Annotated in this window: 55 protein-coding genes and 4 pseudogenes (1 of these 59 cut by a window edge); 25 read left to right on the plus strand and 34 right to left on the minus strand. The window is 62.9% G+C overall.

Features of this window, described 5'->3' with window-relative positions:
• Nucleotides 1-130 precede the first annotated feature (130 nt).
• Nucleotides 131-313 carry a hypothetical protein gene (locus CXQ90_RS10270; RefSeq protein ID WP_258064471.1) on the plus strand — a complete coding sequence of 61 codons (183 nt, stop codon included), beginning with the start codon at nt 131-133 and terminating at the stop codon, nt 311-313.
• Between the two features lie 443 nt (nt 314-756).
• The gene (locus CXQ90_RS10280) at nt 757-1,047 is read left to right on the plus strand and encodes a hypothetical protein (RefSeq protein WP_104138935.1); all 291 of its coding nucleotides are present in this window, start codon (nt 757-759) and stop codon (nt 1,045-1,047) included.
• Between the two features lie 548 nt (nt 1,048-1,595).
• Here CXQ90_RS10280 and CXQ90_RS10285 read toward each other — a convergent pair.
• From CXQ90_RS10285 to CXQ90_RS10330, 10 genes are all read right to left on the minus strand, one after another.
• Complete coding sequence (locus CXQ90_RS10285) at nt 1,596-2,954, minus strand: CHAD domain-containing protein (protein ID WP_104138937.1); 1,359 nt, start codon at nt 2,952-2,954, stop codon at nt 1,596-1,598.
• The gene (locus CXQ90_RS10290; RefSeq protein WP_258064472.1) at nt 2,951-3,550 is read right to left on the minus strand and encodes an Asp23/Gls24 family envelope stress response protein; all 600 of its coding nucleotides are present in this window, start codon (nt 3,548-3,550) and stop codon (nt 2,951-2,953) included. The genes CXQ90_RS10285 and CXQ90_RS10290 overlap by 4 nt, the downstream gene beginning before the upstream one ends.
• Entirely contained in the window at nt 3,541-4,110 is a 570-nt protein-coding gene (locus CXQ90_RS10295) for an RNA polymerase sigma factor (RefSeq protein WP_258064473.1), read from the minus strand. The genes CXQ90_RS10290 and CXQ90_RS10295 overlap by 10 nt, the downstream gene beginning before the upstream one ends.
• A 110-nt stretch (nt 4,111-4,220) precedes the next feature.
• Entirely contained in the window at nt 4,221-4,493 is a 273-nt protein-coding gene (locus CXQ90_RS10300; protein ID WP_104138940.1) for a GlsB/YeaQ/YmgE family stress response membrane protein, read from the minus strand.
• 149 nt (nt 4,494-4,642) lie between these two features.
• Complete coding sequence (locus tag CXQ90_RS10305; protein ID WP_104138941.1) at nt 4,643-5,248, minus strand: hypothetical protein; 606 nt, start codon at nt 5,246-5,248, stop codon at nt 4,643-4,645.
• Nucleotides 5,245-5,826 carry a DUF6286 domain-containing protein gene (locus CXQ90_RS10310; protein ID WP_104138943.1) on the minus strand — a complete coding sequence of 194 codons (582 nt, stop codon included), beginning with the start codon at nt 5,824-5,826 and terminating at the stop codon, nt 5,245-5,247. The genes CXQ90_RS10305 and CXQ90_RS10310 overlap by 4 nt, the downstream gene beginning before the upstream one ends.
• Nucleotides 5,823-6,224, minus strand: coding sequence for a hypothetical protein (locus tag CXQ90_RS10315; protein ID WP_104138945.1), 402 nt, complete (start codon nt 6,222-6,224; stop codon nt 5,823-5,825). The genes CXQ90_RS10310 and CXQ90_RS10315 overlap by 4 nt, the downstream gene beginning before the upstream one ends.
• A complete protein-coding gene (locus CXQ90_RS10320) occupies nt 6,221-6,412 on the minus strand; it encodes a DUF2273 domain-containing protein (protein ID WP_104138946.1) in 192 nt (63 codons plus the stop codon). The genes CXQ90_RS10315 and CXQ90_RS10320 overlap by 4 nt, the downstream gene beginning before the upstream one ends.
• Entirely contained in the window at nt 6,409-6,843 is a 435-nt protein-coding gene (locus CXQ90_RS10325) for an Asp23/Gls24 family envelope stress response protein (RefSeq protein ID WP_104139183.1), read from the minus strand. The genes CXQ90_RS10320 and CXQ90_RS10325 overlap by 4 nt, the downstream gene beginning before the upstream one ends.
• Before the next feature lie 420 nt (nt 6,844-7,263).
• The gene (locus CXQ90_RS10330) at nt 7,264-7,467 is read right to left on the minus strand and encodes a hypothetical protein (protein WP_104138948.1); all 204 of its coding nucleotides are present in this window, start codon (nt 7,465-7,467) and stop codon (nt 7,264-7,266) included.
• A gap of 274 nt (nt 7,468-7,741) precedes the next feature.
• Here CXQ90_RS10330 and CXQ90_RS10335 point away from each other — a divergent pair, with 274 nt between their 5' ends.
• Nucleotides 7,742-8,356, plus strand: a complete 615-nt coding sequence (locus tag CXQ90_RS10335; RefSeq protein ID WP_104138949.1) for a dihydrofolate reductase family protein — start codon at nt 7,742-7,744, stop codon at nt 8,354-8,356.
• Nucleotides 8,357-9,001: 645 nt separating this feature from the next.
• Here the strand turns inward: CXQ90_RS10335 and CXQ90_RS22885 are convergent.
• Together CXQ90_RS22885 and CXQ90_RS10345 are read right to left on the minus strand one after the other, a co-directional pair.
• Nucleotides 9,002-9,185, minus strand: a pseudogene (locus tag CXQ90_RS22885) (hypothetical protein); the annotation flags it as partial.
• A gap of 64 nt (nt 9,186-9,249) precedes the next feature.
• Nucleotides 9,250-9,510, minus strand: a complete 261-nt coding sequence (locus CXQ90_RS10345; RefSeq protein ID WP_258064474.1) for a hypothetical protein — start codon at nt 9,508-9,510, stop codon at nt 9,250-9,252.
• Between the two features lie 172 nt (nt 9,511-9,682).
• On the opposite strand from CXQ90_RS10345, the gene CXQ90_RS10350 reads away from it, so the two are divergent.
• Complete coding sequence (locus CXQ90_RS10350; protein WP_104138951.1) at nt 9,683-10,039, plus strand: cupin domain-containing protein; 357 nt, start codon at nt 9,683-9,685, stop codon at nt 10,037-10,039.
• A gap of 66 nt (nt 10,040-10,105) precedes the next feature.
• On the opposite strand, the gene CXQ90_RS10355 is transcribed toward CXQ90_RS10350, so the two are convergent.
• The 7 genes from CXQ90_RS10355 to CXQ90_RS10385 form a co-directional block, all read right to left on the minus strand.
• The gene (locus CXQ90_RS10355; RefSeq protein WP_181038516.1) at nt 10,106-10,798 is read right to left on the minus strand and encodes a GntR family transcriptional regulator; all 693 of its coding nucleotides are present in this window, start codon (nt 10,796-10,798) and stop codon (nt 10,106-10,108) included.
• A 39-nt stretch (nt 10,799-10,837) separates the two neighbouring features.
• A complete protein-coding gene (locus CXQ90_RS10360) occupies nt 10,838-12,292 on the minus strand; it encodes an NAD-dependent succinate-semialdehyde dehydrogenase (RefSeq protein WP_104138953.1) in 1,455 nt (484 codons plus the stop codon).
• Nucleotides 12,293-12,318: 26 nt separating this feature from the next.
• A complete protein-coding gene (locus CXQ90_RS10365) occupies nt 12,319-13,572 on the minus strand; it encodes an aspartate aminotransferase family protein (RefSeq protein WP_104138955.1) in 1,254 nt (417 codons plus the stop codon).
• A 77-nt stretch (nt 13,573-13,649) separates the two neighbouring features.
• Nucleotides 13,650-14,780 (minus strand): N-methyl-L-tryptophan oxidase, encoded by a 1,131-nt coding sequence (solA, locus tag CXQ90_RS10370; RefSeq protein ID WP_104138956.1) that lies wholly within the window; start codon nt 14,778-14,780, stop codon nt 13,650-13,652.
• 2 nt (nt 14,781-14,782) lie between these two features.
• Nucleotides 14,783-15,550 carry an amino acid ABC transporter ATP-binding protein gene (locus CXQ90_RS10375; protein ID WP_104138958.1) on the minus strand — a complete coding sequence of 256 codons (768 nt, stop codon included), beginning with the start codon at nt 15,548-15,550 and terminating at the stop codon, nt 14,783-14,785.
• Nucleotides 15,547-16,443 (minus strand): amino acid ABC transporter permease, encoded by an 897-nt coding sequence (locus CXQ90_RS10380; protein ID WP_104138959.1) that lies wholly within the window; start codon nt 16,441-16,443, stop codon nt 15,547-15,549. The genes CXQ90_RS10375 and CXQ90_RS10380 overlap by 4 nt, the downstream gene beginning before the upstream one ends.
• Before the next feature lie 44 nt (nt 16,444-16,487).
• The gene (locus tag CXQ90_RS10385) at nt 16,488-17,408 is read right to left on the minus strand and encodes an ABC transporter substrate-binding protein (RefSeq protein ID WP_104138961.1); all 921 of its coding nucleotides are present in this window, start codon (nt 17,406-17,408) and stop codon (nt 16,488-16,490) included.
• Nucleotides 17,409-17,759: 351 nt separating this feature from the next.
• Here CXQ90_RS10385 and CXQ90_RS10390 point away from each other — a divergent pair, with 351 nt between their 5' ends.
• The 6 genes and pseudogenes from CXQ90_RS10390 to solA (CXQ90_RS10415) all read left to right on the plus strand — a co-directional run bounded on the left by CXQ90_RS10390 (nt 17,760) and on the right by solA (CXQ90_RS10415) (nt 24,672).
• On the plus strand, nt 17,760-18,434 hold the full coding sequence (locus CXQ90_RS10390; protein WP_104138962.1) for a haloacid dehalogenase type II: 675 nt from the start codon (nt 17,760-17,762) through the stop codon (nt 18,432-18,434).
• 27 nt (nt 18,435-18,461) lie between these two features.
• Nucleotides 18,462-19,739, plus strand: a complete 1,278-nt coding sequence (locus CXQ90_RS10395) for an FAD-binding oxidoreductase (protein ID WP_104138964.1) — start codon at nt 18,462-18,464, stop codon at nt 19,737-19,739.
• A 17-nt stretch (nt 19,740-19,756) separates the two neighbouring features.
• Nucleotides 19,757-21,307, plus strand: a complete 1,551-nt coding sequence (locus tag CXQ90_RS10400) for an aldehyde dehydrogenase family protein (protein WP_104138966.1) — start codon at nt 19,757-19,759, stop codon at nt 21,305-21,307.
• Nucleotides 21,304-22,437, plus strand: coding sequence for a tartrate dehydrogenase (locus CXQ90_RS10405; RefSeq protein WP_104138967.1), 1,134 nt, complete (start codon nt 21,304-21,306; stop codon nt 22,435-22,437). Before CXQ90_RS10400 ends, CXQ90_RS10405 begins: the two co-directional genes overlap by 4 nt.
• Before the next feature lie 347 nt (nt 22,438-22,784).
• Nucleotides 22,785-23,482, plus strand: a pseudogene (locus tag CXQ90_RS10410) (D-2-hydroxyacid dehydrogenase).
• Nucleotides 23,479-24,672 carry an N-methyl-L-tryptophan oxidase gene (gene solA, locus CXQ90_RS10415; protein WP_104138969.1) on the plus strand — a complete coding sequence of 398 codons (1,194 nt, stop codon included), beginning with the start codon at nt 23,479-23,481 and terminating at the stop codon, nt 24,670-24,672. Before CXQ90_RS10410 ends, solA (CXQ90_RS10415) begins: the two are co-directional and overlap by 4 nt.
• A gap of 408 nt (nt 24,673-25,080) precedes the next feature.
• On the opposite strand, the gene CXQ90_RS10420 is transcribed toward solA (CXQ90_RS10415), so the two are convergent.
• The 4 genes from CXQ90_RS10420 to catA all read right to left on the minus strand — a co-directional run bounded on the left by CXQ90_RS10420 (nt 25,081) and on the right by catA (nt 28,855).
• A complete protein-coding gene (locus tag CXQ90_RS10420) occupies nt 25,081-26,370 on the minus strand; it encodes a benzoate/H(+) symporter BenE family transporter (protein WP_104138970.1) in 1,290 nt (429 codons plus the stop codon).
• A 73-nt stretch (nt 26,371-26,443) separates the two neighbouring features.
• Complete coding sequence (gene catC, locus CXQ90_RS10425) at nt 26,444-26,722, minus strand: muconolactone Delta-isomerase (protein ID WP_104138972.1); 279 nt, start codon at nt 26,720-26,722, stop codon at nt 26,444-26,446.
• Nucleotides 26,723-26,743: 21 nt separating this feature from the next.
• A complete protein-coding gene (locus tag CXQ90_RS10430; protein WP_104138973.1) occupies nt 26,744-27,844 on the minus strand; it encodes a mandelate racemase/muconate lactonizing enzyme family protein in 1,101 nt (366 codons plus the stop codon).
• Between the two features lie 126 nt (nt 27,845-27,970).
• A complete protein-coding gene (gene catA, locus CXQ90_RS10435; RefSeq protein ID WP_181038517.1) occupies nt 27,971-28,855 on the minus strand; it encodes a catechol 1,2-dioxygenase in 885 nt (294 codons plus the stop codon).
• Between the two features lie 339 nt (nt 28,856-29,194).
• Here catA and benA point away from each other — a divergent pair, with 339 nt between their 5' ends.
• The 5 genes from benA to CXQ90_RS10460 all read left to right on the plus strand — a co-directional run bounded on the left by benA (nt 29,195) and on the right by CXQ90_RS10460 (nt 36,615).
• The gene (gene benA / locus CXQ90_RS10440) at nt 29,195-30,577 is read left to right on the plus strand and encodes a benzoate 1,2-dioxygenase large subunit (protein WP_104138976.1); all 1,383 of its coding nucleotides are present in this window, start codon (nt 29,195-29,197) and stop codon (nt 30,575-30,577) included.
• A 35-nt stretch (nt 30,578-30,612) separates the two neighbouring features.
• Entirely contained in the window at nt 30,613-31,149 is a 537-nt protein-coding gene (gene benB, locus CXQ90_RS10445) for a benzoate 1,2-dioxygenase small subunit (RefSeq protein ID WP_104138978.1), read from the plus strand.
• Between the two features lie 171 nt (nt 31,150-31,320).
• Nucleotides 31,321-32,895 (plus strand): benzoate 1,2-dioxygenase electron transfer component BenC, encoded by a 1,575-nt coding sequence (gene benC / locus CXQ90_RS10450; RefSeq protein WP_104138980.1) that lies wholly within the window; start codon nt 31,321-31,323, stop codon nt 32,893-32,895.
• A 2-nt stretch (nt 32,896-32,897) separates the two neighbouring features.
• On the plus strand, nt 32,898-33,722 hold the full coding sequence (gene benD / locus CXQ90_RS10455; RefSeq protein WP_104138981.1) for a benzoate diol dehydrogenase BenD: 825 nt from the start codon (nt 32,898-32,900) through the stop codon (nt 33,720-33,722).
• 61 nt (nt 33,723-33,783) lie between these two features.
• Nucleotides 33,784-36,615: an AAA family ATPase gene (locus tag CXQ90_RS10460; protein WP_104139186.1), complete on the plus strand. Its 2,832-nt coding sequence runs from the start codon at nt 33,784-33,786 to the stop codon at nt 36,613-36,615.
• Nucleotides 36,616-36,654: 39 nt separating this feature from the next.
• Here CXQ90_RS10460 and CXQ90_RS10465 read toward each other — a convergent pair whose 3' ends face one another.
• From CXQ90_RS10465 to CXQ90_RS10480, 4 genes are all read right to left on the minus strand, one after another.
• Nucleotides 36,655-37,566, minus strand: a complete 912-nt coding sequence (locus tag CXQ90_RS10465; RefSeq protein ID WP_104138983.1) for a LysR substrate-binding domain-containing protein — start codon at nt 37,564-37,566, stop codon at nt 36,655-36,657.
• Between the two features lie 216 nt (nt 37,567-37,782).
• Nucleotides 37,783-39,177 carry an aromatic acid/H+ symport family MFS transporter gene (locus CXQ90_RS10470; RefSeq protein ID WP_104138984.1) on the minus strand — a complete coding sequence of 465 codons (1,395 nt, stop codon included), beginning with the start codon at nt 39,175-39,177 and terminating at the stop codon, nt 37,783-37,785.
• Between the two features lie 214 nt (nt 39,178-39,391).
• Nucleotides 39,392-39,826, minus strand: a complete 435-nt coding sequence (locus CXQ90_RS10475; RefSeq protein WP_104138986.1) for a helix-turn-helix transcriptional regulator — start codon at nt 39,824-39,826, stop codon at nt 39,392-39,394.
• A 154-nt stretch (nt 39,827-39,980) separates the two neighbouring features.
• The gene (locus tag CXQ90_RS10480; protein ID WP_104138988.1) at nt 39,981-40,340 is read right to left on the minus strand and encodes a hypothetical protein; all 360 of its coding nucleotides are present in this window, start codon (nt 40,338-40,340) and stop codon (nt 39,981-39,983) included.
• Between the two features lie 271 nt (nt 40,341-40,611).
• Between CXQ90_RS10480 and CXQ90_RS10485 the strand changes: the two genes are divergently transcribed.
• The 4 genes and pseudogenes from CXQ90_RS10485 (at nt 40,612) to CXQ90_RS10495 (ending at nt 43,307) form a co-directional block, all read left to right on the plus strand.
• A complete protein-coding gene (locus CXQ90_RS10485) occupies nt 40,612-41,562 on the plus strand; it encodes an NAD(P)-dependent alcohol dehydrogenase (RefSeq protein WP_104138989.1) in 951 nt (316 codons plus the stop codon).
• A gap of 56 nt (nt 41,563-41,618) precedes the next feature.
• Nucleotides 41,619-41,669, plus strand: a pseudogene (locus tag CXQ90_RS22890) (hypothetical protein); the annotation flags it as partial.
• 86 nt (nt 41,670-41,755) lie between these two features.
• Entirely contained in the window at nt 41,756-42,442 is a 687-nt protein-coding gene (locus CXQ90_RS10490; RefSeq protein ID WP_258064476.1) for an aldehyde dehydrogenase family protein, read from the plus strand.
• A 166-nt stretch (nt 42,443-42,608) separates the two neighbouring features.
• Nucleotides 42,609-43,307: a maleylpyruvate isomerase family mycothiol-dependent enzyme gene (locus CXQ90_RS10495; RefSeq protein ID WP_104138991.1), complete on the plus strand. Its 699-nt coding sequence runs from the start codon at nt 42,609-42,611 to the stop codon at nt 43,305-43,307.
• A gap of 350 nt (nt 43,308-43,657) precedes the next feature.
• Here CXQ90_RS10495 and CXQ90_RS10500 read toward each other — a convergent pair whose 3' ends face one another.
• From CXQ90_RS10500 to CXQ90_RS10515, 4 genes are all read right to left on the minus strand, one after another.
• Nucleotides 43,658-44,566, minus strand: a complete 909-nt coding sequence (locus tag CXQ90_RS10500) for a ketopantoate reductase family protein (protein ID WP_258064477.1) — start codon at nt 44,564-44,566, stop codon at nt 43,658-43,660.
• 27 nt (nt 44,567-44,593) lie between these two features.
• Nucleotides 44,594-45,553 (minus strand): TDT family transporter, encoded by a 960-nt coding sequence (locus tag CXQ90_RS10505; protein ID WP_258064478.1) that lies wholly within the window; start codon nt 45,551-45,553, stop codon nt 44,594-44,596.
• Between the two features lie 74 nt (nt 45,554-45,627).
• Nucleotides 45,628-46,152: a PaaI family thioesterase gene (locus CXQ90_RS10510; protein ID WP_219816658.1), complete on the minus strand. Its 525-nt coding sequence runs from the start codon at nt 46,150-46,152 to the stop codon at nt 45,628-45,630.
• Nucleotides 46,153-46,199: 47 nt separating this feature from the next.
• Complete coding sequence (locus tag CXQ90_RS10515; RefSeq protein ID WP_104138995.1) at nt 46,200-46,916, minus strand: SDR family oxidoreductase; 717 nt, start codon at nt 46,914-46,916, stop codon at nt 46,200-46,202.
• A 125-nt stretch (nt 46,917-47,041) separates the two neighbouring features.
• On the opposite strand from CXQ90_RS10515, the gene CXQ90_RS10520 reads away from it, so the two are divergent.
• Entirely contained in the window at nt 47,042-47,524 is a 483-nt protein-coding gene (locus tag CXQ90_RS10520) for a helix-turn-helix domain-containing protein (RefSeq protein ID WP_104138997.1), read from the plus strand.
• A 427-nt stretch (nt 47,525-47,951) separates the two neighbouring features.
• Here the strand turns inward: CXQ90_RS10520 and CXQ90_RS22895 are convergent.
• The 3 genes and pseudogenes from CXQ90_RS22895 to CXQ90_RS10535 form a co-directional block, all read right to left on the minus strand.
• Nucleotides 47,952-48,191 (minus strand): annotated as a pseudogene (locus CXQ90_RS22895) (acetyl-CoA C-acyltransferase); the annotation flags it as partial.
• A 146-nt stretch (nt 48,192-48,337) separates the two neighbouring features.
• Nucleotides 48,338-49,006: a DUF3841 domain-containing protein gene (locus tag CXQ90_RS10530; protein WP_146068884.1), complete on the minus strand. Its 669-nt coding sequence runs from the start codon at nt 49,004-49,006 to the stop codon at nt 48,338-48,340.
• Nucleotides 49,007-49,659: 653 nt separating this feature from the next.
• Nucleotides 49,660-50,634, minus strand: a complete 975-nt coding sequence (locus CXQ90_RS10535) for a TIR domain-containing protein (RefSeq protein ID WP_219816659.1) — start codon at nt 50,632-50,634, stop codon at nt 49,660-49,662.
• Between the two features lie 177 nt (nt 50,635-50,811).
• On the opposite strand from CXQ90_RS10535, the gene CXQ90_RS10540 reads away from it, so the two are divergent.
• The 5 genes from CXQ90_RS10540 to CXQ90_RS10560 form a co-directional block, all read left to right on the plus strand.
• The gene (locus CXQ90_RS10540) at nt 50,812-51,042 is read left to right on the plus strand and encodes a hypothetical protein (RefSeq protein ID WP_146068885.1); all 231 of its coding nucleotides are present in this window, start codon (nt 50,812-50,814) and stop codon (nt 51,040-51,042) included.
• Between the two features lie 331 nt (nt 51,043-51,373).
• Nucleotides 51,374-53,107 carry an L-aspartate oxidase gene (locus CXQ90_RS10545; RefSeq protein ID WP_104139002.1) on the plus strand — a complete coding sequence of 578 codons (1,734 nt, stop codon included), beginning with the start codon at nt 51,374-51,376 and terminating at the stop codon, nt 53,105-53,107.
• Nucleotides 53,108-53,370: 263 nt separating this feature from the next.
• Nucleotides 53,371-54,267, plus strand: coding sequence for an RNA polymerase sigma-70 factor (locus tag CXQ90_RS10550; protein ID WP_104139003.1), 897 nt, complete (start codon nt 53,371-53,373; stop codon nt 54,265-54,267).
• Between the two features lie 37 nt (nt 54,268-54,304).
• Nucleotides 54,305-55,525, plus strand: a complete 1,221-nt coding sequence (locus CXQ90_RS10555) for a low temperature requirement protein A (protein WP_219816660.1) — start codon at nt 54,305-54,307, stop codon at nt 55,523-55,525.
• Nucleotides 55,526-55,726: 201 nt separating this feature from the next.
• On the plus strand, nt 55,727-55,930 hold the 5' end (the start) of the coding sequence (locus CXQ90_RS10560; RefSeq protein WP_104139005.1) for an SDR family oxidoreductase. Its footprint extends 543 nt past the window's final position; 204 of the gene's 747 nt are visible here — the first part of the coding sequence; it begins with the start codon at nt 55,727-55,729; its stop codon lies off the right edge, out of view.

A 55,930-nucleotide genomic window follows, 5' to 3' on the forward strand; every position in this document is an offset into this window, starting at 1 on the left:
GCCTGGGCGAAGCCATGGTGGGCATCAACGTGGACGAGATTCCGCAGCCCCACCGCCTCGCCGAGCGCGGCTGGTAGGAGGCACGACTACGTTGGGCAATCAGTTAGGAAAGGCTGGCAGCGGACGTGGATTGCGCACCGACTGGGCAAAGCTCACAGGCCACACCGTTGAGGTCTGGCTTTGGGACGAATACATTCTGACGGGCGTTGTGGACCAGGCCTCAGCAGACGACTCGGTGCTCTGGATTGCTGCAGCCGGAAACGACAGGCGACGGCTCTTCGATAAGCCGACGGGATACCGGATCCTGGCCTAGCACCTAAGGGTAGGCTCACCGCCCGCCTGATCCACCGAGGAGCCCCCGCACAAGAGGCCGGCCACTTCTTGAGGAGGCTAGGAAGACCTCAAGGACATAGTGGAGCTTCGCCAATTGAGGGGCGCCGGCTTTCAACCCAGGCGGGACCCGCCCAAGACCCCGGCGCGCCGGTTCCGCCGTTCGCCGAGGAGATGCAAAAGGAAGACCCCTCCACCAAGGTAACCGTCCCCGGCCCCAATGGCCCGGCGGCAGTGTCAGCATTCCAACCAGCCATCGCGGCTCCTTCAAAGGATTGACTTCAACGGCTTCAGCAGGCGGCACCGCGCGGTCCCCAGGTGATGCCATCCCCGCAAAGCCAGCTGCGGCCCATTGAGCGGTACGTGCAAGATCTAGCTTGACCTAATCACGCCTATTACTTCGCCACTACATGGACACCCAAACTGATGGCCACGGCATCCGGGAGCGACTCCTTGGGCGTAACCATGGGCCTGGTCATAAACCTTGGGGGTATCTCAGGCGGCATAGTCTTCGCGGGACTTGCCATCTTCCTGAAGAGCCGACAGTTGCTGATCGGATCGCTCCTCGCCTCTGTTGTGGTGTTTCTAGGGTTTGGCCTGGTCTTCCACCAGGCATCAACCGCCATCCTGATCGGGATACTTCTGGGCGTGGTCACCGGCGTCAACGTCTGCGGATTCTATGCAACTACTCCGATGCTCTTCCCCGCGTCCGTATGAGGCACAGGCATCGGCTGGATGATCGGCATAGGTCGCCTGGTCTCCATAGTTTCCCCGATCTCCGTTGGCGTCCTTCTCGCAGGGGGCTGGCCAGCAGCGAACATCTTCATGCTTTTTAGTGTTCCTTGTAGCAGCGGCATTGGCCATGGCAGCTGTCTGGGCTATGTCGGCGCGAGAGCCATCGCCACGCAAACCCGAGCTGGCGGAAGTCGCATAGTCGACCGAATCTTGAGCGTTTCTCGGAGCCTGCCGCAGTTGAGTTGCGGCAGAGGCTCCTCCCTTGTCCAGGCGTCTGTAGTTGTGCCGTTCTACTGGTTCATGGCTGCCTGGGAATGGGCGGGACGACGGCGCAGATTTCGAGGGAATCGCGTTCTGAGGCGGTGAGGTCCCGCCCTTCTGGATGCCACCGGACTGTCCGGAGGATCAGCCTAAACCCCGGCAGAGTTTCATGCCGGTGGAGCAGTACATCGAAGAACACACGCAGCTGTTCGTCGAAGCCTTTCGCGCCGCGCGGTGAAATATCAGCGCCGACGCCGGCGTGGCCACATCTAAAGGGAAGCGGACGGGAATTTCTTCCATTGCCGGTGGAACCGGGCCTCGGCGTCCAAGGCGACGGATTGTTCCAGCGCGTGCAGTCGGCCGTAGCTGAATCCGTTTTCGCCCTGAACGACGGCCTCGGCGCTGAGCCGGCGCAGCAGGTCGCGGGTGACGATGCTGTCCTGGTGGTCGCCCAGCACCTTTTGGACACCGTGGGCGGCATCGGCCAGACGGGCGGCCTTCTTGCGGCTGATCGGTGCTGCTGCTTCGGCGGCGTACCGCAGGCGTTTGCCGTCTTTGCGTGCTTCGTGCAGGGCCGGATGGTCGCCGGTGCCGACAGGATGCCTCTTGGCTTCCCGGACCGCCGTCCGCAGCCGCTTGACGGCCCGTTTGACCAGCTTGGGCATCACCTTGCGCGCGGGCTTGGACGCCAGCGGCGTCAGGGTCGGGGCGGCGAGCATGGACTCTAGGGTGTCGAGCAGGCGGAAGTAGCGCTGCCCGTCCAGTGCCTCCAGGACCGTGGCATGCGCCTTTTGGTAGTCGGCTCCGAGTTCAAGATCGATCCTGCGGATGACCGGTCCCATGACAAGCTCTCCCGGTTCCGCGGCGATCATGTCCTTGAGGCGTGCCAGCATGACCTCCGCGTCGCGGGCTTCGCCGAGGACGCCGGCCAGCCACCTCAGTTCATCCCGCAGTGAGTTCACCGAATCCGCATCCTCCAGCAGTTTCCGGTATGTCGCCAGCACCGAGCGCAGGCGTCTGGTGGCAACGCGCATCTTGTGGACTGCATCATGGGCGTCCTGCCGCACGCCGGGGTCCTGGTCCTTGAGCTCCTTCAACTGTTCCCGAAGGTAGGCGAGCAGAACATCGGCAGCGGGCCCCTTGTCCCTGGGCGCCGACACCGTCTCGGGGGATGCATTCGGGTCCCGGCCCAGGGCCCGTGCCAGCTTGGAATGGTGGGCAGAGGCCCGCACGCCGGCGCTGGCGAGCCGGTCCTGCCCGGCATTGAGCAGGTCCCGGGAGCCTTTGATGAGTTCGATCTCCCCGGAACTGATCAGGCTGATCCGGACAGTGACCTCGACGGGGCGCGGGGCCGTGGCTGTGCGGGCGAGGTAATGCCGGATGGCGGCGGCGACCCGTCGTGCGGTCTCCGGCGCCGGGTGGGAGTTGTCCACCCCGACCCGGGCGTGGATGCGGGTGGTTCCACCGTCTGTGCGGACCGCGACGGAGGGGTCCGGGGTCTGGCCGGTTCCGGCCAGGGTGTTGGTGATGCCTGTGGCGGCTTGTTGCCAGGGAGGGTCCGGCGGGTAGAGCGCGGTGACCCCCGGGATGTCCAGGATCAGCCGGTGCAGGCGTTCGGCGGTGCTCATGTGCCGGTCCTTTCCGGTCGGCCGGGCATCATCCGCAGGTCGGAGACGGTGATGTTGATGGTGCGGATGGTCAGTTCGGTGTGGGTGGCCAGTGCCGTTTCCAGTTCGGTGCGCAGTGTGTCCGCCATGGTGTGGAGGGCGTAGCCGTAGAAGGCGGAGACGCGGATGTCCAGATCAACCGGGGTTCCTGGCACGGTGACGTCCCCGTGCAGGCGGCACTTGCCGATGGTGGCGCCCTCGATGGTATCCCCGATGTTCCGGATCAGGGCGATGACCGATCCTTCGGTCTCCCAGAGGCTGTCGCCGGGGTGTTCCGGGGCGATCGGGATGGCCCTCCCGGCCCGGGTTTCCAGGCGCAGGTTGGTCAGGATCTCCCGGAGCCAGGGTTCTTCCGGTTGCGTGGCCATCCGGATGTCGTGTTCCAGGAGCTCCCCCGTGAGCCGGCGCAGCTGCGTCAGGGCGGCGAGGGCGGCCTGGCATTCGGGGCAGGTGGAAATGTGGGGCTGGTCCGGTGAATGGCCGGTCTCGAGGTAGCCGTTGAGTTCTTCGAGGCTGCGTCCGCAGCCCGGGTCGTCTGTCGGGGCGATCATTGCCATGGCCTCATGGTCTTGAGCAGCGTTGCCCTGGCGCGGGAGAGTTTTCCTCTGACGCTGGTCGGGGTGGTCCCGAGTTCGTAGGCAATCTCCTCGTACGACATGCCGCCGATCTCCTTCAGTGCCCAGCACTTCCGCTGGTCTTCGGGCAGGATAGCCAGGGCCATGGACAGGGCGGACATGCCGGCGTTCAGCACGGCTGCCTCTTCGGGTCCGGTCGCGGGATCATATGTCTCCATCTGTGCTGAGCTGAAGGGGTAGTGTTTTCTGCGCCGGAGGCAGTCGATGCCGCGGCGGCCGGTGATCCGCATCAGCCAGGCCCGGACCGCGCCTTTGTCCCGGAGGGTGTCCAGCTGTTGCCAGGCGTGCAGCAGGGATTCCTGGACCACGTCGTCGGCGTCGGCGGTGGATCCGGTGAGCCGCCGGGCGTAGGCACGCATGACCGGGCCGTGCCGGGTGGCCAGGACCTCGAAGGCTGCCACATCCCCGTCGGCGGCGCGCTCGGCCAGGAGCCCATCGTCCGCGAGCCACAGCCCGTGCCCCTCACCGGCAGGGTTCATCATGGCCACACGCTACCGCGCCGGCGGAACGGGACGGCCCTCGATGGGGGATGCCCGTAACCGGCGGCCCGCACCTGCCCGGATGTTCCTGTGCCGATGTTTGCCACGTCGGGTCAGCGGCGCGTTTTGCGCCTGCGGCCCTTCACCGCGCCGTACACGAGGGTGACGATGAATCCGCCGACGATGGCCAGCAGCCAGGTCCGCGTATCAAAGAACGTGCCCAGGCCGACGCCGAGCAATGCCGAGCCGAGCAAGCCGCCCAGGATCGCTCCGACGACGCCCAGGACCAGATTTGTGGGCCAGCCTCCGCCGACCCTGCCGGGCAGGGCGGCCTTGACGATGGCCCCGACGATCAGTCCAAGGACGATGAACCCCAGGATACCCACGGGATGCTCCCTAAAGAGTCACTAATTTGATGGAATATGCGGCAGCGGCCCGGGCCTGGTGCGCCGTGCGCCGCCGTCGGAAATCTGCGTCGATTCGTTGCTGAGCCTTCCTGGTGTTTGGTCGCTGAGTGTTTCGATGTTTTCCCCGACTAACGGACCCGTTCGCGGTGGGCGAAGCGGGTCCGGGGGCCCGCAGCGATGCGGACCAGGACGGGGATTTGTTCGCCCAGCACGGCGTCGAGCCCGCTGATGACCTCTTCGAGGGCGGAGCTGATGTCGGCCGGGGAGGCGCCTTTTCGGGCCTGGACACTGATCCTGAGCGCGTGGGCACCCCGGATTTTCCAGGCCGAGACGGTGGTGGAGCGAAGCTGCCGGTTTTGTGCGGTGGCGTCCCTGATGGACTGGGCCGCGAAGGAGACATCCACGGTGGTGGTGCCCCGGCCGGCGTCCTCGTGGGCTCCGAGGCTGCCGGTGCGCCCGCCGCCCTGGGTGGCGATCCAGGCCACCAGCAAACCGACCAGCAGGAGCAGGAGCAGGAAGGCAGCGGCCGTCCACCAACTGCTCCCCGTTCCGGGAACGGGGGCGGCCCTCAGCTGCCCGGTGATCCGGTCCAGGGTGTCCTGTCCGGCGCGGGTCCATTGCCGGGCCACGGCCGGTGAGGCGCCGGCCCAGGCGGTCAGGGCGCCGGCCGCGAAGAGCACAATGCCCAGCAGGGCCAGCAGGAACCGGTTCAGTGCGCGGGGGGTGCTGTTCATACTCCCACTGCTCCCTGGCCACGGCTTCGGAGAAAGAGCCGGGGCGGCGGGTCCAGGCCGTAGCGTGCCAGTTCGGCATCGACGGCCTCCCGGATGCCGGCCTCATCCACGGGCACCCCGGAGGTGGGCCGGATCACGAGGTCGATCCTGCGTCGTCCTACGGTGGCGGTGACCTGCTCCGGGGCGGTGCGGGCCCGCTGGTGGGCGGTGCGGGACAGGGCGGCGGCGATGACGTCGTCATCAACGACCACCGCGGCACGCTCGCCGGACAGACGGTGCCGGGCCCTGCTGCCCGGAAGGACGCCCAGCAGGATCAGCACCAGCCCGGTCACGGCCAGCGCCGCGCCGGCCGCGATCAGCACCGCCGGTGTGGTGCCGGCCGGCACGGCTGCGGCCCAGTGGGCGATCTGCCGGGGCGAGGCCAGCAGCGGGCGCCGGCCGAGGGCTGCCAGGACGGTTTCGGCCGCGGCCCAGAGGAAGGCGATGATCAGGGCGGAGGCGGCCAGGACCGACGCCAGCGCCCGGGATGGGTGCAGTTCCCGCCGGGCTATCCTGGCCACGGGCTCGTTGGCGCTCACCGGACCCTGGCCTCCTGGCCCTGGTGGGCGGCTGTGATCAGGATGTCCACCCGTGCCACCTCTGCTCCGGCCACCAGCGCTGCGCGCCGGATGATCATGGCCCGCGCACCGGACGCGCGCGCATAAACACTTTCGGCCTGGTCCGTCCCGGAGCCCGGGGGCGCAGCCTGCAGCAGGTCCGGTGCGGGCAGGGGCGCCCGGATGGTGAGGCCAAGGCGCCCGCGCACGTCATGGATGTCCACCGTGACCGATTCGGGGGTAATCCCGAAGGCCTCGGCGGTGATCGCTTCGATGACACGGGTCAGGGCCCGGGCAGTGATTCTGGTGTGACCGGCCCGGCCGGCCGCAGCGTCGGCGGCAGGCTGCGGCGCCCGGGAGGCGGCCGGGGCCGCGTTCATGAGGGCGAACTCTTTCCGCGCAGGGCGTTCATGACGCCGCCGACGTCCAGGCGGCCTTCCGCGGCCCGGCCCAGGACGGCGCCGACGGCCACGAAGAGGGCGACGAACAGGAAGCCCCAGAAACCGAAGACCAGCCCCGAAATCGCCAGGGTCGCCCCGAGTGCCATGCCACTGACTGTCGCGCTCATGACACGCGGCCTTCCCTCTGGGGCGGCGCGGCACCCTCGTCCCGGTCATCGTCGACGGCCGGGATGTGGATATCGGCGATGGTGACGTTGACTTCGGTAACTTCCATGCCCGCGAGGTCCTCGACCGCCCGGTACACGGCGTCCCGGGCGGCCTCTGCGACGTCCTGAAGGGGGTGGGGGTATTCGGCGACAATGATCAGGTCCGCAGCGACCTGGGTCTGGCCGACTTCGACGCTGACCCCCTGGGTCAGGTCTTTTTGGCCCACGGCTTCCCGGATCGAACCCAGCGCACGGGCAGCGCCTCCGCCCAGGGCATAGACGCCCGGAATGTCCGCAATCGCCATTCCCGCCAGCTTCGCGATCACGCCGTCAACAATAGTGGTCGTCCCGCGCCCCCCGCGGCGGGCAGAGCCTGATCCGGGACCGGCCACCCGGGAGCCGGCCGGACGTTCGGGTACGTCCGGGTCACTGAACGGGGAAGGGGCCGGGGCTCCCTGAGGCTGAGTCGTCAAAACAATCACTCCTAAGATCTGCCGGCATCAGGTGCTGATGCCCATACCTTTAAGACGCACTCCGGCGCCTAACCTCACTGCGCAGCTCTTGTGATGTGCATCACAGGAACGTTAGTGTTCCGGCCGTCACCGTCGAGCCGGCCGTTGAACCGGGGAGGAAGCCGGTGCGGTGCTGCGCTCTGGGCGAGTCCCGGTGCCCCCGAGAACATCCGGGACTGTCGGTCTTACCCAATTCAGGCCCCAGCAAGACGGTGTGCGGTAGAAGCCCCCGCCCTCAGCCTGGGTGGTTCACCCACTTGGCGGTTTGCCTGTGAATGCCTTTGCCGGGAGTCGGTGCCGTCAGCGCTTGTCGCGGTCGTTGAATTCTTCGTCCAGTTCGTAGTGGCGGAATTCTGTTTCAGGGTCGGGTTCGCCGTCAACCACGACTTCGTGGTCGAGCTGGCGTTGGACCTGACTGTCCAGTACCTGTAGTTCGTGGTCCTGGACCTTGCCCAGATCTTCCGGGAACGCGTCTTCCGGAGTGAGGTGCAGCTTTTCGATCATTAGCCCGCCATGCTTTCATGCTTTGTCTTTCTTGGTTCAGTGTAGCGGTGGTGACCAGAGGGCTTGTCCCCCTTTCTGTTGGCATAGCCACGACCACGGTTCGGCTTCCGTGCCGCGGCGCTTCCGACCGCTCAGCGTCTCCGCCCGCGTCCATCTCTCGACCTGCCGTGCGCTCGTCGCTAGTGTGGCACGCAGTGATGTCGATTCCGGGCCATCCCGATCGACGCACGGGTAGAGGCGGCATCTGGTCGCCATTCACGCGAAGGAGCACACCATGGGAATCCTCTCCGTCGACCTGTTCATCACCCTCGACGGCGTGTACCAGGCGCCGGGCGGCCCCGACGAGGACCGTGAGGGCGGCTTCGAGTTCGGCGGCTGGCAGGCGGCGTATTCCGACGACGAGACCGGCGAGGCGATCGTCGCCGGCATCAACCGCATGGACGCACTGCTGCTCGGACGCAAAACCTACGACATCTTCGCGGCGTTCTGGCCCACCCGGGGCGACGACGACCCGATCGCGGTGACGTTCAACGCCCTGCCGAAGTTCGTCGTGTCGCGCTCCCTGACCGACCCGGCATGGGACGGCACCACAGCGCTGTCGGATGTCGCGGAGGTGGCCGCGCTGAAGGACCGGTTCGACGACATCCACGTCATCGGCAGCGGCCACCTCGCACGGTCGCTGCTCGAGGCCGACCTCGTCGACCGGCTGAACCTCTTCCTCTACCCGCTCACCTTCGGATCGGGCAAGCGGCTGTTCGCCGACGGCACCGGCGTGCCGGCGGCATTCCGATTCGCGCAGCCGCCGAAGGCGTTCCCGAAAGGCGCGATCTCGCTCGTATACGAGCGCGCGGGCGCGCCGATCAGCGGCATCGACATCAGCCAGGGATAGCGGCGCCCTCGGCATCGGCTAAGCCGCGGCCTGTTGCATGCTAACGCGCATAGCAAAGGCGTCTACCGCCCGTCCTCGAACCGGTGGGACGATCAGCATGCATTTGGCAGAACCAGCAGACCATAATCTGGGGGCAAACCGAGCCCCAAGTCCCCTGATCGCGCGCTACCATTCAGCAGACTGGCTCTGGGGCGTCGGTCTTCCGACCCCTTTTTGCTTGGCCCTGGTTTCCCTGGGTTCCTCGAATGACCAGGGTCGTCCTTCATTGCAGACGGGGTCGGCCATTCGGTGCAGATGACTTCGGAAGGTTACAGAATGAACCGTCCGCGCGTAGTGCCTCAGCAACGGCTCTTACGACATCGACTGCTACCTGCTCCCGGTCCGTGACTGTCAAGTCATTGATGGCATTGGTGAGCTCGCCGTCACGTTGAGGGCCATTGCCGACGAACTGGCCGGGGGAGTGGCAACTGTGACGCCGCGGCTGCACGAGCGCATAGCGCGGATCATTCCCGAGGTAGAAGCGCCGGTAACTGGTGAAGCCCCGCGCGGACGCCTGACAGGGAAACCGTGGTTGGTCGCGGCCGCCGCCATTGCGGCCGTACTCGCCGGAATCTCTCTCTGGCGTGTGCTGGGAGCGGAACCGGCAGACGCCACCACAACCTTCTCGGGGTGGGTCGGATCCTCAATACGGAGGGCGCCAAGATCGTCATAACTCCGCCGCAGCGTCCTCTCAATGGAGTGATTGCCGATATGCAGCACGGGTATTTTTGGCAACCCATTCCGGCCGGCGCCGGTCGCTGCGGGACAGTTCACCGACGGCGGGACGCACCGCAGGCGCCGCAGGCGCCGCCCCCTCGTGGCTTGCCTGCCCGGACCAGAGCTTTGGGACGCCGTCAGCTCTGGACTGCGACGAGGAGATCGTAATCATCATCGATGTGGAAGAGCCGCCGATCCCCAATGCGGTCTATCACCCAGATGGTTCGTCCATCTGCAGTTCGATCGTCCACCGTGCCCCTGTAGTACTCAAACCCGCGCTGGCTCAGGGAGACTTCATCTCCGCGTTCCAAAGAATTCCAAAGGGACACCCGCCCGCTTGCTGCGCTGTGGGACACGGCAGAGGTGCTTTCCACGCTGCTTTTCCAGACAAGTTTCATGTGGAGCGTTCTCCTTGGTGACGATGGCCGGCGTCGGTGGCGGATCGATCGTCTGGTGAATTATTTACCCCTCAAAGCCTATCGTCGATTGTTGACAATTGCTAGGATTGACTTTGTGCTCTTCCAATGACGGCGGGCACAACATCAGGGCGCAGCCCCAGAAGGAGTATCAATGGTCAAGGCCACTGTCATGAGCGATGCCACCACCGTAAACCCCGGAGAACACATTCCTAAAGCAACCACGAGTACGCCCGGGCAGACCGAGGTCTCGCTGCGTCTCTGGGCCCGGGACGGCCATAAAACGGGCATCTGGGAGGTCACGCCGGGTACGTTCACGAGCACCCGCCCTGGCTACGACGAGATCTGCCAGATCCTGAGTGGCACGGCCACCATCACCGAAGAAGACGGAAGCAGCTTTGAGATTGGTCCCGGCTCGTTGTTCGTCACGCCGGCAGGATGGACGGGCACCTGGACCATTCACCAGACCCTGCGCAAAATGTGGGTTGTGACGGACCTTCCCAAGAACTAGCAACACAAGGGAGGGGCCCAGTTCCAAGTGGAACTGGGCCCCTCCCTTGTGTGGAGATGTTAACTCCTAAGCGGTAATTCCGGTTGCTTCCGGACTGGAAGTCAGATCCTCCACTGCCTTCTGCATATGACGCTTGATGGCCTGCTGGAGTCCACTCCGATCCCGTGCCTCGAGCAGATCCAGGATGGTCTGGTGTTCCTGCACCAGCACATCGATGCGGGGATATGCGACTTCCAGGCTGAGGATACACATCCTGGATTCCGCGGCCAGCGTTTCATAGATGCGGATCAGGCGGGTGTTCCCGGTACCGGAAACAAAGGCAGTGTGGAATTGCATATCGAGACGTGCAATGGCTTGCCAGTCCGAGACCGCAACCTGCTTGGCCATGTTTCTGATGATTCCTTTGAGCTCCCGGCAGGTATCTGTGACCTGCTCGGGTCCAGAGTCCAGGAGGGAGTTGGCGGCAGCCAGTTCCACTGCCTCGCGTACGGCGTAGATCTCCCGGACGTCTTCCGTGGAAAGCTCCAGCACAAATACGCCGCGGTTGCGCTTACTCACCAGGATGCCCTCCTGGCACAGCCGCTGCAGCGCTTCGCGGAGCGGCCCCCTTGAGGTATTGAGCTGGCTGGCAAGTGCAGATTCGTTGACCTGCTGTCCAGGGATGAAAACTCCCTGGACGATGAGCTCACGCAATTGGTCAGCGATCAGCTGCGCCGTGGGCCGGCCCTCCAATACGAACATTCCCTCCGGTGCCGCCATTGACATCCCCTCATTTCATGCGTTGGCAAGTTGAATCTATTAGACCGCTATTGCGGTGTACTTGTACTCCAGGAATTCTTCAATTCCGATTTTTCCGCCTTCGCGTCCCAGCCCGGACTGCTTGACGCCGCCAAACGGCGCCGCCGGGTTGGAAACCAGTCCGGTATTGAGACCGACCATTCCCACTTCCAGTTCCGCAGAGAACCGCAACGCCTTCTCCATGCTCTCCGTGAACACATAGCCCACAAGGCCCCACGGGGTGTCGTTGGCCATCTGCAAGACCTCGTCCTCGCTGTCGAACGCCGTGATGGCTGCTACCGGGCCGAAGATCTCCGTGGACATCAGCTCGGAATCCCGCGCCACATCCACCAGGACCGTGGGGGAGTAGAAGTAGCCGGGACCTTCCGGCCGGGTGCCTCCGGTCAGGATGCGTGCGCCCTTGCTGACCGCGTCAGCAACGAGGCTTTCGACCTTTTCCAGGCCCTTCTGCTCGATGAGAGGCCCCACGTCGGTGCCAGCCAAAGCGCCATTGCCGACCTGCAATTCTGACATCTTTTTAGAGAACTTCTCGCCAAATTCCTCCGCTACAGAGCGGTGGACGAAGAAGCGGTTGGCGGCGGTGCAGGCCTCGCCCATGTTCCGCATCTTTGCCTTCATGGCTCCGTCCACGGCCTTCTCGATATCTGCATCAGCGAGCACGATGAACGGCGCGTTCCCGCCGAGCTCCATGGAGGACCGCATCACGTTGTCCGCGGCTTGCCGGAGAAGAATCTTGCCCACCTCGGTGGAGCCGGTGAAGCTGATCTTGCGAGCAATTCCGCTGTCCGTCCAGGTCCGCACCACGCTGGAAGCGCTCGACGTCGTCACAACGTTCAGCACGCCGTCGGGCAGTCCTGCTTCTTTGAAGATGGCAACCAATGCCAAGGAGGTCAAGGGCGTCAGCTCCGCTGGCTTGAACACCATGGTGCAACCTGCGGCCACTGCAGGAGCGATTTTCCGGGCTCCCATGGCGAGTGGGAAGTTCCAGGGAGTCACCAGCACGGATGGTCCGACTGGTTCCTTGGTGATGAGGATGCGCGTATTTCCGTCCACGGACGTGGTGCTGTCGCCGCCGATCCTTACGGCCTCTTCCGAGAACCAGCGGAGCATTTCAGCGCCGTATGCCACTTCGCCTCTTGCTTCTGCCAGGGGCTTGCCCATCTCCGCGGTCATGATCGCGGCAAGCCGGTCAGTATTGGCAATGACGAGATCGAAGGCACGCCGCAGGATGTCGGCCCGCTGACGGGGTGTGGATTTGCTCCACTCCGCCTGCGCGCGACCCGCTGCCTGGATGGCGAGGGCGGCGTCTTCGGGACTGCCGTCGGCAACGTGGGCAATGACTTCATTTGTGGCGGGGTTCTCAACGGTGAACGTGGCACCGTTGGCAGCCTTCTGCCACATTCCGTCAATGAACAGATCTGTTGGAATGCTGGCGGGATCAAGGGAGGGGGTCATGTTCGCTCTTTCAGTGATCGGGGGCATTAGGAGGTGGCCGTTTTGAGTGCCTGGGTGAATCTGGACAGGCCTGCCTGGATTTCCTCGCTGCTGACGTTCAGGGCGGGGATGAGGCGGATGATGTTGCCGTGCGGACCGCAGGTGAGGAGCAGGAGCTCTTCCTTGATGGCGGCCTGTTGGACCGCGAGTGCGGTGGTGGGGTCCGGGGTGTTGTTCCCGACGGTGAATTCGACGCCCTGCATCAGGCCGCGGCCGCGGACATTGCCGATTCCCGTGAACTCGGTTTGCAGTTTGTCCAGTCCTGCCCGCAGTTCATCGCCGCGGAGCAGGGCGTTTTCCACCAGGTTCTCGCGTTGGATGACGCCGAGGGTGGCGACACCGGCTGCTGCTGCGACTGCGTTGCCGCCGTAGGTTCCGCCTTGGGAGCCGGGCCAGGCCTTGCCCATCAGATCCGCGGAGGCGGCAATTGCTGAGATGGGGAAGCCGCTGGCGAGGCCCTTGGCGGTGATGACGACGTCGGGAAGGATGCCGGCCCAGTCGTGGCCCCAAAACTTGCCCGTACGGCCCACGCCCGCCTGGACTTCATCGAGGATGAGCACGATGCCATGGCGGTCGGCGCGTTCCCGGAGGCCTTGGAGGAAGGCGATGGGCGTGGGGATGTAGCCGCCGTCGCCCAGGACGGGTTCGATGATGAATGCGGCCGTGTCACTCGGGCTGCTGATGGTGAGCAGGAGGTGGTCGAGTTCCTTCAGGGCAAATTCGACGGCGGTGGCTTCGTCCCAGCCGTACCGGTACCAGTGCGGGAAGGGGGCAACGTGGACTCCGCCCATCAGGGGTGAGAATCCTGACCGGAATTTTGTTCCGGCGGTGGTTAAGGAGGCTGCCCCAACAGTCCTTCCGTGGAATCCGCCTTGGAAGGAGATGATGTTGGGCCGGCCGGTGGCCATCCTGGCCAGGCGGACGGATGCCTCCACGGCTTCCGAGCCGGACGTGGCGTAGAAGACGCTGTCCAGGCCCTGGGGCAGGACGCCGCCCAGGAGCTCCGTGAGCTCCAGCAGTGGCTTGTGCATCACTGTTGTGTACTGGGCGTGAACGATCTTGCCCACCTGTTCGCGGGCTGCGGCTACGACGTCGGGATGGCAGTGTCCGGTGCTGGTGACACCGATCCCGGTGGTGAAATCGAGGTACTTCTTGCCGTCTGTGGCGTGGATCCAACTGCCGGACGCGTAGTCGACCACCACGGGAGTCGCCTGCTTCAGGATAGGGCTGAGTGTTGCCATGGCTTCATACTTTCCTAGTAAATGTAGATTGTCAACAATACGCGATTCGCGGTGCCTCTGTGTAGCGAGGGCAAGCGTTAGTTCGAAAACCTCTGGGGACGGACGAAATCCAACCTCTCGAACGAGCGCTTGCCCAGCGCTTCACTGGCAGCGATCTCGCCGTAGCCGGAGGCCATCTTGAACCCGGCCCCGGAGAAGCCAGTGGCCGAGTAGATCCTGCTTGATTCGCTGAGCCAGCCCAGCAGCGGGTTCCGGTCCCGGGTGTAGAGGTCGGGGAAGGCGTCTGAGCGGACAATGGTGGGGATCAGGCCAGGGAAGAACTCCGAGACGGTTTCGGTGGTTTCGGCGATCTCGGCGTCGGTGAGGTCTCTCGGAACTGAGTCAGCTGCCGGGGTAGGTGCGCCGCGGCCGTCGAGGGTGGCTTTGACGGTGACGCCGTCCACGCTTGGCGCGCCGTACATGGAGCGGTCGTCATGGAGACGGCTGAAAACGGGGAACCTGTCGGGGGTGAATTGGGTTGCGTCGCGGGCCACGAACCAGCTCAGGAAGATCCGGCGGGTTTCCGTGTGGGCCCCGAGGTAGTGGGGCATCAGGTGTTTGGACCAGGCGCCCGAAGCGACGATGACTCGTTCGAAGGTCCAAGAGTTATCACCGTAGGTGAGCACAACGCCGTCGCTGGTTTCCTGGATGCTGCTGATGGGGGCGTTGGTGTGGACTGTTGCGCCGTTGGCTTGGGCGGCGGCGACAGCGGCGGTGACTGCGCGGTCGGTGCGCAGTGCCCCGGCGTGGGGGTCGAAGACGGCGATGTCGTCCGGCCGGAGGTTGTGCTGCGGGTAGCGTTCGGCCATCTCCGCACGGGTAAGGATCTGGTGGGTTGCCCCATTGGTTCTGGTGGTTTCGAGGAGGCTGCGGAGGTAGGACCCATCGGCGGTGCCGATGGACAGTCCGCCGCAGCGGGTGAGGATGTCCTGTCCGGTTTCTGCCTCGAGTTCGGCCCAAAGTTCGCGGGAGCGTTCCAGGATGGGGTAGTAGTCAGGCCGGCCGCGGTAGATCATACGGAACAGGCGCGTATCGCCACCTACCGCGCTTCGCCCGTGCGCGGGTGCCTGCGCCTCGAATCCGACGACGGAGTCGGTCAGTCGCGAGGCCTGCCACAGCGCCATGCTGCCGACGCTGCCGAGGCCGATGACGGCGAGTTGTCCGTCCATGGTCAGAGCACCTGTTCCAGGAAGGCCTGGGTGCGGGGTTCCTTGGGGTTGGAGAGGACTTCCCGTGCGTCGCCCCGTTCGACGATGTAGCCGTCGTCCATGAAGACCAGGGAGTCGGCCACTTCGCGGGCGAAGCCCATTTCGTGGGTGACCACCACCATGGTCATCCCCTTCTTGGCGAGCTCCTTCATGACCGCCAGGACTTCGCCGACCTTTTCGGGGTCCAGGGCGGATGTGGGCTCGTCGAAGAGCATGATCTCGGGGTCCATGGCGAGGGACCTGGCGATTGCGACACGCTGTTGCTGTCCGCCGGAAAGCTGGGCCGGATAGTAGTCCCCGAAGCCGGCCAGGCCGACACTGGCGAGCAGTTCATGGGCCCGTTCTATGGCTTGTTTCTTGTCCTGGCCTTTGACCAGTACGGGCCCGGACATGATGTTTTCATTCGCCGTCATGTTCGGGAACAGGTTGAACTGCTGGAAGACCATGCCAACCCTGGTGCGCTGCTCGGCGAGTTTCTTGGGGGGCAGTGCGTGGTAGGCGTCGTCGGTTTCGTAGTAGCCGAAGTCTTCGCCGTTGACCTTCAGGACCCCCGAGTCGACTGTTTCGAGACCGTTGATGCAGCGCAGGACGGTGGATTTGCCGGAGCCGCTGGGGCCGATGATGCAGCAGATCTCTCCGCTGGCGATGTCCAGGTTGATGTCTTTGAGGACTGTTTTGGGTCCGAATGACTTTCGGATTTTGAGGGCAACAATGGTTCCGTCAGTACTCATCGGGCAGCGCCTTCCGGGTCAGTGAGCACAACGGGTTTCGCGTTCCGGGGAAGCCTGGAGGTTGTGCGGGAGTATTTTTGTTCGAGCTTGGACTGCGGGTAGCTCAGCAGCAGGGTCATCACCAGATACCAGGCGCTGGCAACGATAAGCAGCGGGATGGTCTCATAGGTGCGGGCGTAGATCAGCTGGGCGCTTTGGAGGAGTTCAGCTACGCCCAGGACGCTGACCAGGGAGGTTTCCTTGAACATGCCTATGACCTGGTTGCCGGTGGCCGGGATGATGGAGGGCATGGCCTGGGGGATGATGACCTTGCGCATCTTCATCGCACCGCTCATACCCAGGGAGTCTGCGGCTTCGATCTGGCCCTTGCCGACCGAGGAGAACCCGCCGCGGATGATCTCGGCCATGTACGCGGCCTCGTTCAGGGTCAGGCCGATAAGCGCCGCGGTGATCGGGCCCATCAGGGCGTTCACGTCCACTGCGGTACCGATGTTCGTGAACGGGATACCGATCGTCAGGTTCGGGTATAGGGCGGCGATGTTGAACCAGAAGATCAACTGAACCAGGACCGGGGTGCCGCGGAACAACGTGATGTAGACCCCGGCCGCGGCCGCAATGGGCTTGACGCTCGAGGCCCTCATGATGGCAAGGACCAGACCCAGAAGCGTTCCCAGGGCCATGCTGGCGACCGTGAGGAAGATCGTGAGCATCAGGCCGCGAAGAATCGATTCATGTGTGAAGTACTTCGCGACGACTTCCCACTTGAAGTTCGGGTTGGTCGCAACGGAGATAAGGATGCCCAGGCCGACCAGGGTGCAGACTACCCAGGCGACATACTCAAAGGTGCTCCTGCGACGAAGGCGGGGCTTGAGCGCCGGATCCATCCCGTTCATCGGTTTGCTTCTCTCAATAGTTGCTTGCTTCATCTGTGAACCCACTAGTTCAGCTTGGCGTCGGTGATGGCCCCGGAGTCAAGACCCCAGGTCTCGAGGGACTCCTTGTACTCCGGGGATTCAAGGACGGACTGGAGCGCTGCCTGCAAGGCCGGGGTTAGCGCCGAGCCCTTCTTCAGGCCGACAGCGGTCAGGTCGCTCGATCCGACGTTGACCCGGCCGATGATGGTGAAGGAGTTCGGCTGCTGCTTGGCGGCCCATGCGAGTGCGGTCGTGTCGTAGAGGATGCCGTCGATCCGCTTGGAGTGCAGTTGGGTCAGGGCCTCTTGGACGTTGGGCAGCGTCACGGCGTTGATCGCCGGCTGTCCCTTCGAGGTGCAGGTCTGCTCGTTAAGGGCGGGGAGGCGCTTGAGCTGGCCGGTCGAGCCCTGAGTGACGGCGATGTTCTTGCCGCACAGGGCCTCGACGGTGAGGTTCAGCGGGTTCCCTGCGGCCGCGGCCACGGACGTGCCGGCCCTGAAGTAGTCGATCATGTCCAGGACCCGGAGCCGCTCCTCAGTCTTGGACATTGTCGTGGCGGTGAAGTCGAAGCGGCCCCCATCGAGGCCGGGGACGATTGTGTCGAACTTCGTGTCCACGAACTTCAGCTTCAGATCAAGCTTCTTCGCAACGAGCCGGGCGACGTCCGGGTTAAGGCCAATCGCGGTCTGGTTGTCCTCCGCGAGGAAGGTCGTCGGCGGGTAGTGCAGGTCCATGGCGACCGTGAGCTCGCCCTTGTCCTTGAAGGACTGCGGCAGCAGCGCTACGGCGGCCTGGTCAGGCTGGACACCTTCAGAGATATCCGCAGTATTCGAGGTCTTGCTGGTGTCAGCCGAACTGCTGCTAGGAGTGCCGCCACATGCACTCAGCGCGAGCAATACGGCCAACCCGGCTGCTGCAGCCTGGGCTTTGTTTCGAGTCTTCATGGTGCTTCCCTTCGAGGGGTTCGTCAGCTGGTACGTGGTGCTGGGAAAGAGGAAGAGATTAGCTAATGTGATCCGGATCTCTCCGTCTTCTACTGCAATGCAACTCCTTGAACAGTAGATTGTCAACAATTGACAGGAACTTTTTTTGAGACGGGGTGGGGAGGGGGAGTGGCCATGATCTCTATCGGCAAACTGTTGACAATTTACAATTTGGCCGCTTAGAGTCGAGTCATCGGGCAGGAATCTTCCAGCCTGCCGGGATCGATTCCCGGCTCAACGCGCGCTTCCCAAAAACTTCCCATACGCAGGGACGACGACCGCTTCCATCTCCCGAGAAAGAACGGAACGAACATGGCAGACACGAACTTCCGGCCGAAGTACATCTCTTTTGATGTCTACGGCACGCTTATCAACTTCGACATTGATCCCACGACGCGTCGCCTGCTTGATGGCCGCATATCTGAAGAGCAGTGGCCGACCTTCAAGAAGCAGTTCCGCGGGTACCGGTTCGACGAGGTCCTTGGCGACTACAAGCCTTACGAGCAGATCCTTCAGGATTCCTTTGACCGGGTGTGCAAGCGGTGGGGCATTGGGCCGACCGTGGGTGCCGGCGCAGAGTTCGCTGAGGCTGTACGCGGCTGGGTTGCCCACGAGGACGTGCCAGCTCCGCTGAAGCTCATGGGCGACAACTACCAGCTGGTGGCTCTGTCCAACGCCGACGACAGCTTCCTGGACATCAGTGTTCCGAAGCTCGGCGCTGATTTCCACGCCGTGCTTACCGCTGAGCAGGCGCAGGCCTACAAGCCGCGCTACCAGGCTTTTGAGTACATGCTGGACACCCTGAACGCGAAGCCCGAGGACTTCCTGCACGTCTCCTCGCACACGCGGTACGACATGCATCCGATGCATGACATGGGCTTCCGGAACCTCTGGGTGCTGGACCGTGGCTATGACCCCATTACCGAGGGCTACGACTACAACACTGTTAAGTCCCTGGACGAGCTCAACAAGCACCTCGGTCTCTAAACCGACTTCGAGGCGAAAGGTCACACCGTGAAACTTGTTCCCTATTGGCTGGACACTGCCGAACCATCCGGCGACTACCGGCGCACTCCGGTTCCCGAGAACGTCGACGTCGCCATCATCGGTGCCGGCTTCACGGGACTTTCCGCGGCCCTGGAGTTTGCCAAGCAAGGCGCCAGCGTTGCAGTTCTCGAACGTCACACTGTTGGCTGGGGCGCCTCGGGCCGTAACGGGGGAATGGCGACGACTGGTTTGGCCATTAGCTTCAGCACGGCAGTCAAGCGGTACGGGGCACCACGTGCCGTCGAGATGTTCCGCGAATACAACGACGCGATCGAGACGATCGAGAAGCTGGTGCACGACAATGGCATCGACTGCGACTACAAGCGCTTCGGCAAGCTCTCGCTGGCGTTCCACAAATCCCACTACGACGGCTTCCTGAAGTCGCAGGAGCTGCTCGCGAACCTGGTTGATCACCACGTTAAGGTGATCCCCAAGTCCGAGATCCACAGCGAAATCGGAACGGACTTCTACCAGGGCGCCATGATGGATCCGCTGGGTGCTGGCCTCCACGTGGGGAAGTTCGTGCATGGGCTGGCGAAGGTGGCTGTCGATAACGGAGCCGACATTTGCGAAAACGCCGGTGTCACCGAGCTCAAGAAGGTTTCCGGCACGGTCCATGACGTCCACACCACCCGTGGCGTCACGCGGGCCAAGCAGGTGCTAGTAGCCACCAGTGGCTACACAGGCAATGTCACCCCGTGGCTTCAGCGCCGTGTGATCCCGGTGGGCAGCTTCATCATTGTCACCGAACCCTTGCCCGAGGACGTGGTGAACCGAATTCTTCCGAACAGGCGCCAAGCCTCGGACAGCAAGATGCTGACTTACTACTTCCGAATCACACCGGACAACAGGCTGCTTTTCGGCGGCCGGGCACGCTTTGCCCTGTCCAGCCCGGATTCGGACGTCAAGAGCGGCGAGATTCTGCATCAAGCAATGACCCAGCTGTTCCCGTATCTGGCCAACGTAAAAGTGGACTACACCTGGGGCGGCCTCGTGGACCTCTCCATGGACCAGATGGTCCACGCCGGCGTGCATGACGGCTTGTTCTACTCGCTGTGCTACAGCGGGCATGGCGTGCAGATGGCAGCCCACATGGGCAAGCGCATGGCCCACTACATGGCCGGCGACAAGTCCGCAAATGTCTGGGAAGACCTGAAAAACCCGCCCGTGCCCGGCCACTTCGGCCCTCCGTGGTTCCTGCCCTTCATTGGCGGAGCCGCGAAGATCATCGACCGTTTCAGCTAAGCAAGGTAAAGGTTCCAATGAGCTCATCAACAATCGTGGCTGGAGCGCGCCCAAAAAAGGGGGAGGAAACTGCCTATAAGCGGGCAAGCGTAGCCGCACTGCCAGGCGGTGCGTTTTTCGAAGGCCGTTGGCAGACAGCCGACAGGATTCTGGAGGTCCGGGATCCGGAGGACGGTGTCCTCCTAGGCAATATATGTGAATCGTCGGCACAGGATGTGCGCCGGGCTGTCGCCTACCTTCATCGCCACCTCCAGGACGACAGCTGGCCCCTCCGGGAGCGTCGTGAAGCTTTGGAACGCGCGGCAGGGCTCCTTGCAGGGCAGTCGGTGCGGTTCGCGGAGATCATTGCCGCAGAGAGCAGCAAAACCATCACCGAGGCCGAACGTGAAGTTCGCCGATCCATTGAAACCCTGCGTCTATCGGCTGCTGCCTCAAGCGAGCTCACCGGCGAGACCCTCGCTTTTGAGGACAGCATGGCCGGAGCGAACAAGATCGGCTGGTACAACCGCAAGCCGGTGGGAATCGTCGCCGCCATTACGCCCTTCAATGACCCGCTGAATCTCGTGGCACACAAGCTTGGCCCAGCACTCATCGGAGGCAACGGCGTCGTACTTAAACCCTCAGGCCGCACGCCGCTCACCGGGCTGGCATTCATCCAGCTGTTGCTGGAGGCCGGGGTTCCGGCTGGTCGCCTTGCCGCGATTGTTTCCGGTCCGGGGGTGTCCGAGGCGATCGTGACCGACCCGCAGGTGGACCTCATCTCATTCACCGGTGGACCGAAGACCGCGGACCGCATCGCTGTCGCCGCGGGCGCCAAAAAGATCCTCTCGGAACTGGGCGGCAACAACGCCACGATAGTTTGCGCGGACGCCGAACCGGCCAAGGCTGCTGAGGCGATCGTTGCAGGAGCCTTCGGCGTGGCCGGCCAGAACTGCCTGTCCGTCCAGCGCGTCTACGTCCACATTTCCCTGTTCGACGAGGTCCTGGAGCGCGTGATCACCGGAACCAAGGCGCTCCGCGTCGGGGCGAAATTTGATCGCGGCACGGACGTCGGCCCGCTCATTACTGAGGCGGAGGCACGGAGGGTAGAGGAATGGGTGGACGAGGCCAGGAACGCAGGGGCCACCGTCCACGTGGGCGGGCAGCGCCGCAAGACCTTCTACCTGCCCACGGTCCTCGCTGACGTGCCGTCAGACTGCCGCGTGATCCGGGAGGAAGTGTTCGGACCGGTGGTCAGCATCATGCCGTTCATCCAGATCTCGGACGCAATCCACGCAGCGAATGACTCCGAATACGGACTCCAAGCCGGTGTCTTCACCGAATCCATCGGCATGGCCTTGGCAATTGCCGACAAGCTGCAGGTAGGGGCCGTGGTGATCAACGAGACCAGCGACGTCCGGATCGATTCGATGCCCTTCGGCGGCTTCAAAAAATCCGGCGTGGGGCGTGAAGGCGTCAAGCATGCCGTCCGTGAGATGACCGAACCCAAGAGCACCATCATCAAACTGGCCGAGCCAGCCGCCCGTTGGCAGCAACTGGCGGGCACCTCAGAACGGAATGCATCATGACTACCCACAAAATCGCGGTCATCGCGGGCGACGGCATCGGCAAGGAAGTTGTCCCGGCGGCCATCGAATGCCTTGAACGAATCGCACAGATCCATTCACTGAACTTGCAGTTCACTTATTTCGACTGGGGATCGGACTACTACGCCCAGCACGGGCGCATGATGCCCGTTGACGGCCTCGACCAGTTGGCGGAGCACGAGGCCATCTTCTTGGGCGCCGTGGGTTCCCCGGCCGTGCCCGATGCTGAATCGCTTTGGGGTCTCCTGATCCCCATCCGGCGCGAATTCCAGCAGTACATTAACCTTCGTCCGGTGAAAACGCTCGACGGCGTGAAGTCGCCTCTTGCGTCCAAGGAACGGATCGATATTCTCATCGTGCGTGAAAACAACGAGGGGGAGTACTCGGAAGTGGGCGGCCGGGCTTACCGCGGGCTGCCCCACGAGACCGCTGTACAGGAAACCATCTTCACGCGACTGGGCGTATCGAGGGCCGCGCACTATGCCGCATCGCTCGCATCATCCCGCAAGGGCCACCTGACCTCGGCCACTAAGAGTAACGGCATCATCCACACCATGCCGTTCTGGGACGAAGTGGTGGAGGAAACAACCCGCCTCTACCCGGGCGTGACGCTCACCAGTGAACTGGTAGATGCGTTGGCCGCGCATCTGGTCCTGAAACCCTGGACCCTTGATGTGATCGTTGCCTCCAACCTGCTCGGAGACATCCTTTCGGATCTGGGCAGTTCCGTCACGGGCTCCATCGGCGTAGCCCCGAGCGCCAATCTGAATCCCGAAGGCGATTTCCCGTCCCTCTTCGAACCCGTCCACGGATCGGCTCCGGACATTGCAGGCAAGGGACTGGCAAACCCGGTGGGCCAGATGTGGTCCGGAGCAATGATGCTCCAGCACCTCGGCCACCCCGAGGCTGCTGAGCACCTGCAGTTGGCGTTCGAGTCCGCCCTCCGGGAAGGCCTAGGCACCCGCGACGTCGGAGGACCGTCATCGACGTCCGAATTCACTGCCGCTGTCCTGGCTGCGATTGACGGCCTTGAGGCGATTCATGTCTTTGCCGCGCTCTGTGGGATCGATGCAAGCGCGGCAGGCAAGTCGGCGGCGGCACCGGCGTCGTGATGGCGGTCTCGGAACGCGAGCGGCCCGTCGTCGCCGTTCTGTACCGGGAGGCGTTGCCGCCCCGGCTGGAGGAAATCGGGGAGCTGGCCGAGGTCCGCCTCACCAAGGCTGACGGGCTCGCTGAGGCGATGGATGGCGCGGATGTCCTGTACCAGTGGCATTCGTTCTCCCCGGCGCTGAAGGAAAACTGGGATGCGGCATCGTCCCTGAAGTGGGTGCACGTATCAGCTGCAGGCGTCAGCCAGCTGCTGTTCGATGACCTGATCCACAGCGATGTCGTTTACACGAATTCACGCGGCGTCTTGAGCCGTGCGATCGCCGAATTCGCGCTGGGTTTCGTGCTGGATATGGCGAAGGATGCCCAGGGTTCGCTGCGGCTGCAGACGCAGCAGCGGTGGCAGCACAGGGTCACCCGGAAGATCCAGGGCCAACGTGTGTTGGTGGTGGGGACCGGGTCCATCGGACGCGAGATCGCCGGCCTGTTCCGTGCCGTGGGCCTGCAGGTGAGCGGTGCCGGGCGCAGCAGGCGCCCCGGGGACGAGTATTTCGAAGAGATTCACTCTTCCCAGGACCTGGCGGGGATCGTCCAGGACTTTGACTACCTTGTGCTGGCCGCACCGCTTACCGATGAGACCAAGGGACTCGTGGACGCGGCGTCCTTTCCGCCATGAAGCCCACCGCTCACCTCATCAATGTGGGGCGCGGGGAGCTGATCCGGACCCGGGCGCTGGTAGAGGCCCTGACGTCGGGATCCATTGCCGGTGCGGCGCTCGATGTTGTCCACCCAGAGCCGCTGCCCGCGGGACATCCGTTGTGGAGTATGGAGAATGTCATTCTCACCCCCCACATGAGCGGCGACTCCGAAGATTACCTCGACGATCTCGGGAAGCTGTTCGTGGCGAACCTCAAGCGGTACAACCACGGCGAACCGCTGCAGAACATCGTGAACAAAACCCTCGGTTTCGTCCCGAGTCCCGCTGCTACCCTGGCAGACCCGGAATCGGGACAACAGCGTGCGATAAGGGAAAGCAAGGTAGAAGCATGACTGCCCTCGAAACGGACGTCGTAGTCGTCGGAGTTGGCTCGGTAGGAAGCATGGTGAGTTGGCAGCTCGCCTCCCGTGGTCTGCGGGTCACTGGAGTAGACAGGTTTTCGATCCCCGGCCCCTTCTCTGCCTACGCTGGGGAATCGCGCATTTTCCGCAAGGTATACGTGGAAGGAGGGCATTACACACCCCTCTTGCAGAGGGCACAGGATCTGTGGCGTGATCTGGAGAAAGTCAGCGGGACCCGGCTGCTCAACACTACGGGCGCTGTCACGATATATGACGAGCACAACCCGCGCTTGGCATCGCTCATTGCAGCCGCGCAAGAGCCTGGCCTCGACTGCGAGCTTCTACGGGGCGAAGAGGCCAGAACGAAGTATCCCGAACATGTGATCAGGGACACGGATGTCACGGTCTTTGACCCTGAGGGAGGCTACTTGAATTCAGAGAGGGCCGTGACGGCCGCCCTGGTGGAGGCCGCACGGCTCGGTGCTAAGTTCTTGGGAAACCGGAAAGCGCACAGCGTCGAGACGTACGGTGACCGGTACATCGTCCGGACCGATCAAGAAGAGATCATTGCCTCCCGGGTGATCATCTCGCAGGGCAACGGTGCGGGAGCAGTTTGCAAGGAACTCGGTGTTCACCTTTCCGTTCTGCCGCAGATCCTGACATGGTTCCCCGCTGTGGACCCATCAGGATTCTCCAGACAAGACGTGCCGGTTTTCCTCAGGAGGGCGGAGGAAGACGGAAGGTCGGATCAAGCCCGGTTCTACGGGTTCCCGAGCGCCGACGGTTGGACGGTGAAAGTCGTGGGGAGCGTTTATATGGACGAAGTCGAGTCCATGGAGAAGCCTCCTACTTGGGACCCTAAGTATTTGGACCCCATCCGGGCATGGATCCGGGAATTCATTCCGGGTCTAATTCCGGACCCGGTGAGGGTTGCCGTTTGTGCGGACGGCCATTTACCAGACGAGACCGGGCTGTTGGGGGCGGTGCCCGGAATGGAAGGCGTCGTCGCGGCGGTCGGCTTCTCCGGCCACGGCTTCAAGATGGCCTCTGCACTGGGAGCTATTGCCGCCGACCTGGTGCTGGACGGAACAACTGCCACCGACGTAAGTTTCATGAACCCTTCCAGGTTCCTCGGACCGGACTCGCGACTCACGTCATTGGCACTGAGCACTAATGATTGAAAATCCAGCCGGATCGTCGACGTGAACCGATCAGCGAAGGCACCTTGGTTGCCAACAAACCGACCACGACTCAGCCACCCGTCGTCTCTTGGACGCTCCCCCCATCGGCGCCATCTCATCAATGGCGCTCAATCCGCGGGCCAGGGTGACCATTTCCACACCCAATAAGCCTGCCAGGATTGCTGGCAGGCTTATTGAATTATCCGGAACTCTGCCTGGTTTTTACGTCCGTTCCCTAGCGAAAGCTGCAGGCTGCGAAGGCCCAAGCTGATCGTCGACCGCAGACGTATTTTCCAACACTTTTTGGCTGATTCGAGAACGCCGATAATTGATCTTCCCTCACCTGCTGAGGGTCCGGCATTCCCCTGCTTCCTGGCGGCGCTGCCGGAACTGGTGGAACGGCAATCGTCAGGTCGTGGTCGTAGCGTGGTCCTGTCGCTCAAGCAAGCGGGACAGGGCGTAGCCGATGAGAACGCCCCAGAATGCGGCATGGATGTTGAAGAGATCCAGGCCGGAGATCGTGACGACGAAAGTCACCAGGGCTCCCAGCGTGAAGTTTGTGGCGAAGGCGGTAACGAAGGCCTGTTGGAGGGCACGCAGCATCGCGATTCCTCCCAGGGCCAGGACGAAAGCTTCGGGGGTGGCCAGCATGAGTCGGGTGAGGGTGGGGGCCAGCAAAGCGCAAAGCAGGGACAGAAGTCCGTAGACCACCGCGGCCGTGTAGTGGCGCTTTTTCTCTCCGGAGGCGGTAAGAAGGGCGTTGGTAGGTCCAGTGACGCAGGCGGAGACCGCGCCGAGTATGGCATTGAGCAGGGAGAAGACGCCGGAGCTTATCGCGAAGACATTGATCGGAGGCTGGTGTCCTGCGGCCCGGAGCACAGCCGCGCCTTGTCCGTTCTGTACCACCAGGACCGTGAGTGCCAGCGGGATCACCAGTTCCAGTTGGGCGGCCCACGTGAACGCGGGGGCAGTGAACACGGGCAAGGCCAGGATCGGTCCGCCCTGGGACATCGCGAATCGGCCACTGAGCACGACGGCGACGACGCCTGCCACCAAAGTGCCGAGTACCGGAGGGAGGCGTTTGCCTAGGGAAGGCACTGCGGTGAGTACAAGGAACGCCACCACCATGGGTGCCGCCACTGCGGGGTCGGCCCGCGTGGAGGAGACGATGTCCGTCCCGAACCGTAGGAACACGGCAGCAACCATTGCCATGACGATAGGCACGGGAATCGCGGCCATGATCGGACGCACCACTCCGGAACAACCAAGTGCGAGAATCAGCACACCGGCGGAGAAGAACGCCCCTACCACTTCAGGAAACGACAGATGCTGCAGCGACGGCCCCAACAGCACGGTCCCCGGGATGGACCATGCGAAGCCCAACGGCTGGCGATAGATCAGTGACATGACCAGGGTGGCCGCGCCGGCTGAGAGGAAAATGGCGAAGACCCACGACGCGAGCTGGGCCTCCGTCAGTCCGCCGAGCGAGCCGACGGTAAGAGTGACCGCTACCGGCCCGGATGCGGAGAAAGCCAGACCGACGACCCCATTCGAGGCGTAGTGTGGGCCGATGTCCCGCAGGATGTCCCGCATGCCAGCCGGACGGAGCATGGGCCGTTCGAAGCGTGGTTGGGTTCCATGGACCGGGCCGGGTCGTGGTCCGGTGGCCACCGACGCGGCCCTTTGGAAGCGGGGCATGATGTCTCCTGAGCGATGTCGGAGGTGGGATTCTGGTGACCACAAAGGCCGCCGCAGTGGATGTATGGATGCCTCAGCGGATGGAGTTGGGATGCTTGGCCAACGGTGTGACGGTGATTTTCATGAAGGGGTACATCGGGAAGCTGCTCAGGATCTGGTGCAGCTCGTCGTTGGATCCGACGTCGAACACCGAATAGTTCGCATATTCGCCGACCACTCGCCAGATGGAGGCAAGGCGGCCTTCCTGTTGCAGGGCCTGGGAATACTCCTTCTCCAACCCCTGCATGCGGGTGACGTCCTCAGTGGAGAGGTGCGCTGGGAATTGCACGTCCATGCGGGCCAAAAACAACATTTTTTCTCCTTGACGGTCGGGCTAGGACAGGCGGTAGGTCGCGAGTTTGTCCTCGTCGATCTCTGCTCCGACCCCCGGCAGATCGCGCACGGCGATCGTGCCGTCGATTATGCGAAGCGGATCGGACAGCAGGTCGTCGGCCATATCGAGGAAGTTCGACAGTTCCCCTGCCCGGCGGCTCGTGGCCTCGTGGGCGGCGCCGAAGGTGACGGTGGCCAGCGAGCCGATCTGGGTGTCGATCTGGTTGCCCATGGTCACATCCACGCCGAGCCCGGTGCACAGCCCCAGTATCTCGGTGGCCTCGGTGAAGCCGGAACGGGCGGTCTTGATGCAGATGGCATTGCAGCCGCCGGAAAGCAGCTCCCGGGACGCGTCCCCGGCCGTGGGGACGGATTCATCGCCCACCACCGGTATTGGCGATTTGTCGACCAGCCGGCGGCGGCTCAGCGCTTCCTTGGCGTCACACGGTTCCTCGAGCATGGTCAGCCCAAGTCCCTCAGTCCTCCGGAGCACCTCGAGGGCTTCGTTCGCGGTCCAGCCGCGGTTCGCGTCAAGGTATATCTCCACGTCTTCGCCCAGTCCCTCGCGCAGCACGTGGCAGGCCTCCACGTCAAGTGAGAGCGGCCGCCGGCCCACTTTCAGCTTGAAGGTGGTGATGCCGTATTGCTCGCCGAAACGCAGGGCCTCGTCGAGGAGTTCCTGCGCCGGCCGGAAGCCGAGCATGTGGCTGACCCGCATTCGGTCGGTAAACCCACCCAGTAGCTTGTGCACCGGAGTTCGGAGCGTTTTGCCGATCGCGTCCCACACCGCGATGTCTACGGCGCCCTTGGCCACCTGGTTGTGAATGGTCCGGCGCATTACTGCATGGATCTGCTCCCGGTCCATAATCTCGAGGCCGATCAGCTGTGGGGCGAAGGTCCTCTCGATGATCGTCCCGATGGACTCTTGTGTCTCGCCGTAGGTATAAGGACGGGGAGGGGCGTCTGCAACTCCTACGACGCCGTCGTCCGTGTACACACGCACAAGAACGTGGTCAGCGTTTGCCACCTCGCCGCTGGCGAACTTCAGGGGGTGTGTGTACGGGATAGAGTACGGGATCACTTCGATCCGCTCGATCTTCAACGGCTCGGTTCCTTTCGGTAGTGCCAGGCAGTCCAGTAGTGCTGGGAAGAACGGTGCCCCAGGGCTCATTTCCCTGGGGCACCTCATTGGACGGAAGCTATGAACCCGGCCACGTCACGGGAGTTCCTACTTGGACTGTCCCACTTTGGCGAGGACGTAGTCATATGAGGCTTCTTCGCCGGCAGCGCCGTCTGTACGCGGTGTGGTGTTGAGCATCAGCTCCGGCTTGACAGCCGAAGCAATGTCGTCCGCATTGTGCGGGTCACCGGGGAAGTAAAGCTGCTGGGTTACAGACTGATAGCCGGGCGCTGAGACCTTGATGTGAATATGGGCCGGGCGCCAGGCATGCCAGCCCGCAGCACTGATCAGCTGCCCACAGGCCCCGTCAGTGGGAATCTGGTAGGGAGCCGGGCGCATGGTGTGAAGGACGAATTGTCCGTTGCTGTCGGCCTGCACGTTGGCGCGGAACAGCCAGTCCGGCAGGCCCGGGGCGTACTGGGAGTAGAAGCCCGCCGCGTCCGCATGCCAAATCTCAAGCTGTGCACCCTGGATCGGGTTGCCGTCGGTGTCGGTGAACCGGCCGCTGAACTGCAGCGGAACACCAGCTTCGTCATCACGCATCTCAAGCGTGGCGGGGGAATCCAGCACAGGCGAGTTCGGGACGTAATAGGGTCCCTCGATGGTCCCTTTCGTACCTGGCCGGTCCTGGGAGTTGACATCCTCCACGGTGTGCTCAAGCCACACGTCGAGGAATAGCGGCCACTCGCCATCGTTGCCCACCTTGATCAGCCAGGCTTTCAGGGCGTTGTACTCCTCGTAGGTGACTTCGTGTTCGACGACGATGTCGTTAGCGGCTTTGATGAGGGCGCCGGCGAGCAAGCTAACGCGCTCCTTGGGAACCCCCGTTCCTGCGAGCTTGCCCGAAGCGGCGAAGCGCTCGGTCGCCTTCGAACCGGCCTCCACAGCGGTACCCTCATTTTCCTGGCGGGTGTCCAACTGATTCTCAGTCATAGTGATCTCCACACTCCTAGATGCATCGGGAACGGATATGAGCCCGTCCCCCGAAACGCGCCGGCCGCAGGCCGTGCACCCACAGGTTCGCCGGCTTCACGTGACGTCCATCTCATGCTAGTCAGCCGATAAGGACGAAACAATGACTGATATTGCCGTGATTATGTCTTCAAACATACATAAAAACACCCTTGGTCCGTACTAGGGTTTTGCCTGATGTGAGCGTGGTCACCTTGCAGCAAACTTGGTGGGACACATTCATTCCGCCCGAGGGGTTGAAAACGGGGCCGCACAGTCGCTGCCCGCCCACCCTCACCCTCTCCAAAGAAGGAGCACACCATGACCGAGAATCTGACACGTGTCCGTGAAGTCCTGGCAGACGCCGTCGTCGACGATCGGGAGAACGGCGTCATCCGGGCGAAGCGTGAAATCTTCACCGACCAGGAAATCTTTGAATTGGAGATGAAGCACATCTTCGAGGGCAACTGGGTTTACTTGGCCCATGAATCTCAGATTCCCAACGTGGGGGACTACTTCACCACGTACATCGGCCGTACTCCCGTTGTCCTTACCCGGGACAAGGACGAGAAGATCAACTGCATTGTCAACGCCTGCTCCCATCGTGGCGCCATGCTGTGTAGGCGCAAGACGGACAACAGGACTACTTTCACATGTCCTTTCCACGGCTGGACATTCAAGAACTCCGGAGAGCTCCTTAAGGTCAAGGACTCCCGGAATGCCGGATACCCCGAGACCTTCAACAAGGAAGGCTCACACGACCTCACCAAGGTAGCCCGCTTCGACTCCTACCGGGGCTTCCTGTTCGGCTCATTGAACGCTGACGTCCTCCCGCTGGAGGAACACCTGGGCGATGCCACCAAGGTCATCGATTCGATTGTGGACCAGTCCCCGGACGGACTCGAAGTCCTGCGGGGGGCTTCCACCTACACCTATGACGGCAATTGGAAGGTCCAGGCGGAAAACGGCGCCGACGGCTACCACGTCACTGCCGTGCACTGGAACTACGCCGCGACGACTGCCCGCCGCACCGCCGGTGATTCCGCCAACAAGACCAAGGCCATGGACGCCGGCAAGTGGGGCAAGGTTAAAGGCGGCTTCTATTCCTACGATCACGGGCACCTGCTGCTGTGGCAGGAGTGGACCAACCCCGAGGACCGTCCCTTGTGGGACCGACGCGACGAGCTTGTCGAAAAGTACGGCGAAGAGATGGCAAACTTCATGATCAACATCTCACGCAACCTGTGCCTGTACCCGAACGTGTACATCATGGACCAGTTCTCCTCGCAGATCCGTCACTTCCGTCCCATCTCAGCGGACCAGACCGAGGTGACGATCTACTGCATCGCGCCAAAGGGTGAATCCCAGGAAAACCGCTCAAAGCGCATCCGCCAGTACGAGGACTTCTTCAACGCCACAGGCATGGCCACGCCGGACGACCTCGAGGAGTTCCGGTCCTGCAATAAGACCTACTGGGCCACGTCCGCGCCGTGGAACGACATGACGCGGGGCTCCACTCACGAGATTGCCGGTCCTGACGAGCAGGCCACAGCGCTGGGCATGACGCGGGTAATCGCCTCGGGAGTGCGCACCGAAGACGAGGGGCTCTACCCGATCCAGCACGGGTACTGGAAGGAAGTCATGGACAAAGCCCTCGCGGAGGCGGAACCCGTTGCCCAGGAATCCGTTCCGGTCACGGCCTAATCGAGATCCGATCCCCACAGAGAGTGCTGAAACCAATGGCCAACCTGATTAACTCCGTGACTGCGCTCAAGAGCGCCGATGAAATCGCAACCCTCGAGACTGTTCGCGCCTTCCTTTACCGCGAAGCCCGGCTACTGGACGACCGCCAGTTCGACGAGTGGCTCCAGTGCTACCACCCGGACTCCGAGTACTGGATGCCGGCGTGGGATGTCGACGACCGGCTCACGGTGGACCCCCAGAACGAGATCTCGCTCATCTATTACGACAACCGTGGTGGCATCGAGGACCGGGTCTTCCGGATCAAGACGGACCGCTCGTCCGCTACCTCCCTCCCTGAGCCGCGCACCGGGCACAACATCACGGATGTTGAAGTCCTGGAGCACGACGGCGGCCAGGTCAAGGTCCGCTTCAACTGGTTCACCCTGTACTTCCGGTACAACACCACCGACACCTATTTCGGCACGAGCTTCTACACGATCGACCTCTCCGGGGAGCAGCCGGTGATCCTGAAAAAGAAGGTTGTACTGAAGAACGACTACATCCACCACGTGGTGGACGTCTACATGGTCTGACGGCATCCCGGCACCTGTACGGCGCGGCAGCAGCCGCGCCGTACAGGATCGGCCCGCCGCGTCAGCAGCTGCGCCGTACAGGATCGGCCCGCCGCCACATCTGCTCGCAAGAGAATAACCGCACTAACTTTCCGGGGGTTGCGAGGACGCGACCCCCAACCAGGAGGAATCATGGGCCATCAGGTAGCCCTCAGTTTCGAAGATGGCGTCACCAAAGTCATCAAAGTCGGCGACTACGAGACCGTCATGGACGCCGCGTACAAGGCGCGCATCAACATCCCCTCAGACTGTCGGGATGGCGCCTGCGGCACGTGCAAGGCGTTTTGCGACTCCGGCTCTTTCGACCCAGGCGACTATATCGACGACGCAATGACCGAAGAGGAGCTTGAGAAGGGCTACCTCCTCACCTGCCAGGCCGTTCCGGAATCGGACCTCGCCATCCAGATCCCGGCAACCTCCGAATCCGCGAAAACCTCAGCCGTCACTTTCACTTCCACGCTGAAGGAACTCGACAAGCACTCGGAGTCCACCATCTCCTTCGCTCTGGAAGTGCAGAACCGGGAAGCCCTGGCTTTCCTGCCCGGCCAGTACGTCAACATCAAGGTCCCGGGCACCGACGCGGAGCGCTCATACTCGTTCAGCAACGGCCCCGAAGGGATGGACGCGTCCTTCATGGTGCGCATAACGCCGCAGGGCGCGATGTCCGAGTACCTGCGTGACCGCGCGGCAGTAGGGGACACCATTGAATTCACCGGCCCTTACGGTTCCTTCTTCCTTCGCGAGCCCAAGCGCCCCCTGCTCCTGCTGGCAGGCGGCACCGGCCTTGCCCCGCTCCTGTCAATTCTGGAGAAATTGTCCGAGAACCCACCGGCCACGCCGGTCCATCTGATTTATGGCGTCTCCCGTGAAGCCGACATCGTGGGACTCGACTGGCTGCGCACCTACGAAGCTAAGTTGCCGACCTTCACCTGGGACTACATCGCCTCAGAGCCAGGGACTTCCGCACCGCATACGGGCTACGTCACGCAGATCATCCAGCAGTCTCACCTCAACGATGGCGACGTCGATATCTACCTTTGCGGACCGCCGCCCATGGTCAATGCCGTCTCCAAGTGGCTGGACACCGAGGACATCCAGCCAGCCAACTTCTATTTCGAGCGTTTCGCCCCCAAGGAGACCACCGGCGGGGACGCCGAGACGGGTGCGCCGGCCCCCGTGGAGAAGCTGGAGACGGCAGGAGACATCATCAGCCGCGTGGAAGCCATTTCGTCCTTGGAGACCGGCCGGCTCGAGTTCAGGAAGGAGGACAGTTTCGCCCACCTGGACGCGCGCATGGGCCTTGAACTTGCCGTGACCGAGCTGATGTTGGACCGCCTTAGCAAGGAGCAGTTGCACCAGTTCCGTCGCCTTGCCGAAGCGACCACCCGTGCGGTGGACGCTGGAAGGGTCCTTGACCCGGAAGAGTATGTCAGGACCAATGAAGAGTTCCACGAGTACCTGTTCATGATCTCCGACAATCCCATGCTGCTGGAGTCCTACCGTCGGCTCGACGTCCACGCCCAAATGGCAGCCACTTTTGCAGAGGGCACGCATATCTTTGAGCGGGTCGCCCAGGACCACCTGGATGTCGTGGACGCGTTTGAGCGCGGCGACAAGGAGCGGGCCCGGGAAGTCATCATGGCTCACGCCCGCGATGCAAAGGGCACCATGGCCGAAGCGATCAACGCCACGGACAAGGGTTTCTGAGGGTGGCGGCGTACTCAGGACAGTTCATCACGCCCGGCCGCTTCGCCGGCAAAGTGGCAGTGGTCACCGGCGCGGCCCAGGGAATCGGGCAGAAGGTCGCGGAGAGGATCGGGGCCGAAGGAGGCTCGGTGGTCCTGGTTGACCGCGCCGACATTGTGCAGGACGTTGCCAAGGGTATCCAGGAAGCCGCCCAGGAGTCTGGCTGCGGCGGGTCAGCCAGCTCCGTCACGGCGGACCTGGAAAGCTTCACCGGAGCAGAACAGGCAGTGAACGCGGCCTTGGCCCTCCACGGCAGGGTTGACGTGCTCATCAATAACGTGGGAGGAACAATTTGGGCCCGCCCCTTCGAAGAATACGACGAGGAGAAGATTGAGCGGGAGATCCGCCGTTCGTTGTTCCCCACCCTGTGGTCCTGCCGCGCCGTCCTCCCGGCGATGCTCGCACAGGACTCGGGCACCATCGTCAACGTCTCCTCAGTGGCCACCCGCGGAATGCACCGCGTCCCCTACGCCGCAGCGAAGGGCGGTGTCAACGCCCTCACCCAGTCCCTGGCCATGGAGGTTGCCGGGCGCGGCATCCGCGTGGTTGCTACCGCCCCCGGAGGCACGGAAGCCCCGCCACGAAAGGTCAAGCGCGGACCGGAAGCCGAGTCAACCACCGAAAAGGCGTGGTACCAGACCATTGTGGACCAGACCGTTGAATCATCCTTTTTGAAGCGGTACGGCACACTGGACGAACAGGCAGCGCCCATCGTATTCCTCGCCTCCGACGAAGCATCCTATGTCACTGGCAGCATCCTTCCGGTGGCAGGCGGAGACCTGGGCTGAACCCGCTGTGACTGAAAACCGCTGGCGGGGCAGCGACGCGCGGTCGAGTAAGCTTGCCAGCATGATTCCGGGCCACCACCACGGCAACCCTGAGGAGGACCTGGCGCTGCTCGGCCATGCCGAGGTCTTCGAGGAGTTACTGGAGACGCTCCGCACTGTGCGTAAAGGCAACGTGCGTACGGTGGTAATCAGCGGCCCCCGGGGATCCGGGAAGACGGCGGTGTTGAACCTTTTCCTGGAGCACTGCCGGGGCGTCGCGCGTGGCGTGAGGGTGTTGTCCGCCACGGGCGATGAATGGGAGGCGCAGCTCCCGCTCGCCGGTTACTCCCAGCTCATGGTCACCCCGCCGCTGCGCTCGGCAAAGGACCCTGGCCGAGGAAACCGCCGCCCTGCGGATCTGGCCGGCATACTCACCCCCTCCCAGGCCGCCAACTATGCGTCTACTCTGGGTGCACACCTCGACGGGCTTCAATTGCACGGGACCGTGGTGGTTGCCGTTGACGACGTCCAGCATCTGGACGCAGAAAGTCTCCACGTCCTCGTCTTTGTCATGCGCCGGCTGCGCAGCAAAAGAATCCTGTTCCTGGTCACCTTGGATTGCGCTCAGGCCCGGCTGGTGCCGGCGGGCGTGTTGGCTTTCCTGACCGGTCATCAGGTTTCCCGCCTTCCACTGGATCCCCTGTCACCGCAGCGGGTCCAGGAGCTCGCACGACGTTGGTTTGGCATCGATCTGAACGCGACGGCCGCCCACGAGATTGTGCGTCATACCGGGGGATGGCCGCAACCGGTTGTCGAACTTCTCGGCGAGCTTCCTCCGGAAACCTGGCAGACGTGGTTCTCGTCCCTGCCTCCGAGCTCACGCGTGCGGGCCCAGGTGCGTAGCCTCCTTGAAGCCGCGTCCCCCGACCTGGTGGCAGTGGCTGAGGCCACGTCCGTGCTCGGCCGCAATGCCGGGGTGGCTGAGGTTGCCCGTGTCAGTGGGGTCGAATCCGTGATGGATGCCCTGGACGAGGGCCACCGGGCCGGACTGCTGGGCCTGTCGGTGGACCAGGCTCATTCGCTGGTGACATTCTTCGAAACAGGAACCGCCGAGTCCGTCTACGAGCAGATTGCACCCAGCCGGCGCATTCGCCTGCACCGCAGGGCTGCGGACTCGGTGCAGAATGAGGGCGACCGCCTAGGTCACCGGGTGTCGGCTACCCCGGGACCGGATGAGGCCTTGGCCGCGGAGCTTGAGGAGTACGCTCGGCAACAGGCTCTCGTAGGTGCATGGCACGATGTCTCGACCGCACTGTTTTCCGCGTCCCGGCTCTCGGGTGACGTCCGGGTCGGCAACGATCGCCAGCTGAGAGCAATAGATGCCCTCGTGGGGTCCGGCAACATTGCCCAGGCCCAAATGTGGGCCGCCGCCGTCGACGCCATGGCGCCCTCGCCGCTGCGTTCCTCCGTTCTTGGCTACCTTTCCACTGCGTCCGGACAGAACCACAGCGCCCAAACCCAGTTGGAAATGGCCTGGCGAACAAGCAACCCGCAACAGGACCCGACGGCCGCCGCGCAGGTGGCCCAACGCTTGGTCCTGCACGGGGTGGCTTCCTGGGATGGCCCTGTCATCACCCGTTGGGCGGAGCAGGCCATGTCCCTGACACAGGCGGGTACCCCCGCCCACATCGAATCTGAAGCCATCTACGGGCTGGGACTTTACGCCCAGGGCAGGCTGTCCGAAGCCGAGGCCTCCTATCGCCGGGCTTTCGAACACGCGTCCGAGAACGCCCAAAAGCAACGCGTGCAGATGGGAGCCGGATGGCTGGCCCTGCGGCTGGATGACGCAGAGACAGCGCTTGTGAATTTCGAAGCCGCTGCCCCGACTGAATTCCGCGGCGGCTCGTTGCGGATTTCGCTGTGGGCAGAGGCGTGGTTGGCCCGCACCCAGCTTGTGCTCGGCAACTGGGACGCGGCCGCGGCCACGGTTGCACGCGCCTCGGTGCGGCTCGAGACCTCCCGGATGCCGCTGATCCGCCCCTTACTGTATTGGACAGCCGCTGAGTTGTGGTCACTGCGTGGGGATTGGGACCGTGCACGGTACTACGTCTCCCAGGCGGCGGTGCAGCCGGGCACCTATCGCGCCATGCAGGTCCCTGCCAGCCTGGCCCGGGCACGCTTCCATGAGGCACGGGCGGATTACGAAAGCGCTTTGGCTGTGCTGCAACCATTGACGGAGCTGGACCCTTGGACAGAGAGCAGGGTGTCGTTTTGGCCGTGGCAGGACTCCTACGTTAACGCCCTGGTCATGACCGACCAGTTGGATACGGCCGACGCTTTCCTTTCCGCCTTCGAGCAGGTGCCGCGGGAGCGGGCCGTGCCGTCAGATCTGGCAAGAATGGCGTGGGCGCGGGGCCGGCTGGTTGCCGCGCAGGGAGATCCCGACATAGCCCGGGAGCATTTCGAGACGGCGTTGGGGCATCTGCGAGGGCTCAACCGGCCATATCTGCGGGCCCGGGTGAGCTTTGCCTTCGGGCAAAGCATGCGACGCGCCGGAAAAAGGCGCTTGGCATCCTCAGTGTTGCGCGTGGCCAGGGATCTCTATGATTCTCTGGGCGCTGCCACGTATGTCGACAGATGCGATCGGGAGCTGAAGGCGACAGGCCTGGACGTCGGCAGCATGCCCGATCCATCTGACGCCGTGCTCGTTGCCGTGACTGGACCGCAGGTCCAGCTCACGGCCCAGGAGCAGTCAGTGGCGGAACTCGTGGCGGCCGGGGCTACCAACAAAGAGGCTGCCCGTGCACTGTTCCTGGCCGACAAGACTGTCCAGTATCACCTGACCCGCATCTATGGGAAGTTCGGGATCCGCTCCCGCAGCGAACTGGCCGCACGTTTCCGCCCTACGGACTGAGGCGCGGGCCATCTGGCATCGAACCGGGCCCGCCCGCGATCAGGATCCGGGAGGGCTGGGAGTGCGGTTGGGCAGGTCTTTGGTCGCAGCGCCGACGACATCCAGGAAGCTCTGGAGCAGTGATGACCGGTCCTCACGCCGCCAAGCCACGGCCAGCTCCACCTCGGGTGCTTGTTCGATATCGCGGTAAACGACCCCCTCGAGCTGCAGGGCACGGACGCTCGCCGGAAGGATGGCAACGCCACTACCCGCTGCCACGAAGGAGAGCATCGTGGACGTCTCATTGATGACTTGGGTGATGCGTGGCTGGAAGCCTGCCTCGCGGCAAAGTCCTGCGGTGGTCCGGTAAAGCACAGACTCCGGTGGATAGGAGATAAATTCCTGGTCCTGGAGTTCGTGCACGGCCACTGGCCGGTCCATAGCCAGGGCGCTGAAGGACGGCAACGCCACGATGAGCGGCTCGCGCGTCACGATGCGGTATTCGATCTCCTCGGAGGCGATGGGCGGGCGCAACAGGGCCGCATCCAAGGTGCCATCCCGCAGGCCGGCTTCCATGGCCGGGGTGAGCATCTCGCCATGCAGATTCAGCGACAGCCCAGGGAGTACCTGCTTGGCACGTCGAACGATCGGGGGCATAACACCGTAGGTCGCTGATCCGGAGAAGCCCACGCGCAGAACACCGGATGCGCCTTGCCCGACCTGATAGACGTCAGCCCGGAGTGTTCCGACCGCATTGACGATTTGCCGTCCCCGGTCCAGCAGCGCCTGCCCGGCGGCCGTGAGTTCCACCCTGCGGGTGGTTCGGTTCAGCAGGCGCACACCCAGTTGCTCTTCGAGCTGCCGGATTTGCTGAGACAAGGGTGGCTGGGCTATATGCAGGCGTTTGGCGGCACGGCCGAAGTGGCGCTCCTCCGCAACAGCAATAAAGTAGTTGAGCTGCCTGATCTCCATTGGTCGTGCCGTCCCTCCGTGTGGCGCCGCCGCTCGGGCGCCGAACCGTATTGATTCAGAAAGCAAGTATAAAGCCCATCATTCTTGTCTGCGTCAGACATAATGGCGGGCTTGGCACTGCTTACTGGCCGATAGCGGCGGCAGGGTGCCCAGGCCAGGCTTGGGCACCCTCTCCATGAATCTCGGCGCATTAAGGCAACGGCCGGCTACGTCGGGTCAAAGGCGGACCGGGGGAGTGGAGGTGCGCAGTTCTTCTTCCACGGGTTGCTCCACGATTTCCTCGGCCCTGTGCTCTGCTTCTTCGAGCTTTCGCTGACGGGGAACCAGAACCGTGACGATCGCGCCCAACAGGGCGACGCCGCCGTAGATGTAAAACGCGGTGGCTCCGCCGATTCCCGCCGCTGCCAGCCAGCCGCCGATGATTGGTCCGAGAATGCCGCCCAGACGGCCCACGCTGGCACACCAGGCCACGCCGGCAGCCCTGGCGTTGGTGGTGTAATAATTGGACTGGAAACCGTAAACCAGCACCTGGGTTCCGAGGGTGCCAACTCCCGCGATGGCGATGCACAGGAACAACATCGGCAGGGGGAAGCCGAAGGTCATCAGCACCAGGGTTATCGTGGCCAGCACAAAGGTGCTCGCGATGGCCCGCTGGGGACCCGCCTTGTCAGCGAAGCGCGAAAGCAGCAAACCTCCCACCACAGCGCCGAGGTTCAATGCCAAGGGGAAGAAAAGTGCGTAAGTCCGCCCGTAGCCGTATCCCTCCATGATTTTCGGCAGCCATGTGTTCAAGCCGTAGGTCAGCAGCAGGCCGGAGAATGACATCAAGCCCAGAAGTACGGAAGCCACTGCGAATTGTTTGGAAAACACGGCCGCGAAGCCGGTCTTCTGCGGGGCTGCGCCTAACTGCCGAATGACCTGTTCTTCAATGAGTGAAACGCCGGTCCGCTGCGAAGCAGCCAGGGCCTCATCCTCACGGCCGCGGGCCAGCAGCCAGCGGGGGGACTCCGGAAGCTTGAACCAAGCGATGGGCACGAGCAGGACGAGGGGGAGGGCGCCGATCATGAACAGGCCGCGCCAGCCAATGTCATTGAGGAGCAGAATGCCCATGACGGAGGCGAACACACCGCCAGCGGGGACACCCGAGTAGACGATCGCGTTGTAGAACTGGCGCCGGCCGGCTGGCGCAAACTCTGCCATGGTGGCGCCTGCGGTGGCGATGACTACGCCGAGGCCCACCCCCGTGATAAAACGCATAGCGCCAAAGGACGTAACTGTCGTGGTCAGCGCCGTGACGAACATCCCAACCGAGAACCACGCGATGCCCAGGAGCATGAGTCGGCGGCGCCCGAAGAAGTCGCCGACCGCGCCGCAGATCAGCGACCCGACCAGCACTCCAACCAGCGCCCACGAGCCCAAGAGCCCAGCTGCGGCGGCGTCGAAGGCGCCAATCTGGCTTGGGTCGGCGAGCAGTCCCGGAAGGACGGTGCCGTATACAACAAGGTCGTAGCCATCGAACAACAATGCGGTGCAGATGACGAAGGCCACCCAGTTTGCGGTGCGCGCCTCTTTGCGCGGGTCTTCGGCGATGACGGTGTGGAGCGTAGCCATATGCCTGTCCTCTCTGACGGAGCATGGATGGAGTGCCGGGGGGTGAACCTGTGTCCCTTGGCTTTGCTTCAGTGTTCCAGAGGTGTGACGCCCGCCATATACGGTAAATGCCCGGGCTCAGGCCGGGGTGTGATCCATACTTTTGAGATATCAATCGGCCATGGTTACGCGTAGCGCCGAAAAGGTACGACCTGTTGCCCCGGACAGGGCCCCCCTACAGGACTGACGCGCGGGCTGTGCTGGTTTCCGCTGCGGAAGATTTGCGGAACTCCGAGGGCGACAAGCCGAACTCGGATTTGAAAGCCCTGACGAGCCACTGGGCGTCATGGATGCACCATCTCGCCGCCACTTCGGCGATGGTGAGATGGCTGGTGCGGTAATCAGCAAGGTCGCGGTGTACCGCCTGCAAGCGTCTCTTCCGGATCAGCCCGGTCAGCCCCATACCGCTTCCTGCAAACATCCGCTGAACCGTACGCACGGAGACGTGGTGCGCGGAAGCGATCTGCTTCAGGCCCAGTTTCGGGTCCTGCAGGTTTCGGTCGACATAAGACTCGATTTCATGCCGGAGGAACTCAGCCACGTCCTCGGAGCCGGGCTCATAATCCTGCAGGACTACACTGGCCAGCAGTGCTTCACCGGCCGTGGCCAAGTGGTTCCACGCTGCCGCGCTAAGACAGTCATGGACGTGCAGGCGCTGATGAACTGCGCCAGCACCGTCCCGGCCCCCGTTGTGGACGACCAAGGGTGCGACCGCGCTTCGTCAACGGCCGCACGTGGCGCGCCGAGGGACGCTGAAGGCGCCGTCATGACCTCGCATTGCCATGCGCCCTGGAAGGTGAGCCGGTAGGCACCGCTGTGTCGTAAAGGCCAAACTCTCCGGCTGCGACCGTCAGCTCGCGCCCGGATTGTTCGATGATGCAACGCCCGCGGCGCATCGCGCACACCTTGAGCAAATCCGTCGGCGACTGGCGTACTGCACGGGGCGATCGTACGAGCTGCTGCGGGGTGCCCGAGATTCCATATATTCCGATGTGGCCCAGTTCCTTGGCCGCCAGTGCACCGGAAACCTGCCCAGCGGAACTGCCAAGAGCCAGTACCTCAAGCCCGCCAAACGTTGACTCCATGTCGTGATACCACGCGTCAGCTATCAAACCCATTGTCATGCACGGCACCTCCTTATGTGCGGCGGAGATGGCGTCAATCGACAACCCCTATGTCGCCCATGGACAACCCCGCCCGTTGTGCCACGTGTCACAGTATAGGCACCGATCCGGACGCATGGACTGCTCGCGGCAACCGTAGACGCTTGACGACTGCAAGGCCGAACGTCGGGTCCTTGGCACCGAAAACGGCTGACTGCGGTCAAACGAACACCGTGCGCCGGACGTTTCAACTTCCGCTTATTCCACGCCTTACCCCTGAGGAGCCATTCCAATGAAGGTCACTGCTGCCCTCGCTTCCGCGCCCAGAGTTCCTTTCGAGATCGTCCAACTCTCATTGGATGAGCCCCGCCCGGACGAGGTCAGGGTGAAGCTCGTCGCAACTGGCGTCTGTCACACCGACGCGATCGTCCGCGACCAGGTCTACCCCACGCCCTTGCCGGCGGTTCTGGGGCACGAGGGGGCAGGAGTTGTAGAGGCGGTCGGCTCCCTGGTGTCCTCTGTCGCCGTCGGAGACTCTGTAGTTCTTTCAGCCAATTCCTGCGGGGTGTGCGGGCAGTGCCTGACAGGACGGCCCGCGTACTGCAGCGACTTCTACGGTCGTAATTTCGCCGGTACGCGTCCCGACGGTTCGACAGCCTTGAAGGATGGCGAGTCCGCAGTCTCCTCGCACTTTTTCGGTCAATCGTCTTTCGCGACGCACGTTAACGTTGCTGTCCGCAGCGTCGTAAAGGTCGATGAGGACCTTCCGCTGGAACTACTGGGACCTCTGGGCTGCGGCCTCCAGACAGGGGCCGGTGCGGTCATCAACTCATTGGACGTACGCCCGGGTTCCAGCATTGTTGTCTTCGGCACCGGCGCGGTTGGCTGCGCGGCTCTCATGGCCGCCGCGGCTGTGGGTGCGACAACAATTGTTGCGGTCGACATCGACATCGTCGAGTCCCGGCTGGCCACAGCAAAGGACCTGGGCGCCACTCACGCTATCAACAGCCGCTCCACGGACGTGGCAGCAGAGATAGCGCAGATCACCGGTGGGCGCGGCGTCGATTATGCCCTGGACACCACGGGTATTCCCGCCGTCTTGCGGCAGGCTGCCGACATCCTGGGGACCGGTGGAACGGTGGCTCTCGTCGGGGCCCCGGCCCCGGGCACAGAGGTGTCCTTCGAAGTTGGTGCTTCGTTACTCAAAGGGTGGCACTTCCGCACCATTATACGGGCGGGCTGATTCTCGCGAGGGTGTTCGAGGAAGCGGGGTTGCCACCTGGAGTGCTCAACGTGGTGGTGGGCGCCGGATCCGAGATCGGCGACGACTTCGTCACCCACCCACTTCCCGGGCTGATTTCCTTCACGGGCTCGACGCCGATCGGGCAGAACGTTGGCAAACTCGCCGCCGGTGGTAAGCACCTCAACACGTTGCCTTGGAACTCGGCGGTAACGCGCCCCTGGTGGTCCTTGCGGACGCCAATCTGGATGCTGCAGTGGAAGCCGCCGTGTTGGGCAAGTTCCTGCATCAGGGACAGATCTGCATGGCGGTCAATCGCATCATTGTTGAGGCCCCGCTCTACGACGAATTCGTGGAGCGGTTCACCGCCGCGGCATCCGGAGTACCCTTCGGCGACCCCGCTTCTGCGCAAACCCTGGTAGGTCCGGTGGTTAATGACAGCCAGCTTGAAGGACTGAAAACGAAGATCGCAACGGCCAAGGCTGAGGGCGCCCGCACCGTCCTTGACGGCGAAATCACAGGTCGGGTCGTGCCGCCGCACGTGTTCGCCGACGTCAGTCCCGAGATGGAGATTGCCCGCGAGGAGATCTTTGGACCGCTGGTGGGCATCATTAAGGCCACCGACGAAGCCCACGCCTTGGAATTGGCCAACGCCACCGAATTCGGACTTTCCAGTTCCGTGTTCACCCAGGACCTCGATCGCGGCGTGCAGTTCGGCCTGGGCATCAAGGCCGGCATGACGCATATCAATGAGATGCCCGTCCATGACGAATCACACGTGCCTTTCGGCGGCGAGGGCAACTCCGGGCTGGGCCGGTTCAACGGCGACTGGGCTATTGCTGAATTCACCACCGACCACACGGTCGGAGTCAAGCGACTCTGATCCCGGTTGCCCCGCCGATGCACCGTTAGGTGTGGATCGGCGGGGCGCTTCCGTTTCCATTGTGCCGCGTACAGCCATCACGAACGGTATGGATCGGTACGATTTCAGTATGAATCATTGGCCCGGATTGCCTGCCGGCATCCGGGCCAATGGATAAGGTGAATTTATGATCAATGCCGCACGCCTGCACTCGGACCTGTCCCGCCTCGGCCGGGAAACCGACATGTTCATGGCCACCTTCGAGTCCCTGTCCGACGACGAAATGGCCGCTCCATCCTTGTGCACGGGTTGGACCCGGGCAGATGTCATCGCCCACATCGCCTCGAACGGCTTGGCCTTGGTCAAGCTCATCGACTGGGCAACCTCCGGCGAAGAGCAGCAACTCTATGCCTCGCAGGAGGCCCGCGCCCAGGAGGTAGCCGAGCTGGCCGCCCTGCCGCGCCAGGAACTGCTGGGCAAAGTCCGCCAGTCCGCCGCATATTTCGCCGAACAGGCACTTCGGCTGGGCGGGGAGATCGCCGTCGAGGAAGTGCACTTGCACGGTAAGCAGATTCCTGCGACGTCCATTGTGGCGTTGCGTATCGCCGAGGTCGTGGTGCACCACCACGACCTCGACACCGCATGGACCATAGAGGAAGCGGACCCGGACTCGGTACTTAACGCCCTGGAGGCCGCCGTGCGCACCATGCGCGCCCAGGGCACGCCGGGGATGACCCTCGTGACGGAGGAACGCGACGAGTGGGTGATCGGTGACGGCGCATTGCGCGTCACATCCGATAGAGAAGGATTGCTCGAATGGCTGGCCCGCGGTGTCACTGACAACGTCGACGCTGACGGCCCGCTGCCCATACTGCCGTCCTGGTAAGTGCCCTATCCCGAGTGCCTTTGCGGGATGCGCACAAAGAGCCGGACCTACCAGGCCACGGAGTCCAGCCGGATCCACTAGGACATTCTTGGGATACACGTCTCCGGCAATTCAATGACAGACGCGCCGCAGGACGTTGCTTCCTGAGCCGGCTGCGAAATGCGAAGTATCGAGCTTTCCGTGCATTCAGCTCGCATCGGTACCTGTGCCGTTAGGCCGGTCATATAGGGTCAGTGCAGTGCGGGGCCGGAGTCCCCGCGGACTCGAGCACACATATACACGGCACTGACCCGTTCTTGACTATCTCATGCCTCGATTGGGGTTCAGCCGCCAGCGGTGCCCGGATTGCGCTACTGGATCGGCGCGGACGCGAGTGTTGTCAGCGCGTTCAGCACGGGAGCAGAGACGCCTGATTGCTCGCCGAGACGAACAATTGCCCCACCGATGTAGTCGGCCTCCGTACGGCGCCGTGCCTCCCGGTCCTGGAGCATTGAGGTCTTGTGCTCACCGGCGTACAGGTAGGCGTTCTCAAGGGCGGCGTCGACTCGCTCCGCGGACAGGTGGACACCCTGGGTATTTGCCACGGCAATTGTCTCGTCGACGACGCGGGCCACGAGTTCTCGGGCCGGGGCGCTCGCTCCAATTTGGCCTACGGTTTGTCCTGTCACGGCACTGAGGGTGTTCAGGGCAGCATTGAAGGCAAGCTTTTCCCAGATGGGTTCCTGGATGGCTTCCTTGGCGGAGGCATTCAGTCCTGCCTTGTTGAGGATATCCACCAGCCTGCGGAGGAACGGCTCTGTTGTGCCGGTCCAGGTGCCTACCCGCACCTTCCCGCCGGGTCCGGTGATGATGTGGCCCTGTTGTTCAAGATCAGCGGTAAAGTCAGTAATGCCGGCCAAGGTCCGCTCAGGTGTGAAGGCGCGCGCCAGGATGTCGGCATTTCCGAGGCCGTTTTGGAGCGTCAGGCCGAACGTTGTCCCGGAAATCAGATGCCGAACGGAACCGACAGCAGCCTCCGTGTGAAAGCTCTTGGTGAAGACGATAATGAGCTCAAGCGTTTCAGTGAAGTCGGCCGCCGTTCCCGCCCTGACAGGTGTGTGGCTCGTCGCTCCCTCTGATTCCACAGTGATTCCACGGGAATTGAGGGCTTGAATGGTTGCAGGCGCCGCATCAATGAAGTAAACATCGTTGCCTGACAGCTGCAGCCTGCCACCAAAAAGCTGGCCCATTGCACCTGCACCAAGAACACCTATTTTCAAAGCGGCCGGTTTCAGGAAGCAGGAGCTTCACCGCACTTCTGTGCTCTGTGGTGCGGAGAGTCTCGCTGACTTTGGGGCGATGGCTGTTGGGACGGTGCGGGCGGCAATGACCAACGTGAAGGCCGTTGCGAGGCCGAGAATCGTCCACGCGTAAATTTCCCGGCCGGGGAGGTCGGTTGTTGCAAGCCAGCGGATGGAATAGTTCGCGGTGGCACCAACGGGAAAGGTGAACACCCAAAACATCTGCGTGAAGGGAAGCTTGCGGTACTCGGGGAGGAGCATGACCTGCGTCAGCGCCATGATCACCAGCACGCCTGTTAGACCAAGCTGGACGGCCCCCACAGGTCCTGGATGTGACAGCATCCAGGCAATGTTGGCCGTTGCGGGCGCAGCCAGGTACGCGGACAATCCGGTCTTGGCGGCTGCTGTCAGCTCGCCGCCGGTCATCAGCCGGACGGTGACGACGGTTCCTACGACCAGCCAGAAGAACGCGCCAATGCCAAACGCGGCCATGGCTGCATCACGGGCGTGGATGCTTGAGAATCCGATGCTGGCAACGAAGAATCCGGGCACGACGGGCAGCAGGTAGCCGGGATGGATGGACTGCATGGACACCCCGCCGGTGACCCAGTGGGCGAGGAGCTGGGCGGCGACGATGGCAAGGGCGGCAATGAAACCCATGCACAGCCAGGCGCCCCATGGCGGCAGATACTGGCTGTAGTGGGACGAAAGCAGGATCCCCACTAGCGGGATGAAAGACGCGAAAGGCCCCGCCACTTCGTGTCGCAGGTCGGCCCGGAATGCTCCTTTCCGGCGAAGGCCCCGAAACACGTAGACGGCGGTCAGGATCAGCCACAGCGAGCTGGCTGCCCCGTATAGGATGTCCTCCGGCCACATCGGGGACCCGAGAGAGCTCCTCGCGGCGGACCAACCGCCGCCAAGACCGGCAAGCCCCAAGGGCATGCCGAAGCGGCTTAACGCGGGCATTCCCGAAAGGGGGGCCGGGGGCAAGGCGCGATCCTGAGCGGCAGGCGTCAGGGCAACGGCGGTGCCGGTATCAGTCACGTTGTCAGAGCGCCCGGTTGGTGGGGGAAGATGAGCAGCGTGCTCGTGGCGGTGGCGAGGAGTTCTCCGTCGGCCGTGCTGAGGCTGCCTTCGGTGAAGATCACCCGCGGGCCGGTTTTTACGACTGACCCCTCTGCGCGCAGAGCACCCTTCTGAAGCGTGATGGGTCGCAGGTACTTGACCGCCAGGTCGATAGAGGTGTAGCCGATCCCTGCTTCCAAGGTACTGTGTGCTGCGCAGCCGAGCACCGTGTCGAGGAGCGTGCAGGCCAGGCCGCCGTGCACCATTCCGAGGGGGTTGTAGTGCGCTTCTCCCGGCCAGCACCGGAACTCGACGTGTCCGTACCTCGCATCGACGAGATCGAAATTCATGAGGGAAGCGATCGGCGGCGGCGCAATGCTGCCGTCGCGGAGGCCGGAAAAGTAGTCCAGACCCGACAGCCGTGGCAGCTGTTCGAGCGCGATTACCGGATCAATCCAGGTGAAGGTTTCCGAGCGTTGCGCCGAGCTGTTGGTTGACACCGGGGTTTCCTCCTTAGAGCTCTGCAGGTCTTCAGGGTTTGTCGCGGTCATACCGGGGTGTTGGCTGCCAGTACAGGGTACAGATCCGAGATCGAGCCAGACAGGCCGCGCTTCACTCCGGCGCTGATTTCGTCCACGATGACCTCGTAATCACCCTGTTCGAGCCCATCGAACGACTTCCGCGCGACTTCCTCTGGGGAGGCCTTCGGGGCATTCACGCCCTTGGCCATGGCTGTGTCCATGTAGCCGACGTGAACACCCGTGACCTGCGTGCCTTGGGGGGCCAGTTCCACGCGGAAGGAGTTGGTCGCCGACCACAGCCCGGCCTTTGATGCACTGTAGGCGCCGGTGAGTGCGATCCAGCTGAGCACCGAGTGGATGTTGAGGACCGCTGATGTCCCGCTGGCGGCGAGCACCGGTGCGAATGCCTTGGTCAAGGCGACCGGTCCGAAGAAGTTGGTCTCCATGACCTCACGGATCTTCTCGTCGGGGAGTGCCAAGAACGTGTCCGATTCGACGCTCATGCCGGCGTTGTTGATCAGAACGGTGACGTCCTGGGCCTGGGTAACGGCGGCCCGGATCGAGTCAGGGTTGGTGACATCGAGGGCGAGGGGGACGACCCGGGAGTCGTTCCACACTTGCGGGCGGCGGGCTGTCGCGTACACCTTCGCAGCACCCCGGGCGAGGGCCTGTTCCACGAGCTCGCGGCCCAGGCCTCCATTTGCACCGGTAACGAGGACGACGGCGCCAGATAGCAGTGGCATGGATTCTCCTGATCTCAGAAAGGCGGCGACGCGGTTGTCGTGACCTCAGAGCATCAGAGTAGCCGAGTAAGTTGGATTTTCCAACTGACTTGTATACTTGGAGAAAGTACGAAAGCAGGTGAACGATGAATCGGCCGACCGACAAGGCAGTAGATGCGCCCAGGGCGTGTTTCATCGCGGCGGGGCTCGACGTGCTCGGGGAGCGGTGGGCGCTGCTGGCGCTTCGCGAGATGTCCTTGGGCGTTCACCGGTTCGATCAGATCGCGCGTAATACCGGCGCGTCCCGCGACATCCTGGTGGGCCGACTGCGCACACTCGAAAGCCAAGGCGTGATCGAGCGCGTCCAGTACTCCGAGCGCCCCCCGCGCTACGAGTACCACCTCACAACTTCCGGGGCCGAAGTCGCGCCCATCCTCATTTCACTCGCAGCGTGGAGCAGTACATGGATGCGCGACGAGACACCCCGTGCCTCCTACCGGCACAGTTGCGGGGCCGACCTGAAACCGGTGGTGTCGTGTGCGGAATGCGGTGAGGAGTTCACCCCAGGAAGTCTGATGCTGGGACCGCTTGTGTCAGCGGCCGGTACGGACCCGCCGTCCGACCAGTAAGAACAAAAACCGGACAGAGGACGACGGCGGAACCTCCCGCCGTCGTCCTCTGGCCACCGTTGCGCCCGGCTTTCCGCCGGCTGCCATCTGCTCCAGTCTGGCCACCAGTCGAGTCGCCGCACGAGGCCACGCGCTGCCGGGTCCAAAATGACACGCTTGACTTCCAAGACGAAGTGCCCATGCCCTATGGTGTGCCAAAGCAGACAACGACATTCGCGGCCAGGGTCACCATGACTTCTCCTGCTCTCGCCAGCGCCCGCCCGCGGCGGACCCTGTCCTTTCTGGAACCGACGGCGTCCCGCCTTTCCCCCGACAGCGCTACGCCGGCCGCTACCGGTACGCGTCGCCCGCCGGGGAGCCGCGTCCAGGCGCTAGAAACTACTTTCCCGTTAGCAACGGATGGCCTCAAGGGGATAGCTGTGGAACGAAGTCGTGCGGCGGGCCTGCCACTTCTTGAGACAGGATGACCGAGCGGGATGGCCCCGCCGTGTTGGTTGATGATTTCCTGGTCCATGCCGAGTTCGCGCGGGACTGGGCGGCAACGGCGGCGAAGGCTTCGTTGATCTCTATGGCCGACAGGTCCGCCGCGCTGGTCTTGATTTTTTTCAGGGCTGCGGAGATGGCATTGGCCGGTTGCTTTGCAGAGCAGCACGTCAGGCCCCGCTACGAAGGTGTGGTCTTTGTCGTCTACTCCTGGACGCCCGATATCCGCGTTATAAAAGCGAAAAGTGTATCAAGAACCCTGCCTTATATCTGCTGATCGGGCTCGTGATGCACGCCCTTCAGCTTGGCTTTACAGATGCTGTGCAGCGGTCAGCCTTCGATTCGGACGGCCTCCACGACATCGTCGGCATGCAGTGAATGTACTGTTGCCTGCCAGGATTCGTAGCGGCCGTAGTTCGACGGATCCAGCATGAACTCCCAGCTGTCCTCGAGTTCTGTCCGGACATCCGCCGGCCAATGCCGGTATCCCGCATCCGGCGCCACCCCGGCTCCGCGGACGCGGCCGTCGACGTCCTCAAAGATACGGTCCAGCCGGGCACCGTATGCTTCGTCGCTCTCATCGGGGTGCTCAATAATCAATGGATGCCGGTTCAAGACGGCATGCCAGTCACCAAAATGCGACAACAGCACCCGCTCCCGCGGCACCCTGCAGGTCAGCAGAACCTGCCCTGGAGTGAGCCTGCACAGCTCCACGAACTCCTGGCGCCGTATCCGCGCCCAGAGCCAGATCGCTCCGTCACCGAACGTGGGCAGCCGTGCAGCCATCTGCCGGAACATCCAGTCGTAGCCGTCCGGGTGCAACGGCGGTTCAGCCAGGGCCGGGTCGGGCCTGAGCATTCCGTTGGAAAGGAGCGCCCCTAACGCCTCCGCAGTCTGGATCGTGTGCAGGAGGATCCGGTCCTCCGAGATGTCGTGGCGCATGCGCCCCGGCGGGACGGCCCCGGCGGGGCGGGCACTTCGAATCGGTATTGCAGGCACCGGACAATCATCGCCGAGAGCACCGACATAAGAACGCCCGGGGAGTCCGCTGGAAGTGAAAGCGGCAAAAGGGGAGTCAGCTCGTCGGCGAGCGTGGGAAACCGTGCCGCTCGGCCTTCGACCACTGTCGCTCCTGGAAGGCGCGCCTGGTCATGCACGCTTTTATTCTTTCGGCCATGACATGTTCGAAGGACGCACAACGCCATGACGCTCGTTGGCTTCCGGCCGGCAAGCAGCCCCGGACGCCACTGCTTGGTCTTGGTAATTCGCCGAGCCTTGGCGAAGACATCGGGGCTTAGCGGTTCCCGGTGGAATGAGGGCGCAGCATGCTGGGGATCCCCGCCCGCAGTGGTGCGGCATATCGATGGAGCTCAGACCAATGCGCAAAGAGGGTGTGCACAATGTGCACACCCTGGGCTTCGGATTCAGTTGTACCAGCTTCGGACTGGGCCGGATTGGCGATTTTTTCGGGAGAGGGGCGGATTCTCTGGGGGAGGAGTCCCACCTCGGGCAAGCAGACCCCGATCATATTCGCAGCCGATCAGTTGCAGCACAATTCCATAACGGGCCATAACCGTGGCGTCGCCCTCGGCAACGGCAAGCGTGCTTCACCCAGGCGCCGCCATTCACCGTCCGGCGCTTTTCAGGGCCGATCAGGCGCTCCTGACGGACTTCCATTGCTTCAGCCGCTCGGCAATGAGCGCCGCGCGCCTTTGATCGTCGCGACCGTCCATAATGCCCATGTCGTCCGGGTCGGCGCGCCACCAGACACCAGCTGTCCGCGCATTCACCTGCGGATCTGTATCAGCGCGAGCCGTGAAGTACCCGGATGCGCGGTCACCGGCTTCCAGCCGAATCTCGCCTACTCCCTCCAGCTGCGGCGCGTTGGGATCCAACGGCCGCTCGCCCTTCCAATAGAAGAAGACGCCTGTGGACCCTTCCCTCTCCTTCACCGCCTCGCTCCAGTATCTTGCTGACAGACTTCCGTCCTCTCGCCACGCGCGGCCCGTCAGTTCCAGCGCGCCGTTGCGATCACGCGAAATCTTCAGGAGGCTCACGGCATCAGGCTCCTTTGCGGTGCGCTCCGTCAAGGAGAAGTGCCACCACGCGCCCTCGATGCGCGTAAGGCGACCCTCGTTCTCGATCGCCTTGCGGATTTTCTGGTTGATGGTTCTCATTTCGGACGCTGTCATCGCGCTGGCGTAGCGGATGCAGGTGAGGCCGAGGAGATCGCTCGGAAGCTTCGCCCCGCTTGCATGGAGAATAAAGGTTCGGCGCATACCGAGCACGCCGCCGAAAAGGCCGGCCTCGAACACAACGTTATCCCGCGGAGACGCCTGACCCGACTGAGGCTCGGAAGACGCTGACAGGCTCACCGTCGTCCAGTCGTCCTGTGCAAAGACAAACGCCGCGAAATCGACCTCTTGCGTGAGCTCTAGGAGGCGTTCCAGTGTCGACGTTCCCGGATTGAAGGATGTCGTCCAGGGTTCGACACGCGCGACGTCACTCAGACCGCGAGTGAGTGCCTGAAGCAATTTCTCCTGTTTCCCTGACGAGCCCAAGAACATTCGAGGCTTATCCATCGGTTCCTCCAGGAAATCCGCCAGCGCAACGTCTATGCCCGACACGCATCGCGATTGATTGATCGTATCACCGCCGATTCTGTCAAACGGTCTTGCACCATTCTGGCACGAAGCCCGGATAGAGGGTGATGGCCGAATTTCATCGGATCAATGTCCTAACCAACAGAGCGGCTCGATGCCTGGATGAGTCAGCACGAAGCTTTCCTCAACGAAGAGCCGATTATGAGAACGTTCATTACGGATGACAGCGCTGACATTTTTTTGCAGGACTGGGGGACAGACGGCGGTGGCAAGAACCTCGCCGTGCAGTTGCCCCGATTCCCGGACGAGCTCGACGGCTTTGAGGTGTCCACTACGTGCCAAATTGACCGCGTCACGGCTTGTTTCCACCTCGAGTCCTTGCTCTCGCAGACGACGCGCGAGTGCATCGCCGCTAGCCGAAGCAACGCCTGACCTGCGAAAGCACGGCAAAACGCCTATGGACGGGTTCTCTCATCTGTTTGAACTCGTCCTACTTCACGACCGATGTCGAGCCATATGTCGGCCGCAGATCCCGTCGGTGGCAGTTCACATGCCCATCGCCTGCTGGAGACTCTACTTGCTGCATCGGCATCAACTTCTCAGTACGAGATGTCCTTTCGTCCTGTCACAAGTTTGAGGGCTACCCGGTCTTAGTTGGTGAGGGACCGGAGGACAAGCTGCGCCGATGGAATTCAAGATGACAAACCGGCGCGCGCCTCAAGGAATCTTAACTTTAGGTATCTCGAGTGAATGGAATGTAGTGATGAAGTCTCAGGAACTGCACGTGTCGACGTCCGTGCTCGTTATTGGCACCGGAGGCGCCGGCCTCCGCGCCGCCATAGAGTTGGCCGAGCTGGGGGTAGATGTGCTCGCTGTCGGCAAAAGGCCCAGAAGCGACGCCCACACCTCGCTCGCAGCGGGAGGCATCAACGCCGCTCTCGGCACAATGGATGCCGATGACAGTTGGCAGCAGCACGCCGCCGACACAATCCTCGAAAGCTACCATCTCGCGAACCCCGAAATCGTCGAGATCGTCACCAAAGGGGCCGCTCAGGGTATCAGCGACCTGGAACGCTACGGCATGCCGTTCGCCCGCGAGGAAGACGGCCGGATCAGTCAGCGTTTCTTCGGTGCTCATACGTTCCGCCGGACCGCTTTCAGCGGCGACTACACGGGGCTTGAAATTCAGCGCACGCTTGTTAATCGCGCCGCCCAGCTCGACATTCCGATATTGGACGATGTTTACATCACGCGCATTCTCGTCACCGATGGTCGGGTCTTCGGTGCCTACGGCTTCCGGCTTTCGGACGGGACGCGCTATCTGATCCATGCAGACGCCGTGGTGCTCGCCGCCGGCGGACACACGCGCATTTGGCGGCGCACGTCCAGTCGGCGTGACGAGAACACGGGTGATTCCTTCCGCCTGGCGGTGCTTGCGGGCGGCCGCATCCGCGATCCGGAGCTGGTGCAGTTCCATCCTTCAGGCATTCTTGAGCCAGAGAACGCTGCAGGAACGCTCATCTCGGAAGCGGCACGCGGCGAGGGCGGTATTCTCACCAACGCCCTCGGGGAGCGATTCATGGCGAAATACGATGCAGAGCGTATGGAGCTCTCTACCCGCGATCGGGTCGCTCTGGCCTGTTATACAGAGATTCAAGAGGGCCGCGGCACGCCCAATGGCGGCGTGTGGCTGGACGTTTCGCACCTGCCGCGGGAGATGATCATGCGTCGCCTGCCGCGTGTGTACCAGACCATGCTCGAATTGCAGATGCTCGATATCACGACGACGCCGATAGAAATCGCGCCGACCGCGCATTACTCCATGGGCGGCGTCTGGGTCCGTCCCGACGATCACAGCACCGATGTCGCGGGTCTCTACGCGATCGGGGAGGCGTCAAGTGGCCTGCATGGCGCTAACCGTTTGGGAGGCAACTCGCTGATCGAGCTGCTGGTCTTCGGTAGGATCGTCGGCAATGCCGCCGCTGAGTACTCGGAGTCCCTCACGGCACACGTGCGCTCGGCGGAAGCGGTGGATGAAGCTCGAAAAGAGATAGATGACCTGCTCTACGCCAATGGCCACGAGAACGTCCGCGTATTGCAGCGTGCCATCCGTGACACCATGACCGAGCATGCGGGTGTCGTGCGGAACGAAGAAGGTCTTACGCAGGGCCTCGCCGAGCTCGACGGGATTGAAGCCCGCATCACCGAGGTGGGCGTGCATCCCGACATCGCCGGATATCAGGATCTTGCACACGCTTTCGACTTGAAGTCGGCCGCTCTTGCGGCGCGTGCGACGCTTGAAGCTGCCCGTGAACGCCGTGAAACACGCGGCTGTCATAACCGCAGCGACTATCCGGATCTTGATTCAAGCTTGCAGGTGAATCTTGTCTGGTCTCCTGCTCGTGGCGTCGAGCACGAAGGCATCGCGCCTGTATCGCACGAGATCGCGACGCTCATGCGTCAACCAGTCACAACCGCGGACAAACTCGTCGAGTGAACCAGCGTCGGTTCGTCACGGTAGGCCGTCCGCGTCAAAAATCAAATGGTTTGTCGATTCCCTCAATCGAAGACGCTCTTACGTTCCACCCCGGTGGCAGCGCGGCCGGGCCGGACGTCAACCAAGAAACAACCTGCAGAGCAAGGGAAACAGCTAAGAATTGGCACACCAACTTACCGCCAGATTGCCCGGCGTCGTATGCCGTACTCGGCCTTAGACTTCTATGGCCAGGGTCCAACCCTTGGAGCAGTAATATTGGGCGCATGGGTGCCGATGCCGGGTCAGCCGCCGAATTAGAGACCGCCTCGACGATATTCGCGGACGTCCGTCCTCGCTTGTTCGGGATCGCCTACCGGATGCTCGGCAGTGTCAGCGAGGCGGAGGACATCGTGCAGGAGACGTGGGTTCGATGGCAGACGTGTGATCGCAGCACGGTTCGGAATGCGGCCGCGTTCCTGGCGACCACCGCCACCCGCCTTGCCATCAACGTCGGGCAGTCGGCACGTGCCCGTCGTGAGACGTATGTCGGTCCGTGGCTGCCAGAGCCGGTGGACACAAGCGCCGACCCTGAACTGGGCGCCTTGCGTGGTGAAGCGCTCGAGTTTGCTGTGTTGCTGATACTGGAAAAGCTGTCGCCAACCGAACGGGCCGCGTATGTGCTGCGTCAAGCGTTCGACTACCCGTATGGGGAGATCGCGGAGATCATCCAACAGACAGAAGCGAGCGCGCGCCAGTTGGTCAGCCGGGCGCGCAAACACCTTGCTGAGGAGAAACGCGCAGCGGTGAGCGTGAGAGAGCAGCAGCGTCTGCTGGAAGCATTCCTGGCTGCAGCACGAACCGGGAACCTGGCCGCACTGGAAGAACTGTTCGCCGCGGACGTCGTCAGCTACTCCGACGGCGGCGGTAAGGTGCGGGCATCCAAGTTCCCTGTTGTAGGACGGGAACGGGTCGCGAAGTACTATCGGGCGTTCGCGGCGCGCTTCTGGGATGGTGTCGATACCGAGCCCTTCATGGCTAACGGCCGGCCCTCGGCACGGCTGGCACGGGACGGGGTGGTGTTTGCGGTGGTGACTCTCACGGCGTCTGCCGATGGTATTGATCGGCTGTTGTGGACGATGAATCCGGACAAGCTCTCCGGCGCGACGAGGGTTGGCAGCTGACCTGTGGGCTTCCTGAACCGATCATGTGGCACCGCCAATGTCTGAGATCAGCCCGGCCCAGCGTGGTCCGCGAGTGCGCATGAGAGCCCGTGCGGCGGACGAACCGCACCGCCGTGCAAGCCAGCTGGAGCTGCTGTTCGATCTCACTTTCGTGGTCGCTGTCGCCAGCCTTACAGCGCAATTGGCGCACGGGATCGCTGAAAATCATTTAGCAGAGTCGATCCTGCCGTTTCTGCAGGTGTTCTTCACGATCTGGTGGGCGTGGATGAACTTCACCTGGTTTGCGTCCGCGTTCGACACAGACGATGCGCTTTACCGGCTGCTGACGATGCTGCAAATGGGAGGCGTACTGCTGCTGGGTGCAGGTGTGCCCGCGGCATTCAACGACGGTGACTATCTGGCGGTCACCCTTGGCTTTATTGTGATGCGCGTCGGTTTGATTGCCCAATGGCTACGGGCTGCGATTGAGGATCCGGCCAGCCGCCGGACGGCGTTACGATACGCAGCCGGGTTCGCGGTCCTTCAACTGGCGTGGGTTGTGCGGTTGGTGTTGCAGCAGGCGGGGTTGTTGCCGGGGCAGCTGCAGCTCGTCGCGTTCGTGATGCTCGCTATTTTGGAGCTCAGCGTTCCGTTGTGGGCCGAACGGACAGGTCACAGCAGCTGGCATCCGCATCATATTGCCGAGCGGTATGGCCTGTTCGCGATCATTCTGCTCGGCGAAAGCGTGCTGGCCGCATCAAATGGCGTGGCCGCTGCATTAAGATCCGGCGGCGTGAGCGCATACCTGATTGCTGTCTCGGCGGCCAGCCTCGCGCTGTTGTTCTCCCTTTGGTGGATGTACTTCCTACACCCGGCGGGTGAGGCATTGTCCACAAATCGTGACAAATCGTACCAATGGGGATATTGGCACTTCGCCATCTTTGCGGCCTTAGCCGCCCTCGGAGCAGGCCTCGAAGTTGCCATCATGCTCGCGCCGCCGGAACGTCAGCTCCACGCGCAGGCGTTTATCACTGGATACTGCGTCGCGATTCCGACTGCGGCTTTCATGGGGTTGCTGTGGGCGATTCACGCGCCGCTCACGGCCCGGTCAGTCATCCGCCCGTCGGTGATATTGCCCGCGGTGGGGACGGTGCTGGCAATTCCGGCGAGCGTCAGTGCGATCGGGGTTGTCGGAGTGGTGGGCGGAATCGCGGTTGTGTGTGCGTTGGTCGTCGTGATGACCGTGTTGCAACCCGGACAGAAGCGGGAAGCAAGCTGATCGATCACGGATCCTGCCGCGTGGCACTTTTTCAGCTGTTCCGAAAATTGGACCAGACAAGTTCCCCGGAGTTACGAACTTTTGCGCTGAACTAGCGTGCAATTTTCCAAAGGCTGTCACAGATTGATTTGGTACCCGGTCATAGCTGGTGGACGGAATGTCACTACATTCCGCTAAGCCATTATCGAAGGGAAGATCATCATGAAGATCGTTGTTATCGGCGGCACTGGCCTGATCGGCAAGCAGGTTGTGGAGATCCTAAGCAGTCAGGGCCATGAGGCGAAAGCGGCGTCCCCTTCGACCGGGGTGGATTCGGTGACCGGCCAGGGATTGGATGAGGCGATGGCGGGGGCGGACGTAGTTGTCGACCTGACAAACACCGCTGATTTCGATGAGAAGGTAGTC

This window comes from Arthrobacter sp. ZGTC131 (genome assembly GCF_002929275.1).
Classification (GTDB): domain Bacteria; phylum Actinomycetota; class Actinomycetes; order Actinomycetales; family Micrococcaceae; genus Arthrobacter.

Bases quoted from the DNA above. Each gene is read 5' to 3' on its own strand.
- CXQ90_RS10280 (WP_104138935.1), top strand. From the start codon at position 757: ATGGCCACGGCATCCGGGAGCGACTCCTTGGGCGTAACCATGGGCCTG.
- CXQ90_RS10285 (WP_104138937.1), bottom strand. From the start codon at position 2,954: ATGAGCACCGCCGAACGCCTGCACCGGCTGATCCTGGACATCCCGGGG.
- CXQ90_RS10290 (WP_258064472.1), bottom strand. From the start codon at position 3,550: ATGGCAATGATCGCCCCGACAGACGACCCGGGCTGCGGACGCAGCCTC.
- CXQ90_RS10295 (WP_258064473.1), bottom strand. From the start codon at position 4,110: ATGATGAACCCTGCCGGTGAGGGGCACGGGCTGTGGCTCGCGGACGAT.
- CXQ90_RS10305 (WP_104138941.1), bottom strand. From the start codon at position 5,248: ATGAACAGCACCCCCCGCGCACTGAACCGGTTCCTGCTGGCCCTGCTG.
- CXQ90_RS10315 (WP_104138945.1), bottom strand. From the start codon at position 6,224: ATGAACGCGGCCCCGGCCGCCTCCCGGGCGCCGCAGCCTGCCGCCGAC.
- CXQ90_RS10320 (WP_104138946.1), bottom strand. From the start codon at position 6,412: ATGAGCGCGACAGTCAGTGGCATGGCACTCGGGGCGACCCTGGCGATT.
- CXQ90_RS10330 (WP_104138948.1), bottom strand. From the start codon at position 7,467: ATGATCGAAAAGCTGCACCTCACTCCGGAAGACGCGTTCCCGGAAGAT.
- CXQ90_RS10335 (WP_104138949.1), top strand. From the start codon at position 7,742: ATGGGAATCCTCTCCGTCGACCTGTTCATCACCCTCGACGGCGTGTAC.
- CXQ90_RS10345 (WP_258064474.1), bottom strand. From the start codon at position 9,510: ATGAAACTTGTCTGGAAAAGCAGCGTGGAAAGCACCTCTGCCGTGTCC.
- CXQ90_RS10350 (WP_104138951.1), top strand. From the start codon at position 9,683: ATGGTCAAGGCCACTGTCATGAGCGATGCCACCACCGTAAACCCCGGA.
- CXQ90_RS10355 (WP_181038516.1), bottom strand. From the start codon at position 10,798: ATGGCGGCACCGGAGGGAATGTTCGTATTGGAGGGCCGGCCCACGGCG.
- CXQ90_RS10360 (WP_104138953.1), bottom strand. From the start codon at position 12,292: ATGACCCCCTCCCTTGATCCCGCCAGCATTCCAACAGATCTGTTCATT.
- CXQ90_RS10365 (WP_104138955.1), bottom strand. From the start codon at position 13,572: ATGGCAACACTCAGCCCTATCCTGAAGCAGGCGACTCCCGTGGTGGTC.
- solA (WP_104138956.1), bottom strand. From the start codon at position 14,780: ATGGACGGACAACTCGCCGTCATCGGCCTCGGCAGCGTCGGCAGCATG.
- CXQ90_RS10375 (WP_104138958.1), bottom strand. From the start codon at position 15,550: ATGAGTACTGACGGAACCATTGTTGCCCTCAAAATCCGAAAGTCATTC.
- CXQ90_RS10380 (WP_104138959.1), bottom strand. From the start codon at position 16,443: ATGAACGGGATGGATCCGGCGCTCAAGCCCCGCCTTCGTCGCAGGAGC.
- CXQ90_RS10385 (WP_104138961.1), bottom strand. From the start codon at position 17,408: ATGAAGACTCGAAACAAAGCCCAGGCTGCAGCAGCCGGGTTGGCCGTA.
- CXQ90_RS10390 (WP_104138962.1), top strand. From the start codon at position 17,760: ATGGCAGACACGAACTTCCGGCCGAAGTACATCTCTTTTGATGTCTAC.
- CXQ90_RS10400 (WP_104138966.1), top strand. From the start codon at position 19,757: ATGAGCTCATCAACAATCGTGGCTGGAGCGCGCCCAAAAAAGGGGGAG.
- CXQ90_RS10405 (WP_104138967.1), top strand. From the start codon at position 21,304: ATGACTACCCACAAAATCGCGGTCATCGCGGGCGACGGCATCGGCAAG.
- solA (WP_104138969.1), top strand. From the start codon at position 23,479: ATGACTGCCCTCGAAACGGACGTCGTAGTCGTCGGAGTTGGCTCGGTA.
- CXQ90_RS10420 (WP_104138970.1), bottom strand. From the start codon at position 26,370: ATGCCCCGCTTCCAAAGGGCCGCGTCGGTGGCCACCGGACCACGACCC.
- catC (WP_104138972.1), bottom strand. From the start codon at position 26,722: ATGTTGTTTTTGGCCCGCATGGACGTGCAATTCCCAGCGCACCTCTCC.
- catA (WP_181038517.1), bottom strand. From the start codon at position 28,855: ATGACTGAGAATCAGTTGGACACCCGCCAGGAAAATGAGGGTACCGCT.
- benA (WP_104138976.1), top strand. From the start codon at position 29,195: ATGACCGAGAATCTGACACGTGTCCGTGAAGTCCTGGCAGACGCCGTC.
- benB (WP_104138978.1), top strand. From the start codon at position 30,613: ATGGCCAACCTGATTAACTCCGTGACTGCGCTCAAGAGCGCCGATGAA.
- benC (WP_104138980.1), top strand. From the start codon at position 31,321: ATGGGCCATCAGGTAGCCCTCAGTTTCGAAGATGGCGTCACCAAAGTC.
- CXQ90_RS10460 (WP_104139186.1), top strand. From the start codon at position 33,784: ATGATTCCGGGCCACCACCACGGCAACCCTGAGGAGGACCTGGCGCTG.
- CXQ90_RS10465 (WP_104138983.1), bottom strand. From the start codon at position 37,566: ATGGAGATCAGGCAGCTCAACTACTTTATTGCTGTTGCGGAGGAGCGC.
- CXQ90_RS10470 (WP_104138984.1), bottom strand. From the start codon at position 39,177: ATGGCTACGCTCCACACCGTCATCGCCGAAGACCCGCGCAAAGAGGCG.
- CXQ90_RS10480 (WP_104138988.1), bottom strand. From the start codon at position 40,340: ATGACAATGGGTTTGATAGCTGACGCGTGGTATCACGACATGGAGTCA.
- CXQ90_RS10485 (WP_104138989.1), top strand. From the start codon at position 40,612: ATGAAGGTCACTGCTGCCCTCGCTTCCGCGCCCAGAGTTCCTTTCGAG.
- CXQ90_RS10495 (WP_104138991.1), top strand. From the start codon at position 42,609: ATGATCAATGCCGCACGCCTGCACTCGGACCTGTCCCGCCTCGGCCGG.
- CXQ90_RS10505 (WP_258064478.1), bottom strand. From the start codon at position 45,553: ATGCCCGCGTTAAGCCGCTTCGGCATGCCCTTGGGGCTTGCCGGTCTT.
- CXQ90_RS10515 (WP_104138995.1), bottom strand. From the start codon at position 46,916: ATGCCACTGCTATCTGGCGCCGTCGTCCTCGTTACCGGTGCAAATGGA.
- CXQ90_RS10520 (WP_104138997.1), top strand. From the start codon at position 47,042: ATGAATCGGCCGACCGACAAGGCAGTAGATGCGCCCAGGGCGTGTTTC.
- CXQ90_RS10540 (WP_146068885.1), top strand. From the start codon at position 50,812: ATGAGAACGTTCATTACGGATGACAGCGCTGACATTTTTTTGCAGGAC.
- CXQ90_RS10545 (WP_104139002.1), top strand. From the start codon at position 51,374: ATGAAGTCTCAGGAACTGCACGTGTCGACGTCCGTGCTCGTTATTGGC.
- CXQ90_RS10550 (WP_104139003.1), top strand. From the start codon at position 53,371: ATGGGTGCCGATGCCGGGTCAGCCGCCGAATTAGAGACCGCCTCGACG.
- CXQ90_RS10555 (WP_219816660.1), top strand. From the start codon at position 54,305: ATGTCTGAGATCAGCCCGGCCCAGCGTGGTCCGCGAGTGCGCATGAGA.